The sequence below is a fragment of the Pseudomonas sp. NPDC096917 genome, from assembly GCF_044762555.1.
Taxonomy (GTDB): domain Bacteria; phylum Pseudomonadota; class Gammaproteobacteria; order Pseudomonadales; family Pseudomonadaceae; genus Aquipseudomonas.
Genome location: NZ_JBIWEO010000004.1, coordinates 229,086 through 276,858, shown reverse-complemented (window position 1 = coordinate 276,858; position 47,773 = coordinate 229,086). Strand labels below are relative to the sequence as shown.

The window sequence follows — 47,773 nt, the reverse complement described above, 5'->3', positions numbered from 1 at the left end:
GTCAGTGGAAGTGAATACGCCGACCCGAAGGCCTTCGGCAGTATAAATCTCGCGACCGTCGACAGTGACCGAACCATCGGCAATGGCCAGGTTCAGCTTGCCCTTGAGGACGCGCTTGATTTGAATGTTATAGGTGACTTTCTTGGCGCTCGGCAAAACCTGGCCAAAGAACTTCACCTCGCCCGAACCCAAGGCACGACCGCGGCCAGGCAAACCTTGCCAGCCCAGGTAGAAACCTACCAGCTGCCACATGGCGTCGAGGCCCAGGCAGCCCGGCATTACCGGATCGCCTTCAAAGTGGCAGGCAAAGAACCACAGGTCTGGATTGATATCCAGCTCGGCGACCAATTCACCTTTGCCGTACTTGCCGCCTTCTTCACTGATATGGGTGATGCGATCCACCATCAGCATGTTAGGGGCGGGCAGTTGCGCGTTACCTGGGCCGAACAGTTCGCCGCGGCTACAGCGCAGCAGATCTTCCCGAGTAAAGGCGTTTTGTTTGGTCATGCGAGCTCCTCAATAATCCCATGTGGCAAGGTGGGGCAAATCTTCCCGACCAACCGAAACATGGTGTTTCAGTTCGCCAGCCTACACATAGACTATTGCGTTGTAGTGAAAGTCACAGCGCAAAGGACAGGAATGTACACTTGTGCACTGAAAATTTAAATCGGGCCGGTTCAGGGGCCCATTCGGGTGCCTAAGACTGCCGCACTTTTGCGTTTAACGCCAGTCGCAGGTGCCTCATTAGCCACAAGTTACTGGACCCAACGCTGTAAAATCTGCTCCAGCTCCTCTCGTTTGAACGGCTTGGCAAGGTAATCGTTCATACCGGCTTGCAGACAGGTTTCCCGATCGCCCTGCAATGCATTGGCGGTCAGGGCAATAATGGGGACCGCGACACAGCCTGCCAATTGGCGGATTTGCCGAGTGGCTTCGTAACCATCAATCACGGGTAATCGGCAGTCCATCAGAATCGCCACGTAGAGTTCGGTATTGGCGTGATGAATCGCCTGCGCTCCGTCACTGACCACGCACACTTCATACCCCAAGCTTTTCAAGGTGGCTTCAATAACGACCTGATTGACCGGGTTGTCCTCCACCAACAAGACTTTACGGCCTTGTGGACTCAGTGGTTGTGCCGTGATCGCCAGCCTTTTACTGGCCGTCACAGGCTGATGCAGCTCCAGCGGGATTTCCAGGGTAAACACCGAACCCTGAGCTTCTTCACTCTTGGCGTGCAACCTGCCGCCCATGCGCTCGGCCAGCGTACGGGCAATGGGCAGGCCCAGGCCTGTACCGCCATAGCGCCGTGAAATCGAGCTGTCAGCTTGCTGGAAGGCATTAAACATCGACTCCAGCTTATCGGAGCTGATTCCGATGCCGCTGTCGCGCACCGAGCAGGTAAACCAGATTAATTCGTGATCCAATGGCTGCCACTGGGCCTCGATACTCACGCTGCCGTGCTCGGTGAATTTCAATGCATTCCCGATTAGATTGACCAGAATTTGCCGTATCCGGGTTGGGTCGCCGAGCACATGTAAAGCCTTAAAGTCGTCGGGGATCGTCAGTTGCAACAGCAAATCACGTTGACCGGCACTGAACTGGAAGGCTTGTACGCAGTTGTCGATCAAATCCAAAAGGTTGAACGCTATGTGTTCCAGTTCCAGCGTTGAACGCTCGATGCGCGAAAAATCGAGAATATCGTTGATCACTTTGAGCAAATGCTCAGTGGACTCGCAGGCGAGGGCGGCATATTCCGCCTGCTCCTCGGTCATCCTGGTCGTTTCCAGTAACTGCAGCATTCCCAATACGCCATTCATTGGGGTGCGAAGCTCATGGCTCATCATCGCTAAAAAGTCCGTTTTGGCGCGGTTGGCCCGCTCGGCTTCTTCACGGGTTTGAATCAGTTGAGCAATGGCAGTCTGTTGTTCACGACTGGCCAGCTCAAGGCCTTCGGCCAGATTATTGATGTGTTGCGCGAGGCTGCCCAGTTCACCATCGTCAACCACCGGCAAAGGCGCTTTGTAATCGCCTTGCTGGATGGCCTTGACCGCCTTGCTCATGTCGCTGATGGGTTTGGAAAGGTTGGAGGCCAGGCGTCTGGCCAGCAGGAAGGTGAAGCCCAATGCAAATAGCGCGAGAATCACTGCTTTGAGCAAGATCTCTTGCTGGCGCTTACTGAACGCATTATTCGACATGCCGACCAGAACACGGCCCAGATAATCTTCTTCGGGCAAGGTGGCCTGGCTGTTCTTCATTAAGAACGCATCGCCTGAGGTGTTTTTCTGCCATCGCACGGGGGCCTGGAATACCTCAACGGCGGCGCGAGGGTTCTGCGAAAATGCCGGTTGCTCGGCTTGAGCCAGCGTATTGCCTGCGCGATCTTGTACCTGCACGAACTCGACGTGAGGTGTGTTCAGCGACGCTTTTATCAAGGCTTCCAGTATTTGGGCGTTACCCGAAATAACCCCGTATTCAGTTGCCGGGGCTAGTTGGTTGGCAATTAATTGGCCTGTGTAATCCAGTTCCTGACGCAAGTCCTGGATGCGTACGAAGGTAAAAAAACTGATGAGCAACAGGGTTAATAACAATGCTGGCCCCAGGCTCATCATCTGTGTACGGGTGTGAATATCCCAGTGACTACGTGCTCTCATCAATGAGCAATCCCTTCAGTTGTGCACATGTCAGCAGCGATGTTGTCCATGTGAACTGTCATCCTTGACTTGAGATGGGGCATTCGTGGGTGCAGCAGAGCTGCCCTTGGCTGTGGATATAAAGGCGGCATGGTAACTGAGCTTTCATACTTTGCCAGTCAGAGGCTGCTTTTCTTCGGCTGCAATCGTTCAAAACCGCGGTGTGCCCGCACGCGCGACCAGCTGCGCAAGGAAACTTAACACGCGCAATGATCACATGTGCAGTCGCCGTCTTAACAATCCTGCAGCTGCAGTGCGCTGGGGCTGGTCGTCGGGCATGCGCCCCGTATAATGCCGCGATTGCCAAACTAGATGGATGACGGGATTGCATATGATTGAACAGCACGCTATTGCGGTCTTGGGAGGCGGAAGCTTTGGCACCGCCGTGGCCAACTTGCTGGCAGAAAACGGTCATCGTGTGCACCAGTGGATGCGTGACCCCGAGCAAGCCGAGGCCATTCGCCTCAATCGTGAAAACCCGCGTTACCTCAAAGGCATCAAAATTCATCCGGGAGTCGAGCCCGTCACCGACCTGCAAGCGACCCTCGACAGCTGTGAACTGTGCTTTGTGGCGTTGCCATCCAGCGCCTTACGCAATGTACTGGCAGTCCACGCCGAGCGTTTGAGCGGCAAAATGCTGGTCAGCCTGACTAAAGGCATCGAAGCCCACAGCTTTAAACTGATGAGCGAAATCCTCCAGGAAATCGCCCCTCAAGCCAGAATCGGCGTGCTCTCGGGGCCTAATCTGGCTCGCGAAGTGGCAGAGCATGCGTTGACGGCCACCGTGGTTGCCAGCGCCGATGAAGCGCTGTGTACCGCAGTACAGGCAGCGTTGCATGGCCGTACGTTCCGGGTCTATGCCAGCGCTGATCGGTTCGGCGTCGAATTGGGTGGGGCGTTGAAAAATGTGTACGCCATTATTGCCGGAATGGCCGTTGCGTTGGGCATGGGGGAAAACACCAAAAGCATGCTGATTACCCGTGCTTTGGCAGAGATGACCCGTTTTGCTGTCAGCCAGGGTGCAAACCCCATGACTTTTCTTGGCTTGGCGGGCGTAGGCGATTTGATCGTTACCTGTTCCTCGCCTAAAAGCCGTAACTATCAGGTCGGTTTTGCCCTCGGCCAAGGCTTGAGTCTGGAAGACGCGGTTGCCCGTTTGGGCGAAGTCGCCGAGGGCGTGAATACCCTTAAGGTGCTCAAGGCCAAGGCGCAGGAACTGAACGTCTACATGCCATTGGTCGCAGGGTTGCACGCGATCCTGTTTGAAGGCCGCACGCTTAATCAGGTGATCGAACTGCTGATGCGCGCAGAGCCCAAGACCGACGTCGACTTTATCTCCACCAGTGGTTTCAACTGAGCAGGACAGGAGCAGCCCATGAGTGACAGCAAAAACGCCCCCAAGTACGAGTCCATTGTGATACGCGTGTTGTGGATGCTGGTTTTTTTTCTGGTTTGGCAAGTCGCGCAATTCGTGCTCGGTGCGCTGGTGCTGGTGCAGTTGATTTATCGCCTGGCTTACGGCGCGCCCAATGGCGGGCTCATGAGCTTCGGTGACAGCCTGAGCCTGTATCTTGCCCAGATCGGGCGCTTTGGCAGCTTTCACACCGAACAAAAGCCTTGGCCTTTTGCTGACTGGCCTGCGGCACGTGCCCCGGAGGGCGAGGCGCCGTACGTGGCGCCTGCTAACGGCACCGAGAACAAGCCATGAAACTCTGGATCTTGCGTCACGGTGAAGCACAGCTCCATGCCCGGCGTGATGCCGAGCGTGAGCTGACCGCTCATGGCCGGGAGCAGGTGCTGCACAGTGCCGCGCAGTTGATCGGCGAGCCACTGGACAACATCTTTGTCAGCCCGTATGTGCGGGCTCAGCAAACCGCTGAGTTAGTGCGCAAGGCCTTGGGGTTCACCTCTGAACTCATCACTGTGCCGTGGCTGACCCCCGACAGTGAGCCGAAGTACGCCGCGAGTAAATTGCCCGACAGCGGTCATGTTTTGTTGGTCACGCATCAGCCGTTTGTTGGAGAGTTGATCAGCCTGCTGCAATTTGGCCATCTGCGCCAGCCCCAGCCAATGCAAACGGCCAGCCTGGCCGAGCTTGAGGGGGAGTGGCCGCTGGCGGGCAGTATGCATGTGCTCAGTGTGCGCCACCCCCGGTAGAAAAATACCCGTTGTAGCCTGCGGCAGCGGCCACCGTTTTTACTAACGGTTGCGCAGTTGAGTGTGAGTGAAAGATAGTTAGAGGTAGTGTTGCCGAAAAATCCTACGACAAAATGGCAACCAACACTCACTGAGCAAGGAATGACCCATGAGCTTGTGGACCACCCAGCCGGATCTAGCGCACCTCAACGCGATGCGCAAAAACACTATCTGTGACGTGCTGGATATTACCTTTGATGCTTTCGATGACCAGTCCATCAGTGCCAGCATGGTGGTGGACCATCGCACTCATCAGCCGTTTGGCTTGTTGCACGGGGGCGCCTCGGTTGTGCTGGCCGAAACCCTGGGTTCGATGGCCAGTTACTTGTGTGTCGACCCACAGAAATTCTATTGCGTGGGGCTTGAGGTCAACGCAAACCATCTGCGAGGGGTGCGCAGCGGCCGGGTAAGCGCTATAGCAAGGCCGGTTCACATCGGGCGCACCACCCATGTGTGGGATATTCGTTTGACTGACGACAACGGAAAACTCAACTGCATATCTCGGCTGACCATCGCTGTCGTGCCCCTGGGTGAAACACCGCCCGCACGTTGATTCGGCATTGCAATGGCCGTAGTGGCGTCATTCATGGCGCATACGGTCGTTGATATGGTGAATTTTCCTACAGACAATAAGGCGTATTTCCTACCTATGGACGCCTTGTATGTCTCGGCAGATTTTTTTCGCCCATGCCAATGGCTTCCCGTCAGGTACCTACGGCAAGTTATTTGAGGCGCTGGCCCCGGATTTCAGCGTCACTTGGCTGCCTCAGCACGGGCATGACCCGCGTTTTCCGGTGGACAATAACTGGCACAACCTGGTCGATGAGCTGATCTATCACCTGCAACAGCAACCCGAGCCGGTGCTGGGCGTTGGCCACTCGCTGGGAGGCATGTTGCATCTGCACGCGGCATTGCGTTGCCCGCACTTGTACAAAGGTGTGGTCATGCTCGACTCGCCGGTACTGACGCTCACCGATCAATGGGTGATTCGTGCTGCCAAGCGTTTTGGCTTTATCGACCGTCTGACCCCGGCCGGTCGCACGTTGGGGCGGCGCGAAGAATTTGCTGATCGTGCAGCGGCCCGTGACTATTTCGCAGGCAAGTCACTGTTTCGCAGTTTCGACCCCGACTGCTTTGAAGCCTACCTGGAGCATGGCTTGCAGCCAGTTGAAGACCGTTTACGGCTGAGCTTTGACCCCGCCACAGAAATCAACATCTACCGCGGTGTTCCCCACACCAATCCGGGGCGGATCTTTCAGTTGCAGGTGCCATTGACCATGGTGCGCGGGCAAGACAGTCGCGTCGTCATGCGCCATCATGCGCGGGCCGTGGCGCGTATGCCTCGCGGTGAGTCACTGAGTGTGCCCGGCGGGCACATGTTCCCGCTGGAGCAGCCGCAAGCCACCGCCAGCCTGCTCAAACAAATTTTTGCCCGCTGGGAACTCTCTCACCCCGGCCCCTGAAGAGCACCCTGCATGAACCCTGTGGTTGAAGAAGTCCGCTTGAGCCTGCCGCATATCGAACTGGCCGCGCATATTTTCGGTCCCGAAGACGGGCTGCCGGTCATTGCCCTGCACGGCTGGCTGGACAACGCCAACAGCTTTGCGCGGCTGGCGCCCAAATTGTCCGGCCTGCGCATCGTGGCGCTGGATTTTGCAGGGCACGGCCACTCGGACCACCGACCGCGGGGGGCCGGGTACGCGCTGGCCGATTACGCCTTTGACGTGCTATGCGTCGCTGAACAGTTGGGCTGGGAGCGTTTTGCATTGCTGGGGCATTCGCTGGGCGCGATTGTCTCTGTCATTGTGGCCGGCTCACTCCCTGAGCGTGTCACCCACTTGGCGCTGATCGACGGGATAATCCTGCGCAGCGCTCCCGAAGGCGACACAGCCGAGCGCATGGGCCAGGCCCTGCAGGCGCAGCTCGGTCTGACGCACAAGCGCAAGTCGGTGCATCCGACCCTTGAGCGGGCGATAGAAGCGCGCATGAAAGGCATGGTCGCGGTCAGTCGAGAAGCCGCCGAGCTGTTGGCCCAGCGCGGGCTGATGCCCGTGCCCGGCGGCTACAGCTGGCGCAGCGACAGCCGCCTGACATTACCGTCACCCTTGCGCCTGAGTGATGAGCAGGCCATGTCCTTTGTTCGGCGGATCAGTTGCCCCACGACGCTGGTGGTCGCAGAACAGGGCATGCTGGCCAGTCATCCCGAGTTGCTGAATCGTCTACCCTTTACGTTGAACCGGTTGCCTGGCGGCCACCATTTGCACCTGAATGACGAGGCGGGGGCCATCCTTGTTGCAGACTGTTTCAATCGGTTCTTCGCCGTTCCTTGACTTGCGGCGGCCAACTGCCGAGGCTTGGCGGGTTGAAATGGGAGACAACCATGATGGATCACTGCAACGCTGCGACCCCGAAAGGCCATCCGGTCTCTATCGTGAGACGCCAATGAACATACCTAATCGCTTTATTCTGGCGCTGGGCCTGAGCTGTTTTGGCCCTTGGGTATGGGCCGCCGATGTGCCTGGCAGTCATGATTTACAAGGCCTGCCACGGCTGGCCGACGCGCAAATAGTCGATTACACCGTACAACCTGACGTCGAGCGGATTTACCCGGTGGGCTCGATCCGCAAAATCAGTGGCCGCCTGCGTTTCGAGGGGCAGGTCAACACCCGTGGGCAGACCACGGCCGTCACGTACGAATTACCTGCAGAACACACGGCCACGCAAGCCTTCACGGCTGCCCGTGAAGCCTTGCAACAACAAGGCGCAGAACTGCTGTTCTGGTGTCAGGGCCGTGATTGCGGCGAGAGCAGCCTGTGGGCCAACGAAGTGTTCGGTAACTCCAAACTGGTCGGTTCCGACGACCAACAAACCTACTTGTTGCTGCGTCGAGCGGCTCCCGAGGACAACCAACTCGTCGCCTTGTACGGCATCAATCGCGGTGGTCGCAAAGCCTATCTGCATGTTGAGCAACTCCTGGCGAGTACCGATTTAGGCGAACTCTTGCCCACTTCAGCGACCTTGCAGCGCCAGTTGAAAAACACGGGCGAGCTGGATTTTCCCAAGCTGGTGGGGGAGCCGGATGATCAGTGGCTCAAGTTGATCTCCAGGGCGTTGAACCTTGATGTGACCTCCAGGGTCAGTTTGACCGGTGCCAAGGCATCTGCCTGGCGTGAAGCACTGATCAAGAGTGGTGTGCGGGCGGCGCGCATGGAACTTGGCGAGCGTGCGGCCAAGGGCTTGCATGTCGAGTTGTTACGCTAGGGGCTGCGTCTCAAATTTAGCCAGCGACGTGGCTAGCAGTGAAACGGGAACAGACCCGAGACGCGGCCAAGCGGCGGCTACACTCTTTTGGTAGTCGTCGTCTCAATATCCAATTCAGACCTTTGTGCGGAACATACATGCTCAATAATGATCGCCTGTTGGTGCAGATCCTGCTCGTGGTGCTGTTCGGCGCGAGCCTGTGGGTGATGGCGCCTTTCTGGTCAGCCTTGTTCTGGGGCGCGGTGCTGGCGTTTGCCAGTTGGCCGCTGATGCGCCTGCTGACCCGCTGGCTCAACGGGCGTGAGTCGCTGGCGGCGAGCATCCTGACCCTTGGCTGGATGTTGCTCGTCGCCGGCCCATTGGTGTGGCTTGGGTTCAACCTGGCAGACCATGTGCGGGACGCCACCACGTTCGTCAAAGACGTGCAGCTCGAAGGCTTGCCCGAGGCGCCGACCTGGCTGGCGGGTATCCCGTTGGTCGGTGAGCGTTTAGTGGGCATGTGGAACACCATCGATGAGCAGGGCGCAGCCCTGATCGTGGCAGTCAAACCTTATCTTGGGCAGGTGGGTAACTGGCTGCTGGCCCGCAGTGCGCAAATCGGCGGCGGGATTCTTGAACTGACGCTGAGCATTGTCTTCGTGTTCTTTTTCTACCGCGATGGGCCGCGCCTGGCGATCTTTGTTCACGGCCTGTTGGAGCGGTTGATCGGCGAGCGTGCCGATTATTATCAAGAACTGGTAGCGGGTACGGTCCAGCGCGTGGTTAACGGGGTGATCGGTACGGCTGCGGCGCAAGCCTTGCTGGCGCTGATCGGCTTTTTGATTGCCGGGGTGCCGGGCGCGCTTGTGCTTGGGCTGGCGACTTTCCTGCTCAGCCTGATACCCATGGGGCCGCCACTGATCTGGATCCCGGCCACGGCCTGGCTGGCCTGGAAGGGCGACTACGGGATGGCGATTTTCCTCGGTATCTGGGGCACGTTGATCATCAGCGGTGTCGATAACGTGCTTAAACCCTATCTGATCAGCCGGGGCGGCAACCTGCCGCTGGTGATCGTGTTGCTCGGTGTGTTTGGCGGGTTGATAGCCTTTGGTTTTATCGGCCTTTTTATCGGCCCTACCTTGCTCGCCATCGCCTACAGCCTGCTGGTCGACTGGAGCGCCAGCCAGCAGAACAAAGGTAAGGTCTAGCCGAACTTTGGTCCGGAGCGGGTGTTATTGCCCTTGGCCATGCGGTCGTAAAGCACCACATTGACCGTGGCTGCCAAGTTCATGCAGCCATTGGTCGGGATGTAAATAACATCCTCGCACCAGTCCAGAATCTCTTTATCCAAAGAGCCATCTTCCGGGCCAAAAATATAAATCGCCCGATCCGGGTGCGTGTATTCAGGCAAAGCGCGTGCGCCCTCGACCAGCTCAACGGCGACCGGTATACAGCCCAGCGGGATGATTTTTTTCAGGTCGTCGATACCAATCAGCGGAATGTCTTGATGGATCTTTTTGGTGTCGGTGATGAAATCGCGGGCGCGTTCATAGCGTTTACCGGTGTAAAACACCGACGCCACGCTGTAGCAACCAGCCGCACGCATCACCGAGCCGACGTTTTCCGGTGATTTTGGGTTATACAAACCAATGCAGCTGTACCGTTTGTTTGCCACGTGCCGGTGCCCTTCAGAAAAAAGACGCGAGTATACCAGCAGATGATCTGACGCTCCTTGGGAGCTGGCGCAGGCTGCGATCTTTTGATTTAAAGATCGACAGTTCGTAGCCTGCGCCAGCGCCTACAGCGCAAACGGGTGGCTTAGTCGTCTTTCTTCATCAGCCCGGCCAGCGCGGCAAACGGGTTATGGGTGGCCTTTGCCACTTTCGGGCTGCTGGTCGAGCTGTCCGAGAAGTATTGCTGGTCGGTGTAGCGCGAGTGCTCGTTGTCGTGACAATACAGGCACAGCAGCTCCCAGTTGGAGCCATCCTGTGGGTTGTTGTCGTGGTTGTGGTCACGGTGGTGAACGGTCAGCTCGCTCAGGCGCTTGCCAGCAAACTCGCGGGCGCAGCGGCCACATACGTGGGGGTACATTCTCAGGGCTTTGTCGCGGTAGCCCATTTCACGGTCACGCTGGGCATCGGCCAGGATGCGGTCCAGCTTGGCGGTGTGGGACGGTGGGTTCGCTGAACTCATGGGGTTCACCTTTAAGACGAGTGAGGGGTATGTCGTGAAGTTTAGCTGTTGATCAGCCTTTGATTTTTTCAGCAATCCAAATCGTGTGGCGCGTGCCCTTGTTGCCGTGGGCGAACACCTGGACCTCTTCGGCTTTAAAGCCGGCTTTGCGCAGTTTGTCTGAAAACTGTTTGTCGGCACTGGCCGACCACACTGCCAGCACGCCTTTTGGTCGCAGCGCCTTGGCACAAGCGCTCAAGCCGCCTGCCGAGTACAGCCAGCTATTGGCTTTTTGGGTCAGGCCTTCGGGGCCGTTGTCGACGTCGAGCATGATCGCATCAAAGCCGTTTGGCTCGGCTTGCAGCACCTTGGCCACGTCTTCCATGCGGATCACCGTGCGCGGGTCTTGCAGCGGGTTGCCGGCTTTTTCGCCCAGCGGGCCACGATTCCACTCCACAACGCCCGGCACCAGTTCGGCGACCACCACTTCGGCGGTCTTACCCAAATGCTTGAGCGCCGAGGCCAGGGTAAAACCCATACCCAGCCCGCCAATCAACACCCGCGATTGCGGTCGACCGGCGACTTTACGGCACGGGATCTCGGCCAAGGCATCTTCGGAGCCGTGCATGCGAGTGTTCATCAGTTGGCCGCCGTCGCCGCCCTGAATTTTGATCACGAAGTCTTCGCCATACTCGAACAGGCACAAGGCACCGCCGTTTTCGGGGATCGGGGTGGTGTCGAGCAAAACAAAACGTTTCATGGAAATCTCATAGAAAGGGGACAAAAACAGCTGGTTACGAGTAGCCTGATGGCAGATAAGCCGGTCTGGCAACGGAGTGATTGATGAAGCGCACTATTCTAACGGCCATTGTGTGGGGGGCGCTCTCGATAAGTGCAACCCAGGCAGCGGAATTAACCCCTATTCCTAGCGTGCCCGTGGCACCAGCACCGGGCTCGCCGGGCACGGCGACGCCCACCCCGTACCCGCAGATTACTCCGCGCGCGGTGCCAAAGCCCGTTGCCGGGAGCAGTCAGGTCCCGCTGCCGCCGATCGACCTGCCGCAGCCGCCGCCCAAAGACCAACCGTTGCCGGGGCTTGAGCCGAAAGAGTCGAAAGCTAAGCCTGCGGTGGAGTGACTTTTTGTAGCTGCTGGCCGCAGGTTACGAAGCGGTCCGTGGGGCGTTTAAGGAAACGGGGTTGCTCCGCAACCCTTCGCAACCTGCTGCAGCGACTGCAGCGGGTGTTAGATCCCCAACACCTTGAACACAAACGCGTATTCCAGCGCCACGTCGCGCAGGCCTTGGTAACGTCCGCTCATGCCGCCATGGCCTGCGTCCAGCTCGGTCTTGAGTAACAGTAGGTGGTCGTCAGTCTTGGTGGCGCGCAGCTTGGCCACCCACTTGGCCGCTTCCCAATATTGCACGCGACTGTCGTTGTAGCCGGCAATCACCAGCATGGCCGGGTACGCTTGCGCGGTTACATTTTCATACGGAGCGTACGCCTTGATCCGTTCATACACGTCAGGCTCTTGCGGATTGCCCCATTCGTCGTATTCGGTGACTGTCAGCGGCAACTCCGGGTCGAGCATGGTGTTGAGGACATCGACAAACGGTACTTCGGCAATCGCTGCCTCGAACAGTTCAGGGCGCTGATTGAGCACTGCACCGATCAACAGGCCGCCCGCGCTGCCGCCACTGATCACCAACTGATCGCTGCGGGTCAGACCCTTATCGATCAAGTGTTCGGCACAGGCAATAAAATCGCTGAACGTGTTGTGTTTATGCTCCTGCTTGCCCGCGCGATACCAGGCTTCGCCCAATTCACCGCCACCGCGAACATGCGCAATGGCAAACGCCACGCCGCGCTCCAGCAAACTTAGGCGGGCATGGGAAAACCACGGATCAAGGCTTTCGCCATAGGCGCCGTAGCCGTACAGATACAGGGGTGTCGGTTTACCCAGCGCTGCACGCTTGACCACCAGGCTGATCGGCACTTGAGTTCCGTCTGGCGCGGTCGCCCACAAACGCTGGCTAATGTAGTCATCGGCATTGAACGGCCCAAGCACTGGCGTTTCCTTGAGCACCGTTTGCTCGCCATTGGCCAGCGTCAACTGGCGCACCTGTGCCGGGCGGTTCAGCGATTCGTAACGCAGGCGAATGTGCTCGCTGTGAAATTCCAGACTGTCCTGCACATACAGGCTGTAGGCCGCGTCTGGAAGTTGAACGCGGTATGCCGGTAATCCATTGGGACGTATCTCAATGATTGGCAGGCCGCCTTCGCGCAGGCTCAGGCACAACGCGTTGGCGTTCAGGCTGAGGCCTTCGAGCATCACGCTGTCGTCGTGGGCGATCAGGCGTTGCCAGTCACTACGTTGTGGGGCGTCACCCAGCGCGTAATACAACGCAAAGTTGATGCCGTCTTGATTGGTGCGAATAAACCATGCCCATTGCCCTTCGTACAGGCCATGGTCGACGCTGTAATCGTGGCCCTCAACCCGCGGCGCCAGGCAACTGAATCCCTGTTGCGGCTGATCGGCGTCCAGCACCCATGTTTCGCTGGTGGTTTTGCTATTGAGCAACAGAATCAGCTGGCGCTCGGAACTTGAGCGATAGCAGTGCAGGAAAAAACGTCCGTCGGCCTCATGAAACACCTCGTGCGCCGCCGTTTCACCCAGTGTGTGGCGAAACAGCTTGTGCGGGCGATGGGTCTCATCCAGCTCCGCGAAAAACAGCGTCTGACTGTCATTGGCCCACGTCATGCTGCCATCGCCGTTTTCAAAGGGCAGTTCAGTCACCGCGCCGCTGTTCAACGCTTTAACGAACAGGCGGTAAGTCTCGTCGCCGCTGGTATCCAGGCTATAGGCCAAGCGCTGGTGATCAGGGCTGATGCTGAACGCACCCAGTGAAATAAAGCCGCCATCGGCCAGAACGTTAGGGTCCAGCAGCAATTGTTCGGCATTTTCGTCCACGTGCTGGCTGTCATCGGCCGGGCGCGGGCAGCGGTAATGGCGGGGGTACTCGTCACCGGCATTGGTGCGGGTGTAATACAAATACGGGCCCCAAGGGGAGGGCAGCGACAAATCAGTCTCGCGAATTCGGCCCTTGATCTCTTGAAACAGCGTCTCACGCAATTCGGCCTGATCGGCCAATTGAGCTTCCTGATAGTTGTTTTCCGCAATCAGGTAGTCCAAAACCTCTTTGCTATCGCGATTTTGTAACCATGAGTAGGGGTCAGTACCATCGACCTTGTGTGCGATAGGGGCGTTGTTTGCGTAGGCTGATTCGGTCATTAAGTGATCTCTGAAACCTGCATGAATAGAAGAGCCGCTGAAGGCGGTGCAGCCGCACTCTCGAAAAGCCGTTATCATAGCGCCTCATTGCCTGCCGACCATGGATACCATGACCGAGAACGACTATCTGATCGCCTGGGGCTTTTATGCCTTCGCCGCTTTAGGCTGCCTGCTCGTATGGTGGCGACTGACCCGTTTCATGTGGCGTTGGTTGCGTGAGCCATTGCGTGTGCTTATGGCGGTGCTGTTGTTAAGCCCCACTATCATCGACCCTGTCAAAGAGCAATTCGCCCCAGCGTTAGCCATTACGGCCCTGGACCTTGCGTTCAAGGTGGGTAATAACGCCTGGCGTGCGGTGTCTGACCTGTTGATGTACACCATCATCGCGTTTTGCGTCTACGCGCTGTTTGTGCTGATTCGCTGGCCTCTCGAACGTGCCCGAAAGGCGCGACAGGCGCAAACCGCAGCGGCTGAGCAAACACGCGATATTGACCCTGAAGACGACCAGCCGTTCGGTTCGGCCGGCGAGGACCGCTACAGTCGTCCAGCCGCGCCACGTCCAGCAGGCCCGTCGCGGGTAGAACCACGGGTTTAATCTTTTTTCGTTGAGCTTGAATGCGAGAGTGCGAGCGTGTGTGAATTACTGGGCATGAGCGCCAACGTCCCGACCGATATTGTGTTCAGTTTTACCGGCTTGATGCAGCGTGGCGGGCGTACCGGTCCGCACCGTGATGGCTGGGGTATTGCCTTCTACGAGGGCCGTGGCCTGCGTTTGTTTCAGGACCCTGGCGCCAGTTGTGATTCCGAAGTCGCGTTGTTGGTGCAGCGTTATCCGATCAAAAGCGAAGTCATCATTGGCCATATTCGTCAGGCCAACGTGGGCAAAGTTTGCCTGTCCAACACCCACCCGTTTGTCCGCGAACTGTGGGGGCGCAACTGGTGCTTCGCCCATAACGGCCAACTGGCTGACTTCTCACCCAGCACGCGTTTTTATCGCCCGGTAGGCGATACCGACAGCGAAGCGGCGTTCTGTGATTTACTCAATCGCGTGCGTGAGGCGTTTCCAGAGCCGGTGGATGTCGAACACATCCTGCCGGTACTGGTTCAGGCCTGCGCCGAGTTCCGTAGCAAAGGTGTATTCAACTGTTTGCTCAGTGATGGCGAATGGCTTTTTTGCTACTGCTCGACCAAGCTGGCGCAGATTACCCGACGAGCACCGTTTGGCCCGGCTCGGTTGAAAGATGTCGACGTTATCGTCGATTTTCAGTCAGAAACCACCCCCAATGACGTGGTGACCGTGATTGCCACCGAGCCGCTGACCGAAAACGAAACCTGGACTCGCTACGAGCCTGGCCAATGGAGCCTGTGGCGACGCGGAGAATGCGTCAGCCAGGGCTCAACCGAATAAGGAAAGGCGTGTATGTGGCTGAGCTACCTGCGGTTGGTGCTGTTTACATTGGGGTTGTTGATCGGCGTGCAAGTACCGGGCTTTATCAACGATTACGCCAACCGCGTTGAAGCTCACCTGATCGAGGCGCAAACCGGGCTTGCCGGTTTCCAGAACACCGCCAACCAGTTTTTCAAAGGCGATTTGCAAGCGCTGGTTGCGCATTATCAGGCCAGTGATGATCCGGTATTTCGCAGCGATGCCAACAGCCTGAGCACCTTGCTCAATCGCCAGCGCTTGCTCGATGAGCAATTCCAGGCCATGCAAGGCCCGTGGTACATGCGTGCGCTGCAAGTGGCCTACGCCGCAGATCCGGACATCCGGCAAGAAACCCTCAACACTTACACCTACCAAGTGTTGCTGTCGCCTTCGGCCATTGGCTGGGCAATGGCCGGTGCATTGTTGTTTTCTTTCATCATCGAAGGCTTCTTCCGGCTGGTGGACTGGGTTGTTCTGGGCGGTAAACGCCAACGCGAACGGATTGCCCGGCGCGAACGCAACAGCTAAAAGCACCGACCTCTGAAGGCGCGAGTGTGCTCGCGATCTTTTGCTTATAAAGATCACACGCTCGCGCCTGCAGAGGCGTGGCTTATTTGGCCAAAAACCGCATCCCTTCTTCCAGTCCGTCCAGCGTCAGCGGGTACATGCGATCTTCGATCAAGTCCCGTACGATGCCGGTCGATGCCGTGTAGTTCCATGTATCTTTCGGGTATGGATTAATCCAGATCAGCTTTTTGTACTTTTCCATAAAGCGCTGCATCCACTTGTAACCCGGTTCCTCGTTCCAGTGCTCGACACTGCCACCTGTATGGGTGATTTCATACGGGCCCATCGACGCATCACCGATGAAAATCACTTTGTAGTCCGCGCCATATGTGTTCAGCACATCCTGAGTCGCGATACGTTCAACATGGCGACGCTGGTTGTTTCTCCACACCGATTCATAAATGAAGTTGTGGAAGTAGTAATACTCCAAGTGCTTGAACTCGGTTTTGCAGGCCGAGAACAATTCTTCGCAAATTTTCACGTGGGAATCCATCGAGCCGCCAATATCAAACAGCAACAACAGCTTGATGTTGTTGCGCCGCTCAGGCCGCATCTGAATATTCAACAGGCCCGCGTCACGTGCCGTGTGATCGATGGTGGCGTCGATGTCCAGTTCATCTGCCGCGCCCTGGCGGGCAAACTTGCGCAGGCGGCGCAATGCAACCTTGATATTGCGCGTGCCTAATTCGACCTGGTCGTCGAGGTTCTTGTATTCGCGCTGTTCCCAGACTTTCGCAGCCTTGCCCTGGCGAGCCCCGGCATCGCCTACGCGAATCCCTTCGGGGTGATACCCGCCCGAGCCAAACGGGCTGGTGCCGCCCGTACCGATCCATTTATTGCCACCGGCATGGCGTTCTTTCTGCTCTTCAAGGCGCTGTTTGAACGCCTCGATCAGCTTGTCCAGGCCGCCCAGGGACTGCAACTGAGCGCGATCCTCATCGCTCAGCGAACGTTCGAACTCCTTGCGCAGCCAGTCTTCTGGGATCAGCGCCTCAAGGTGTTCATTGAGGTTTTGCAGGCCGTTGAAATAGGCGCCAAACGCGCGATCGAACTTATCGAAATGGCGTTCGTCTTTGACCATAATCGTGCGCGCGAGAAAGTAAAACTCGTCCATGTCGGCGAAGGTCACGCGGTTCTTCAGCGCGTTGATCAGGTCCAGCAACTCGCGCACCGAAACCGGCACCTTGGCCGCCCGCATTTCATTGAACAGATTCAGCAGCATGCTTATCGCCTTCTTGAAAAATCAGCGATTACCGCGACGGCTCATAAACGCCAGACGCTCCAGCAATTGCACGTCTTGCTCGTTTTTAACCAGCGCCCCGGCCAACGGCGGAATGGCTTTGGTCGGATCACGTTCACGCAATACCGCCTCGCCAATGTTGTCAGCCATCAGCAGCTTGAGCCAATCCACCAGTTCGGACGTCGACGGCTTTTTCTTCAGGCCGGGTACTTTTCGGACGTCAAAAAATACGTCCAGCGCTTCACTTACCAGTTCTTTCTTAATGTTCGGGAAGTGCACGTCGACGATTTTCTGCAGTGTGGTGCGATCCGGGAAGCTGATGTAGTGGAAGAAGCAGCGACGCAGGAACGCGTCCGGCAGCTCTTTTTCGTTGTTGGAGGTAATGATGATGATCGGGCGGACTTTGGCCTTGATCGTTTCATCGGTCTCATAAACGTAGAACTCCATCTTGTCGAGTTCTTGCAACAGGTCGTTCGGGAACTCGATGTCGGCCTTGTCGATTTCGTCGATCAGCAGAATTACCCGTTCTTCGGCTTCGAAGGCTTCCCACAACTTGCCTTTTTTCAGGTAATTGCGCACATCGTGAACCTTGTCGACACCCAGTTGCGAGTCGCGCAGGCGGCTCACCGCGTCATATTCATAGAGGCCTTGATGGGCCTTGGTGGTGGACTTGATGTGCCAGGTAATCAGTTTGCAACCAAAGGATTCAGCCAGTTGTTCGGCCAGCATGGTTTTGCCGGTGCCAGGCTCGCCCTTGACCAGCAACGGGCGCTCCAGGGTGATCGCTGCGTTGACCGCCAGTTTCAGGTCGTCGGTGGCCACATAGGCGCTGGTGCCTTCAAACTTCATCTGCAATTCCTCAAACCATGAGCCGAACCCTGCAAGGGCAGGGCGCGAAGACTAAAAAGTATGTCCGACTATAACGCGGCGTCCGCTTCAGGTGAACGCAGACGCCTTATTCAGTCTCTGAATGGAGCGTCACGTCATGACTGGACGCCTTGAATCGTGAAGCCTACCCTTGGGGCCTTCCCAAAAGGTGCATAAGGACCCCGCCATGAGCCGCATTTTTGCAGATAACGCGCACTCCATCGGTAACACGCCTCTGGTTCAGATCAACCGGATCGCGCCGCGTGGCGTGACTATTCTGGTCAAAGTTGAAGGGCGTAACCCTGGATATTCGGTGAAGTGCCGGATTGGCGCCAACATGATCTGGGACGCCGAGAGCCGGGGTGTGCTCAAGCCGGGCATGACCATTATCGAGCCCACCTCCGGCAACACCGGCATTGGCTTGGCCTTTGTCGCTGCGGCTCGCGGTTACAAATTGGTACTGACCATGCCTTCTTCGATGAGCATTGAGCGGCGTAAGGTGCTCAAAGCGCTGGGCGCTGATCTGGTGCTCACCGAGCCGGCCAAGGGTATGAAAGGCGCCATCGACAAAGCGGCGCAGATTCAGGCCAGCGATCCAGCGCAGTACTTTATGCCGCAACAATTTGAAAACCCGGCCAACCCGGCCATTCACGAAAAAACGACTGGCCCGGAAATCTGGAACGACACCGAAGGTGGCATTGATGTGCTGGTCGCAGGCGTCGGCACGGGCGGCACCATCACCGGCATTTCGCGTTATATCAAACACACCCAGGGCAAACCGATCTTGTCGGTCGCGGTTGAACCCATCAGTTCGCCGGTGATTACTCAAGCGTTGGCGGGGGAGGAGATCAAGCCTTCTCCACACAAGATTCAGGGGATTGGCGCCGGTTTCGTGCCCAAAAACCTCGATTTGTCGATCATCGACAGGGTTGAGCTGGTCAGCGATGACGAATCCAAGGCCATGGCCCTGCGCTTGATGCAAGAAGAAGGGATCCTGTGCGGCATCTCTTGCGGTGCGGCCATGGCTGTCGCGGTGCGTTTGGCTGAAACCCCGCAAATGCAGGGCAAGACGATCGTTGTGATCCTGCCGGACTCGGGCGAGCGTTACCTGTCGAGCTTCCTGTTCAGTGATATGTTCAGCGAACAGGAATTACAGCCCTAAGAGGCAAGTCCTGTGGGAGCGGGCTTGCTCGCGATGGGCTCGACGTGATTGATTTCAAACACCGCGTTGTCTGAATCGCGAGCAAGCCCGCTCCCACAGGGATAGGTCTCAAACAGGTGAGTCTCTGACGTATATCAACCCACTTGAACCCTGCTTATGCATAATTACGCCGTTATTACATAATCCATAAAGCTGATTGTTGGAATACGCGGGTTTTGTCCTGCGCCGGTAGTGTTTATCATGACCGGCTGCCACGGCGGGCTATGGGTGCCGCACGGTATTTTCGAGGAGTTGTTGCATGACCTTATCCTTCGCCATCAAGGCAGGGCTGATACTGCTGTTTGTCGGCAGCATTCTTTACGTGCATTTGCGCGGCAAGGCACGTTTGCCGGTGTTACGACAGTTCGTCAACCACTCCGCGTTCTTTGCGCCCTACAACGCCTTGATGTATTTGTTCTCGGGCGTGCCGTCCAAGCCTTACCTGGATCGCAGTAAATTCCCTGAGCTGGATGTGCTCAAAGACAACTGGCAAGTGATTCGCGAAGAGGCCATGCACTTGTTCGACGAGGGCTACATTCGTGCCGCCGAAAAGAACAACGATGCCGGTTTTGGCTCGTTCTTCAAAAAAGGCTGGAAGCGTTTTTACCTCAAGTGGTACGACAAAGCGCTGCCATCAGCCGAACTGCTGTGTCCTAAAACCGTTGAACTGGTCAACAGCATCCCCAACGTCAAAGGCGCGATGTTTGCCTTGTTGCCGGGTGGCAGCCATCTCAACCCGCACCGTGACCCGTTTGCCGGCTCGTTGCGTTACCACTTGGGCCTGTCGACACCGAACTCTGACGCGTGCCGCATCTTCGTCGATGGCGAGGAATATGCCTGGCGCGACGGTGAGGATGTCATGTTCGACGAGACCTACGTGCATTGGGTCAAAAACGAAACCGATATCACCCGCGTCATTCTGTTTTGCGACATTGAACGTCCGCTTACCAGCCGCCTCATGACCCGTATCAACCGTTGGGTCAGTGCGCAGTTGGGCAAGGCCACCGCGCCGCAAAACCTCGATGACGAACGTGTAGGGGGTATCAACAAGGCCTACGCCTGGAGCAAAACCTTTAGCGACCGTTTCAGTGGCGTGGTCAAGCAATGGAAGCGCCGCAACCCCAAGCTATACCGCGTGGCGCGGCCAATATTGGCGGTCATCGTGCTGGTCGTGCTGTGGCGCTGGTTGTTCGGATAAGTCATTGCAATTTATGTCGAGCGCTGGTTATAGTCAGCGCTCGATGAGCCAAACGCTCACTCTCCTTATTCAAAAAAGATCAGCTCATGCCGGTTTCTCTTCTTCACAGCGTTGTCGCTCCAGCAGTCGGTGCTGGCGTCGTGCCGTGCGGGGAGCAACACCCGGCGCAGATCAGTCACTATCCTCCTGTCAGCCGCACTGTGGTGTACGTCGTTGTATCGCCACCGGGTGTTGGTATTGCGGGCTGAGCTGATCATTCGGCTGTCCGCACCCGTCTAAAAAACCATTGAATTTCAGTTTCGGCTGAGTTGGCTTTTTTTGCCTGATGACAGGTGTTTCTCATGTTTTCGATTTCTAAAGAATCCGCGCTGGCGGCTGTTTCTACGAGCCTGTTCGTTTTGCTGTGGAGCAGCGGTGCGATTTTCTCTAAATGGGGCTTAGCCCATGCTTCGCCCTTTGCCTTTCTGTTGATTCGCTTTGCTATTGCTCTATTGGCGTTGGTGCTGTTGATCCCGCTGATGAAGTTCCAGATGCCCCGTGGCCGCAAAGCGATGGGTTATGCGCTGGCCACCGGGATGGTGTTGTTGGGCGCCTATCAGATCTTTTATCTGCTGGCACTGGACCTGAAAGTGACACCCGGCGTCATGGCGACAGTGATGGGCGTGCAGCCGATTTTGACCGCCGTGATCATGGAGCGCCGCCATTCATTCAGTCGCTCCCTGGGTTTAGGGTTGGGGCTAACCGGGTTGATTCTGGTGGTGTATCAGGGCATTGGTCTGGCGGGTTTGTCATGGATCGGCATCCTTTACGCGTTGCTGGCGCTGGCCAGCATGACGGCGGGCACCCTGATGCAGAAACGCATTACCCAAAACCCACTTGGCACGCTGCCTTTGCAATACCTTGCCGGGTTGCTGCTGTGTGCGTTGTTTGTGCCGTTTCAACCGTTTCACTTCGAACACAGCGCAGGCTTTGCAGTGCCGGTGTTGTGGATGGGGTTAGTCGTATCGGTGCTGGCGACCTTGTTGCTGTACCGGATGATTTCGAAAGGCAATCTGGTCAACGTCACCAGCCTGTTTTACCTGGTGCCTGCGGTAACGGCGATCATGGACTACCTGATTTTCGGCAATAAACTGGCTGCGCTGAGCTTGCTGGGGATGGCGCTGATCATCATTGGCCTGGTGTTCGTGTTCCGTAAACCCGCCTAGCAACCTTTCAGGAGCACGCTGCCTCGCGATCTTTTGATCCTTTAAAAGATCGCGAGGCGAGCGTGCTCCCGCAAGGTATCTTCATTTTGCCGGCTTGAGCACCAGCCACACCGCCATGGCAATCAGCAATCCGCCATACACATGCGCCATTGAAAGCGGCTCACCCAAAAACAGCGCGCCCCACAACACGCCAAACGGCGGAATCATAAAGGTCACTGTCATGGATTTAACCGGGCCTATGCTGGTCAGCAAGCGGAAGAACAGGATATAGGCGAATGCCGTACACACCAGTCCTAGCCCCAGCAACGACAACCACACGCTGGCACCCCCCCAATCAGCAGGCGGCTGATGGATCAGGCTGATCGCAAACAGCGGTAGTAGAAATAACGTGGCGCCCAGCATGCTGCCCAACGCTGAGAGACGCGGGTCAAGGCCGCCTTGCTGATCCAGCCAGCGGCGTGCCAAAAAGCCGGCAAAACCATAGCTGGTGGTGGCCAGTAAGCAGGCGAAGGCGCCTACGAGCAAGTCTTTGTCAAAGGCCATTGGCCCGGCACGCGTTAACACCGCGACGCCGAACAACCCCAGAAACACCCCGGCCAATTTGTTCGGGCTCAGCTTTTCACTGAAAAACAGCCCCCCGATCAACACACCCATCAACGGTGTGGTTGCATTAAAAATGGCTGAATAACCGGCTGGCAATACTTGGGCCGCCACCGAATACAGGGTGGCCGGCAACCCTGAGTTGATCACCCCCAGTATCAACACCGCCTTGAGCTTGCCTTCGAAGTTCCACTTCACGCGCATCAGCGCCAAGATCACCAGCAAGCCGATGGCCGCAATCGACACCCGGAAAAATGCCGTGGGAATTGCCCCAAGTGCTGGCGCGATAATGCGCATAAACAGAAAGCTGGCGCCCCACATTCCGGCCAGCGACAGCATGCGTACAATATCGACGGGTCTCACGAATGTTTCCTTACAAGGATTGAGGCGCGCAGTGTAGGGGATGCAGCGCGCAAGGCAATGGCTACGCCTGCCAACAGTCCCATCGCTGGCGGGCTCGCGCCCACTGTTATCCCTGTGTCTGTAGCGCCCAAATCTGCGACAATCCGCCTCCTGCATTTACGAAGACTTTTGCGCACCTGATGACTGACGAATCGCCTGCTATCGACCAATTGTTGAAAAACCTCGATCAAGCCATGATTGCCGACCGGCACAAGCTGCGTCGGCAGTTGCATGAGCTGCGCAAAAAGCCTGATGACGCCAAGCTGGCGGCGTGGGCCGAGCGGGTGCAGGCGTCGTGCGCGCAAGTCAGTGCGCGGGCGGCCAGCGTGCCGCTGATTCGTTATGACGAAAGCCTGCCGATTGCCGCCAAGCGCGACGAGATCAAGGCAGCGTTGCTCAAACATCAGGTGTTGATTCTGGCCGGTGAAACCGGTTCGGGTAAAACCACGCAGTTACCGAAAATCTGCCTCGAAATTGGCCGTGGCCAACAGGGCTTGATCGGCCACACCCAGCCGCGCCGGATCGCTGCGCGCAGTGTGGCCAGTCGGGTTGCCGAAGAGCTGGGTACGCCGCTGGGGGCTCTGGTCGGGTATCAGGTGCGGTTCGAGGATCAGAGCGATTCCAACACCCTGATCAAGCTGATGACCGATGGCATTTTGCTGGCCGAAACCCAGCACGACCGTTACCTTGAACGTTATGACACGATCATCGTCGACGAAGCGCATGAGCGCAGCCTGAACATCGATTTCCTGTTGGGTTACCTGAAAATTCTGCTGCCACGTCGTCCAGACCTGAAAGTCATCATCACCTCGGCCACCATCGACCTGGAACGCTTCTCCAAGCATTTCAACGATGCGCCGATTGTTGAAGTGTCAGGCCGCACCTTCCCGGTCGAAACCTGGTATCGCCCGCTGACGTCCGAGCAGGACGAAGAGGGCAACAGCGTCGAAGAGGATTTGAGCGTCGATCAGGCGATCATCGCCACCCTCGATGAGATCGCGGCCTTTGAACGCAGCGAGCGCAAAAGTCCCGGCGACGTGTTGGTGTTCTTGCCCGGCGAGCGCGAAATTCGCGATGCCGCCGATATGCTGCGCAAGGCGCAACTCAAGCACACCGAAATCCTGCCGTTGTACGCCCGGCTGTCACCGGCTGAGCAGCAACGGATTTTCCAGTCGCATCCTGGGCGGCGTGTGGTGCTGGCGACTAACGTCGCTGAAACGTCGCTGACCGTACCGGGCATCCGCTACGTGATCGACAGCGGTACTGCGCGCATCAGTCGCTACAGCTATCGGGCCAAGGTGCAGCGCCTGCCGATTGAAGCCATTTCCCAAGCCAGCGCCAATCAGCGTAAAGGTCGTTGCGGTCGGGTTGAACCGGGGATTTGCGTGCGTTTGTACGCCGAGGAAGACTTTAACGGGCGCCCGGAATTCACGGATCCAGAGATTCTGCGTACTAACTTGGCGGCTGTTATCTTGCAGATGCTGCACCTGCGTCTGGGTGAAATTACCGCGTTTCCGTTTATCGAGCCGCCGGATGGCAAGGCCATCACCGACGGTTTCAACCTGCTGCAAGAGCTGTCGGCGGTTAACCGCGAGAACCAGCTGACGCCGCTGGGTCGCCAATTGGCACGCTTGCCGGTCGATCCGCGCATGGGCCGCATGTTGCTGGAAGCGGCCAAGCTTGGCAGTTTGCAGGAAGTATTGATCGTCGCCAGTGCGATGTCGGTGCAAGACCCGCGTGAACGTCCGCCCGAGCGTCAGCAGGCTGCGGATCAGGCCCACGCGCAATGGAAAGATGTCGACTCAGACTTCGCTGCCCTGATCAACGTATGGCGCGGTTTTGAAGAGCAGCGCCAGGCGTTGACGGCGAGCCCGTTGCGTAACTGGTGCCGAAAGAACTTCCTGAACTATCTCCGGTTGCGTGAGTGGCGTGATTCTCACCGTCAGTTGAGTTTGATCTGCCGCGACCTGCAACTCACGATCAACAAAGACCCGGCTGACTATCCAAAACTGCACAAGGCGGTGTTGTCGGGCTTGCTGAGTCAAATCGGACAAAAGACCGAAGACGGCGACTACCTGGGCGCGCGTCAGCGCCGGTTCTGGATTCACCCCGCCTCAGGGCTGGGTAAAAAGCGCCCGCAATGGTTGATGACCGCTGAACTGGTTGAGACCACCAAGCTGTATGCGCGGATGGTGGCCAAGATTGAACCGGACTGGATCGAGCCGCTGGCCGGGCACCTGATCAAAAAGAACCACTTTGAACCGCACTGGGAGAAGAAGCGCGGGCAAGTGGTGGCTTATGAGCAGATCACTTTGTTCGGGTTGATCGTGGTCGGTCGCCGTGCCGTGCATTACGGGCCGATTGACCCGGTGCTGTCGCGTGAATTGTTTATCCGTGAAGCGCTGGTGCGCGGCGAGATTCAGTCGCGGGCCAAGTGCCTGACGGCCAATGCGCAATTGCTCGAACAGCTCGATGAGCTGGAGGCCAAGGCGCGTCGTCGCGACATTCTGGCGGACGAAGAAACCCTCTATGCGTTTTATGACGCACGCCTGCCGGCCGAGATTCATCAGACTGCGACCTTTGACAGCTGGTATCGGGTCAATAGTCAGAAAGACCCGCAATTGCTGATCATGCGCGAAGAAGACGTGCTGGCGCGCGAAGCCACCGAAATCACCGCCAAGCATTATCCGGACACCCTGCACCTGGGGGATTTGACCCTGGAGCTCAGTTATCACTTTGAGCCTAACCACCCACGAGACGGGGTGACGGTCAAAGTGCCTGCACCGTTGTTGCCGGTGCTGGCGCCTGAGCGCTTGGAGTGGCTGGTACCGGGCATGATCGAAGCCAAGTGTATTGCGCTGGTGCGCAGCTTGCCCAAGGCGTTGCGCAAAAACTTTGTGCCAGTGCCCGACTTTGTCAAAGCCGCCCTGCAACGTATGGAATTTGCTGAAGGCTCGTTGCCGCAGGCGCTGGGGCGCGAGCTGTTGCGCATGACCGGTGTGCGGGTCAGTGATGAGGCGTGGACCGAGGCTGCGCAGCAGGTCGAGAGTCATCTGAAGATGAACCTCGAAGTGGTTGACGGCGAGGGCAAGTTCCTCGGCGAGGGCCGCGACCTGGCCGAATTGACGGCGCGCTTTGCGCAAGCCAGTCAGGCCGCCCTGGCGGTCCCGCAAACGGCGAAAAGCCAACAGCCGGTTGAAGCCAAGGTGTTTGCGCCGGTGGCTGAAAAAACCCAGCAAAAGATCGCTGGACTGTCGATGACGGTCTACCCGGCGCTGGTAGAAGAGGGCAACAGCGTCAAGGAAGGGCGCTTCTCGACACCAGCCGAAGCGCAATACCAGCATCGGCGTGCCTTGCAGCGTTTGCTGGTGCAACAATTGGCCGAGTCGGCCAAGTTCTTGCGCGGCAAGTTGCCGGGGCTGACTGAGCTGGGCTTGTTGTACCGCGAGTTGGGTCGAGTCGAGAGCCTGGTTGAAGACATTCTGCTGGCCAGCCTCGACAGCTGCATCCTCGAAGGTGAACCCGTGTTGCCGCGTGATGGTGCAGGTCTGGCATCGCTGGCCGAGCGCAAGCGCGGGGACTGGACTGAGCACGCGCAAAAGCTGGCTAAACTGACGCTGGACATCCTCAAGCTGTGGCACGGTTTGCAAAAACGCTTCAAGGGCAAGATTGACCTGGCACAGGCCGTGGCCTTGAACGACATCAAACAGCAACTGAGCCATTTGGTGTATCCGGGCTTTGTGCGTGAAACGCCAGCGGTGTGGCTCAAAGAGCTGCCGCGTTACCTCAAGGCGATTGAAATGCGCCTTGAAAAACTCCCGAGCCAGGTGCAGAAAGACCGGGTCTGGAGCGGTGAGCTGAGTGGTTTATGGGCGCAGTATCAGGCCCGTGCTGCCAAACACACACAAGAAGGCAAACGCGACCCGCAACTTGAGCTATACCGCTGGTGGCTGGAGGAATACCGCGTGTCGTTGTTCGGTCAGCAACTGGGCACCAAAGTGCCGATTTCGGACAAGCGGCTAAGCAAGCAATGGAGTCAGGTGGACGCTTGAATAACATCATCTCGGTGCGCCTGACGCACTGAGATGATGCTATCGCGAGCAAGCCCGCTCCCACATGTTGCCTTTTATGGCAAACTTCGCGGCTATAAATACCTGACACGACTATTTTCTGCTTGAACAGAATAAGAGGAACGACCGTGTATAACGTCGTCATCAGTGGTACTGGCCTGTACACCCCGGCCAACAGTATTTCCAACGAAGAGTTGGTGCAGTCTTTCAACGCGTATGTACAACAGTTCAACACCGACAACGCTGCTGCCATCGAGGCCGGTGATGTCGAGCCTCTGGCCGAATCCAGCGCTCCTTTTATCGAAAAAGCTTCAGGTATCAAAAGCCGCTTTGTGATGGACAAGGACGGCATTCTTGACCCGCAACGCATGCGCCCGCGTTTGCCTGAGCGCTCCAATGACGAAATGTCGGTGCTTTGCGAAATGGCTGTCGGCGCGGCCAAGCAGGCGCTGGAGCGTGCGGGCAAGACCGCTGCCGACATCGACGGCGTCATCGTTGCCTGTTCCAACCTGCAACGCCCGTACCCGGCAATCGCCATCGAAGTACAGCACGCGCTGGGTATTCAAGGTTTTGGTTTTGACATGAACGTGGCCTGTTCTTCGGCCACTTTCGGTATTCAGACTGCCAGCAACAGCGTACAGCTGGGCCAGGCGCGCGCGGTGCTGCTGGTTAGCCCGGAAGTGTGCACCGGTCACTTGAACTTCCGTGACCGCGATAGCCACTTTATTTTTGGCGATGCCGCCACCGCGGTCATTGTGGAGCGCGCAGACCTGGCGACCTCCGAGCACCAGTTCGACATCGTCAGCACCAAACTGCTGACCACGTTCTCGAACAACATCCGCAATAACTTCGGTTTTCTCAATCGCGCGTCCGATGAAAACCCGGACAGCCCGGACAAACTGTTCGTCCAGGAAGGTCGCAAGGTCTTCCGTGATGTATGCCCGATGGTGGCTGAACTGATCGGTCAGCACCTGGAAGAAAACCAGTTGAACGTGACTGAGGTAAAACGCTTCTGGTTGCACCAGGCCAACCTGAGCATGAACCACCTGATCGTCAAGCGTCTGCTGGGCCGTGAAGCCTCGGTCGAAGAAGCCCCGGTGATTCTCGACACCTACGCCAACACCAGTTCGGCAGGTTCGGTCATTGCCTTCCACACATACCAGGATGACCTGGCCAGTGGTTCGCTGGCGGTGCTCAGCTCGTTCGGTGCCGGCTACTCGATTGGCAGTGTGATCCTGCGCAAACGCTAAACTGCCGCACACACGACACTCTGTGGGAGCGGGCTTGCCCGCAATTCAGGCAACGCAGTCGTTCTGAAACACTGCGCTGTTTGCATCGAGAGCAAACCCGCCCTCACAGGGGCAGTTGTTTCTGATTCGGGAGCGTGAATGGCTGCTGCTGACGACGCTGAATTACTCCAGCGCCTGCTCGCGGGTGAGCAGCAGGCTTTTCGGCTCTTGGTCAGCACCTATCAGGGCGCTATGCGCGCCGTGGCGTATGCGATTGTCGGCAGTCGCCATGCCGATGAGGCCGTGCAGGATGCCTGGCTTTCAGTGGTGCGCCACCTGTCCGGGTTTGAGGGGCGTTCGAGTCTGAAAACCTGGCTGTTGACCATCACCGCCAACGCCGCCAAAAGCTGTCTCAAACGCAACCGCCGAGAAGTCTTGCTCGACGATTTGCCGTCACCGCACGGCGCGATCGATGATGATCGTTTTGGCGGCGATGGCCACTGGCTGCTGGCGCCCTCTGCCTGGCACCACGACACGCCAGAAGCGTTACTGACCGAAGACGAATTGCGTGAGTGCCTTGAGCGCACCTTGCTCAACCTGCCTGAGTTGCAAAGCTCAGTGCTGGTATTGCGCGAGCGTCAGGGGCTGGAGCTGGAACAGATTTGTAATCTTCTCGACATTTCGCTCTCAAATGCTCGAGTGCTGGTGCACCGTGCCCGGCTTAAAGTGTTTGCGACTGTTGAGCATTTCCAGGAGACCGGCGAATGTTGAGCTGCAAGCAATACGTTGCACGAGCAAGTGACCAACTGGACGGGCAATTGAGTGTTCGTGAGCGTTTGCAGGCGCGTCATCACCTGATGTTATGCCCCAATTGTCGGCGCTTTATCAGGCAGATGCGTTTGATGGGAGCAACGTTGAAGGCGCTGCCCGAACCGTTACCCAGTGACTTGGAGGCGACGGTTGCACGAATGATGAGTGCTAGGGCAGGAGCGTGAATACCGCCAGTGGATGTGAAGGGGGGCCGACGCCATCCACGCTCTGCATTTAGGACACAAAACGCTGAATGATTTCAGCGTTCTGTTTGCTGCGTGAAACGGTGCTTAGAACTTGGCTTCTACGTCCAGTTGCAGCGTGTTGGTGCTTGCATCTTTCTGGGTGGACGTTGCGTAGTCAGCTTTGGTCAAGAAGTACGTTACGCCGACACCGAAGTTTTTGTCGATTTCGTAACCCACTTTGACTTTGTGACCGCGTGAGCCGGTAGTACCGTTAGCGAAGTCAGAGTCGGTGAAGGCACCGACCACTGCGTTACGCTGAGTATCGCGGTAGTTGTAGTCCAGGCTGAAAGCGTTGAGCTTGCTCTTGAAACCCACCAGCCAGGCATCGTCCTGATCGCTGTCGGTCGCGGCGTTATGTACATATTGGCCGTACAGCGACAGTGGGACTGGCAGGTTGGCGATGTCGAGTTGACCGAAACCTTCGTACAGACGGAACTTGCTGGTGCTGTTGCCGTTGACTGCCAGGGCGCAAGGCGTGGTCTTGGTCCCGGTGGTAGGGCAGGTGCTGTCTTCGTCGTTGTGGTAGTCGTAAACGCTACCGCCCAAGGTGACTTTCAGGCTGTCGGTCGGTGCGAAACGAGCGCCCAATTGGCCAGCGTACAGGCTCAAGTCGTTTTTGAACTGCACACCCTCGCCGTTCACGTTGTCTTTGAGGGTGTAGTAACCGGCGCTGCCGAACATCTCGACGCCGCTGTTGCCCAGGTTGGTCTTGTAGGATGCGGACAGACCTTCTGGGTTGATGTCGCTATCCCAGATCACGTCGCCCATGCTGACCCATTGTTGTGGCATCTTGCCGCCGACCAGATGCAGGTTCTTGACTGCAGTCGGGTGGTAGTCGATGTAAGCCATGTCCAGCCACAGCTGCTTCTTGTCGAAGTAGTTGTCGAGGTCTTGGTTGGTGGACCGTGCATCGTCGCTGCCGCCAGTGGCGATACGAATACCGGTGTTCACTTGTGGATCGATTTCGGTGTAAGCGCCCAAGCGAGCACGAATACGTTGGCGGTCCTTGTTTTTGCCGTCAGATTCGCCGTCGATTTTGACAGTTTCCTGGCGGACGCGGACGTCACCTTTAAGCTCGGTTTTGGCAGCCCATGCCACTTTTTGCTCAAAGGCAGAGAGATCGGATTTCTTGACCTGATCTGAGGCCGCTTCTTGCTGAGCTTGTTTCTCGCTGGTCAACTCGGTCTGCAATTCGGCATATTGGGCCGGTGAAATAGAGCCGTTCGCTTTGAGCATTTCAAGCAGTTTTGCATCAACGCCAGCGCTCGCTGGAACACTCATGGCCAACACCAACCCGCCACACAGTCCCGCCGCAACCCGTGTAGAAACAAGACGCATATGAATCTCCCAGTAGTGAAATGGCCCTAGCCATCCCATGAACAATCGGCCCTTGATGGGCTCGCTAATAAGGGGTTTGAATGTGCCGCTCACGTGTTGCCTAGCTGACCACTCATAACCTTGACTTCTAAGAAGCGGCGTTAGTATCGCGGCTGGATATGACAGAAAAGTGGCAAGTTGATAGCAAGTCTGTGACAGCGTGCTAGAGCGCTTGCAGGGTATAAAAGTCATCGCAAGACAGCGCAATTGACGAGCTTTGCTACGGGTCAATGGAGGTCTGGTGATACCATCGCTCGCTCTATGCAGGGCTTCGGGGGCGATCAATGCCGTTACAACGACTGGACAGTTTGTCTGCCATCTCGGCTGCACAATGGGATGCACTGGTGCCAGTGGCGCAGCCTTTCTTGCGCCACGCCTTTCTCAGTGCGCTGGAAGACAGTGGCAGCCTTGGCCCGCATTCCGGTTGGCAACCCGAGCACTTGCTGCATTACGAAAATGGTCAGCTACAAGCGGCGCTGCCCAGTTATCGCAAGTGGCATTCCTACGGCGAGTACGTGTTCGATCACGAGTGGGCGCAAGCCTGTGAGCGGGCCGGTATCGAGTACTACCCCAAACTGTTGACGGCGGTGCCGTTCAGCCCGGTCTGTGGCCCCCGATTGCTGGCGGCCCGTGCCGAAGACGGCCTTGAGTTATTGGGAGCATTGCCCGGTTATCTGGAGATCGAAGGGCTGTCCAGTGCGCACATCAACTTCACCGATGCGTTGGCGGACACAGCGTTGGCGCAACAGCCCGGCTGGTTGCAGCGACTGGGTTGCCAGTTTCATTGGCAGAACCGTGAGTACCGCGATTTTCAGGACTTTCTCGACACGTTGAGTTCGCGCAAGCGCAAGCAAATGCGCAAAGAACGCGAGCAAGTGGCTGGGCAAGGTTTTGAGTTTGAATGGCTCGAAGGGCAGCAGGTGACAGAGGCACAATGGGATTTTGTGTATGCCTGCTACGCCAATACTTATGCTGTGCGGCGGCAAACGCCCTACCTGACGCGTGACTTTTTCAGCCTGTTGGCCGAGCGCATGCCCGAGTCAATTCGTCTGGTGCTGGCCAAACAAGGCTCGACTCCAGTGGCAATGGCGTTCAGTCTTATCGGTGGCGCCAGCCTGTATGGTCGCTACTGGGGCTGTCTGGCCGAATACGATCGTCTGCACTTCGAGACCTGTTTTTATCAGGGCATGGATTACGCTATCGCCCACGGCATTCAGCGTTTTGATGCAGGTGCTCAGGGTGAGCACAAACTGATACGCGGCTTTGAACCGGTCATTACACGCTCTTGGCACTATCTGCGGCATCCGGGCTTGAAGGCTGCCGTCAGTGATTTTCTTGAGCGTGAGCGGGTCGGTGTGCTGGCCTATGCCCAAGAGGCGAGAACGGCGCTGCCTTATCGGCAGGCCTGATTCTCGCCGGGTTGGCGCTCAACTGTCTTCTTTACCCAGCCAGCGATAGGTCAGGCCACCAATGGCCGCGCCCACCAGTGGCGCGAGCCAGAACATCCACAACTGCTCAAGCGCCCAGCCGCCCACAATCAAAGCCGGGCCGGTGCTGCGCGCCGGGTTGACTGAGGTGTTGGTGACTGGAATCGAGATCAGGTGAATCAGGGTCAAGGCTAGCCCGATGGCAATCGGCGCCAGGCCCGCAGGGGCTCGTTTATCGGTGGCGCCCATGATGATCAGGATAAACATCGCGGTCATCACCACTTCGCACACCAGCCCCGCGAGCATGGAGTAACCACCGGGGGAGTGCTCGCCATAACCGTTGGCGGCCAGCCCGCTGGCTGCCAGGTCAAAGCCGGGTTTACCGCTGGCAATGAAATACAGCAGCATGGCAGCAATGATCCCGCCAAACACTTGAGCCACGATGTAGGCGGGTAATTCTTTAGCAGGAAAACGGCCGCCCACCCACAACCCAAACGACACGGCAGGGTTGAGGTGACAGCCAGAGATGTGTCCGATAGCGAATGCCATGGTGAGCACGGTGAGGCCAAAAGCCAGGGCCACCCCGAGTAATCCAATACCCACGTGGGGGAAGGCGGCAGCGAGGACTGCGCTGCCACAACCACCCAGAACCAACCAAAAAGTGCCGATCAACTCCGTTGCCGAGCGTTTGAGCAAGTTCATTTAAAGATCCTGGATAGATAAATCTATCGTTCAAAAAATGCGATTGCGCATCCTGCAATTGACGACAGGATTCATCTGAATCCTTACTTCATTACAGCAGGCGAACGAAGATTTTCCAGCACCCAAAAAAACGCTAGAGCCCTTTAAAACCGGGCTCTTGCGATGTGTTTCAGGGGGTTTACAACAGGTGTCTTTTTGGATCAGTCGAGACCGACAAATCCACCCGTTTGGTGTTGCCAGAGCCGTGCATACAAACCGCCATGGGCGAGCAGTTCACTGTGGCTTCCACTCTCGGCAATCCGGCCTTTTTCGAGTACCACTAAACGGTCCATGCGGGCGATAGTTGAAAGCCGGTGGGCGATGGCAATCACGGTTTTGCCTTGCATCAGGGTTTCGAGGCTTTCCTGGATCGCCGCTTCGACTTCGGAGTCGAGTGCCGAGGTGGCCTCGTCCATGATCAGGATCGGCGCATTCTTGAGCAGCACCCGCGCAATGGCGATACGCTGGCGCTGGCCGCCTGACAACTTGACCCCGCGCTCACCCACGTGTGCATCAAAACCGGTACGCCCCTGAGCGTCTGACAACTGCGGGATAAACTCATCGGCGCGGGCTTTGCGCACCGCATCCCAGAGTTCTTCATCGGTGGCGTCCGGCTTGCCATACAGCAAGTTGTCGCGGATTGAGCGGTGCAGCAGAGACGTATCCTGAGTGATCATGCCGATTTGCTCGCGCAGGCTTTCTTGTGTCACTTCAGCGATATTCTGACCGTCTATCAGAATTTTCCCGCCTTGCAGGTCGTAAAGGCGTAACAGCAAGTTGACCAGTGTCGATTTGCCCGCCCCCGAAGGACCGATCAAGCCGATTTTCTCGCCGGGTTTGATCACCAGATTCAGGTCGCTGATGATCCCGCTGTGTTTGCCGTAGTGAAAGTCTACGTGCTCAAAACGCACTTCGCCGCGATCAACCTTCAGGCGTGGAGCGTTGTCGCGATCATTTACGGCCACGGGTTGAGCAATGGTCTGCAAACCGTCCTGAACCATGCCGATGTTTTCGAAAATACCGTTGACCACCCACATGATCCAGCCGGACATGTTGACGATGCGGATCACCAGCCCGGTGGCCAGGGCGATGGCGCCCACACTGATCAATGACTGGCTCCAAAGCCACAGTGCGAGGCCGCTGGTGCTGACAATCAACAGGCCGTTCATGGTGGTAATCGTCACGTCCATGCTGGTCACGACGCGGCTGGCCAGTTGGGTTTTTTCGGTTTGCTCGATGATTGCTTCTCGAGCGTACTGTTGTTCGAAGTTCGTGTGGGCAAACAGTTTGAGGGTGGTGATGTTGGTGTAGCCATCGACGATACGGCCCATCAATTTTGAGCGGGCATCGGAAGACACCACCGAGCGCTCCTTGACCCTGGGCACGAAGTAATACAGCGCTCCGATGTAGAGCGCGATCCAGGTCAGCAGCGGGATCATCAATCGCCAGTCTGCTTCGGCAAAAAGCACCAGGGAGCTGATGGCGTAGATCAGCACGTGCCACAGGGCATCGACAGCCTGCACCGCCGAGTCACGCAGTGAGTTGCCGGTTTGCATGATGCGCTGGGCGATGCGCCCGGCGAAGTCGTTCTGGAAAAAATTGAGGCTTTGTTTGAGCACATAGCTGTGGTTCTGCCAGCGGATCATGCTGGTCATGCTTGGGCTCAGGGTCTGGTGCACGAGCAGGTCATGCAGGCCGAAAAACACCGGGCGGATGATCAGCGCCACCACTGCCATCCAGATCAGCTCGGCGCTGTGGATTTTGAAAAAATCGGCGTTGGGCGTGCCTTGGGCCAGATCAATCAGGGTGCTCAGGTAGCTGAACAGCGCGACTTCAATCAAGGCGGCCACGAGCCCGACCACCAGCAAGGCGGCAAAGATTGGCCAGACTTGACGCAGGTAGTAGAGGTAGAACGCCCAGACGGTATTGGGCGGGGCGGCGCTGGGAGCTTCGCGAAAAATATCGATCAGTTGTTCAAAACGACGATAAAGCATGGTCACTGACACCCGCGACGCGGGCTCTCCTTTAGTGGTGTGACCGGCCTTGGCCGGTCAGGCTCCCTGCAGCATTCGAATCATTACTCGATGCGTTTGGCAGACTTGATGTAGATCGGATCGAGCGGCACGTTCTGCATGCCGGATTTGTTGCCGGTCTGCGTATTGACGATGTTGTCCACCACGTCCATGCCTTTCACGACCTTGGCGAACACGGCGTAACCGGCGTCACGGCCCGGATCAAGGGTCGGGTTATCGGCCACGTTGATAAAAAACTGGCTGGTGGCCGAGTCTGGATTGGAGGTGCGCGCCATCGACAAGGTGCCACGTACGTTATGCAGGCCGTTGCTGGCTTCGTTCTTGATCGGGTCGCGTGTGGTTTTTTGCACCATCTGCCCGGTGAACCCGCCACCTTGCGCCATGAAGCCCGGGATTACCCGGTGGAAAATGGTGTTGTTGTAAAAGCCGCTGTCGACATAGTCCAAAAAGTTTTTAGAACTGATCGGTGCCTTGACCGGGTCCAGTTCGATTTCGATCTGGCCGAAGCTGGTGTCCAGCAGCACATGCGGTGCCTTGTTTGCTTCGGGAGTTTTGTTTGCCGCGGGTGTCGCTGCCATCAGGTTGGCAGCGAAGAAAAGAGCGCTGGCGGCAAAGGCAATTTTTTTCAACATGGGTCTGGGATCCTGAGAGGTAGAAGCAGTGGCGTCAGTGAGCTCACGCACTGTGTGTTGAATGAGGAGGTGTGATGAGGCCAGCTACAGCGGGCTGGTCGCGAACCTTGGACAGGATATTCGTGAATGATGTTCCTGCCCATCGTTGTGATAAATCAGCGTGTCATGTTCACGCCTGTTGAGGCGCTGCAAATGCGGCGTCCAGCGGCGCCGTGTCAAAGGTACGTAACAATTCGACAAGAATCTGCGTGGCCGGGCCCAATGGTTTGTCCTTGTTGGCGTACAGGAAAAACACAGGGTGACGATTACCGCCCTGATCCAGTGGCAGCGGCTTGAGCATGCCTTCCTTGAGTTCGCGTTCGATCATGTGCCGCGGCAACCAGGCAAAGCCCAGGCCGCTGCTCACAAAGGCGGCTGCGGTGGCCAGGCTGCCCACGGTCCAGCGCTGCTCGGCGCCGAGCCAGCCCATGTCGCGGGGTTGCTGGCGACCCGAGTCGCGAATCACCACTTGCAGTTGGCTTTCAAGGTCCTGGAAGTGCAACTCACGTTGTAGGCGGTGCAAGGCATGGTCGGGATGGGCCACAGCGACAAACTCGACCGGGCTCAACTCAGTGCCCAGATAGCCGGGAATATTGAAGCTGCTGATGGCCAGGTCGGCCACGCCTTCCAGCAGGACTTCTTCGACGCCGGACAGTACCTCTTCTCGCAAGCGCACGCGACAGCCGCGGCTTTGCGGCATAAAGGCGGTCAAGGCGCGCACCAGTCGTGCGTTGGGGTAGGCGGCATCGACCACCAGCCGAACTTCGGCTTCCCAGCCTTGTTCCATGTGGTGGGCGAGGTCTTCGAGCTGGCTGGCCTGCTTCACCAGTTGGCGCGAGCGGCGCAGTAATACATTGCCAGCCTCGGTGAGCACCGCTTTACGCCCGTCGATGCGCAACAGCGGCACGCCGAGCTGATCTTGCATGCGCGCCACGGTATAGCTGACAGACGACTGCGAGCGATGCAGGACTTCGGCCGCCTGGGCAAATCCGCCGTGATCGACGACGGCTTGCAGGGTGCGCCATTGATCAAGGGTCACACGGGGCGCTTTCACGTTGTATTCCTCTGCTGTTGAAGCGTTGCGGCCATATTCAAACGTGGGTGCGGGCTTGCTGGCGATGCAGGCGTCTCACTCTTTCAGGCAAAGCGGCGATGATGCTTCCGCGAGCAAGCCCGCTCCCACAGCTCTTCAAGGGGGCTTTAAATCCGGGGGAAGCCCGAATCCTCGCACTCCTTGCTCAACAAATAAACAAGTTTATAGATGGGTTGTAGCAGATATTTGCGCTTTTTCATCGATCTAATGCCCTCTAATATTTCCTCCATCGCCTTACAGTATTTTCAGATGGAGCCTAACTACCATGTCTAATGTTCTGATCGTTGAAAGTAGTGCTCGCCTACAGGGTTCGTTTTCTCGCCAGTTGACTCAGCAGTTCATCGGCCAATGGAAGGCGGCCCATCCGGCTGATCACTTGACCGTCCGCGACCTGGCATTGAACCCGGTGCCGCATATGGACGCCGACCTGCTGGGCGGCTGGATGAAGCCTGAAACGCAGCGCAGTACTGCCGAACAGGCCTCGTTGCAGCGCTCCGATGAACTGACAGATGAGTTGTTGAACGCTGACGTGCTGGTGCTGGCGGCCCCCATGTACAACTTTGCAATCCCCAGCACGCTTAAGGCCTGGCTGGATCATGTTCTGCGTGCGGGCGTCACGTTCAAATACACCGATACCGGCCCGCAAGGTCTTCTGAACGGCAAGAAAGCATACGTGTTGACTGCTCGTGGCGGGATATATGCGGGTAGCACCACAGACCACCAAGAACCTTATCTGCGTCAGGTACTGGCGTTTGTCGGGATCCACGACGTGACCTTCATCCATGCCGAAGGGATGAATCTGGGTGGTGACTTTCAGGAAAAAGGTTTGAACCAAGCTAAAGCCAAGCTCTCTGAGGTGGCATGAATCATGACCTGTTAATCGACAGATAATCACGCCGTGGCTTAATTCGCTCCATTGCTCCTTCAAGCAAGCGGTTCGCGCATCGAACCTCCCTTGGCACTCTCGTTGAGTGCTATCGCCCGATCAGCCTGTGCGCTGGATCGGGTTTTTTTTGCCTGCGGCTCAGGGGCAGATAGCGCAGGGCGATAAAAAACCGCTAAGGTCGCGTCCATTCAACTGAGCTGACAGGCGTTTGCGCTCATCAGCAGTCACGATTTGGGCGAGAGATTTATGGGCTATTTGTTATTTGTGACGCTGATTCAGGCGTTTTCCTTCAGCCTGATTGGCGAGTATCTGGCGGGGCATGTCGACAGTTACTTTGCGGTGCTGGTGCGGGTGGTGTTGGCCGGCCTGGTGTTTGTTCCGCTGACGCGCTGGCGTCAGGTCGAGCCCGGTTTTATGCGCGGTATGTTGCTGATTGGCGCCTTGCAGTTCGGCGTGACCTACGTCTGCCTGTACTTGAGCTTTAGAGTGCTGACGGTGCCTGAAGTGCTGTTGTTCACCATCTTGACGCCGCTGCACGTCACGTTGATCGAAGACGCACTCAACCGGCGCTTTAATCCGTGGGCCTTGGTCGCCGCGCTGGTGGCGGTATCGGGCGCCGCCGTGATTCGCTTCGACAGCATCAGCCCGGACTTCTTCAAAGGCTTCCTGTTGCTGCAATTGGCCAACTTCACCTATGCCGCCGGTCAGGTGATGTACAAGCATCTGGTGGCTCGCTACCCGAGTGAACTGCCGCAGTATCGGCGTTTCGGGTTCTTTTACCTCGGCGCACTAGCGGTCGTATTGCCGGCTTTTTTGATGTTTGGCAAAGCGCACTTTCTACCCGATGCGCCCCTGCAATGGGCGGTGTTGTTGTTTCTGGGCCTGGTGTCGACGGCGTTGGGCATGTACTGGTGGAACAAAGGCGCCTGCCTGGTCAGCGGTGGCACCCTGGCGGTCATGAACAATCTGCATGTGCCGGTGGGTTTGCTGCTCAACCTGCTGATCTGGAACCAGCACGAACCGCTGGGAAGGTTGTTTCTGGGCGGTACGGTGATTCTGCTGGCCGTCTGGATCAGTCGGCTAGACCGCAGGGCTATGAGGGGCTAAGGTCATCCAGACCTATCTAGCGCCTAACAGGAGAGCCGGGATGACTGTCAAAGTGTTGATCTTGCCGGGTTTGAGCAACTCGGGAGAGGATCATTGGCAAACGTTGTGGGAGAAAAACTACAGCGGGCTGAAACGGGTGAAGCAACATGACTGGGAAACGCCCGTCTGCGCAGACTGGGTGCAGCGATTGCACGAGAAAGTCATCTCCAGCGAACGTCCGGTTGTTTTAGTGGGGCATAGCCTGGCGTGCAACCTGATAGCCACGTGGTCGCAACAATACCCGGAAGCGGCCAAACGAGTTCGCGGGGCGCTGCTGGTAGCGCCCAGCGACACTGAAGCGCCCAGTTATCCTTCTGGGACTTCGGGTTTTACCCCGATGTGCCTGAGCCCATTGCCCTTTGATTCGATTACAGTGGCCAGCACTGACGACCCTTACGTCAGCGCCCAGAGGGCTGCGGCCTTCAGCGAGGCTTGGGGCAGTGAGTTGGTCTGGTTGCAGGCCGCCAAGCATATTAACGGCCAAAGTGGGCTGGGTGCCTGGCCTGAGGGTATCGAGTTGCTGCACAAACTCACGGGTGACCCGCAGTTCAAACTCAGCTAACCCGATGGTCGTACGTAAGTGCGAGCCTGCTGCGATCTTTTGCTCTGCAAAAGATCGCGAGCACGCTCGCAGCCGCAGTGGCTATTGGAGTGCCCCCCTCAAAAGCCTTTACTCAGTGTCTTGGGACGCAACCAGCGGCGTCTGGATTTTGTTCAGCAAGCCTTTGCGCAAGTCATTACCGCTCGGTTGTTGATACACGCTCAACCCGAACTCGGGCATTACCGACAACAGATAGTCAAATATGTCGCCTTGGATTTGCTCGTACTCATCCCACACGGTGGTGCGGGTAAAGCAGTAAATCTCTAGTGGCACGCCTTGGGGGGTGGTTTGCAGTTGGCGCACCATGCACGTCATGTTGGGCTGAATCTGGGCATGGCTTTTCAAGTACGCGAGTGCGTAGGCGCGGAAGGTGCCGATGTTAGTCATGCGTCGGCGGTTGGCAGACATCGCAGCAACATTGCCCTGAGCCTCGTTCCAGCTTTTAAGCTCGGCCTTTTTGCGCGACAGGTAGTCTTTGAGCAAGCGCACTTGCTCCAGGCGCTGTTCCTGTTCATCGGTCAAAAAGGCGATTTCCCCTGCATCGATAAACAAACTGCGCTTGATCCGGCGCCCACCCGACTGCTGCATGCCGCGCCAGTTTTTGAACGACTCGGACATCAATCGCCACGTCGGGATCGAAACAATGGTTTTGTCGAAGTTCTGAACCTTGACCGTGTGCAAGGTGATGTCAATCACGTCGCCGTCTGCGCCGACCTGAGGCATTTCGATCCAGTCACCGACCCGCAGCAAGTCGTTGCTGGTCAGTTGCACGCTGGCCACGAACGACAGCAGCGTGTCTTTGTAGACCAGCAAAATAACCGCTGACATCGCCCCCAGGCCTGACAGCAGCAACATGGGGGAGCGATCAATCAGGGTCGCGACAATGATGATGGCGGAGAACACATACAGCAGCATTTTTGTCAGCTGGATGTAGCCCTTGATCGGCCGGGTTTTGGCGTAGTTGGTACGTGAGTAAATATCGAGCAAGGCGTCGAGCAGTGAGCTGATGACCCGCGTCAGCACGAAAATGGTGATCGCTAACGCCAGATTTCCGAGAAAATGACGACCGTTGTCGCTCATGTCCGGTACCAGGTTGCGTCCGAATTGCACCATCAAAGAAGGCGTCATTTGCGCCAGGCGGTGAAAGACTTTGTGCTCGCGTAAATCGTTGATCCAGTGCAGGGCTGGCTGACGGCCGAGCATTTTGGTCACGCGCAAGATAATGATCCGTGCGATGTAACCGGTGAACAGGGCGATGCCCACCAAAATGATCAGGCCGAAAATAGACGACACCCAAGGATGTTGATCCAGGTTGGCCCAAAGGCTTTCGAGTTGGCTCCAGAGTGTTTGAGTATCCATAGGTTAAAGCGTTATCCCAGAAAGAAATGGCCCCGGGATTAGAGCATCTCAGGGCCATTTAGGGGCTTGGATTGGACTAAAGACCTTAAAAAATCATTTGTTTCGCGCCGTTCGTGCAAAGAGACTCGGCCTGAGCGCTCGAAACCGTTACTCTATGCCGCTGATTTTTTGTATTTCTTCGAGGTAGCACCCGTGTTTTCCGATTTCGCCCTGCACGAACGCCTGCTTAAAGCTGTGGCCGAGCTTAAATTTGTCGAGCCTACACCTGTGCAGGCAGCGGCCATTCCGCTCGCGCTCGAAGGGCGTGACCTGCGGGTTACAGCTCAAACCGGAAGTGGCAAAACCGCCGCTTTCGTCCTGCCGATTCTCAATCGCCTGATTGGTCCAGCCAAGATCCGTGTCAGCATCAAAGCGTTGATTTTGCTGCCAACCCGTGAGTTGGCTCAGCAAACGCTGAAAGAAGTTGAGCGTTTTTCACAGTTCACGTTCATCAAGTCCGGTTTGATCACCGGTGGTGAAGACTTCAAGGTTCAGGCAGCCATGCTGCGCAAGGTGCCGGATATTCTGATCGGTACGCCCGGCCGTTTGCTGGAGCAACTGAACGCGGGCAACCTGGACTTGAAAGAAGTCGAAGTGCTGGTGCTCGACGAAGCTGACCGCATGCTCGACATGGGCTTCTCCGAAGACGTTCAGCGTCTGGTTGATGAGTGCCCGAACCGTCAGCAAACCATGCTGTTCTCGGCCACCACGGGTGGTTCGGGCCTGCGCGACATGATCGGCAAGGTGCTGAACAACCCTGAGCACTTGCAGCTCAATCAGGTCAGCCAACTGAACGCGACCACGCGTCAGCAGATCATCACCGCTGACCACAACCAGCACAAAGAGCAGATTCTTAACTGGCTGCTGGCCAACGAGACCTACCAGAAAGCCATCGTTTTCACTAACACCCGCGCCATGGCGGACCGTATCTACGGTCGTCTGGTGGCTCAGGAGTACAAGGCGTTTGTCTTGCACGGTGAGAAGGATCAAAAGGACCGCAAGCTGGCTATCGACCGTCTGAAACAGGGCGGCGTCAAGATCCTGGTCGCCACGGACGTGGCGGCGCGTGGCCTGGACGTTGAAGGTCTGGATCTGGTGATCAACTTCGACATGCCGCGCAGCGGCGACGAATACGTTCACCGCATTGGTCGTACCGGTCGTGCTGGCAACGATGGCCTGGCAATCTCTCTGATCTGTCACGGTGACTGGAACCTGATGTCCAGCATTGAGCGTTACCTGAAGCAAAGCTTCGAGCGCCGCACCATCAAGGAAGTCAAAGGCACCTACGGCGGACCGAAAAACGTCAAGGCCTCCGGCAAGGCTGTTGGCGTGAAGAAGAAAAAGACCGACGCCAAGGGCGTCAAGAAGAAGTCGGGTGCCAAGGCTCCGACCAAGCGCAAGATCGCTAACCGTCCTAAGACCGACGCGCTGTCGCTGGTCAGTAAAGACGGCATGGCTCCGCTCAAGCGCCGCAAGCCTGAAGCACCAGCGGCTGAGTAAAGCCCGCTTTTTACTGTAGGAACCAGCTTGCTTGCGATCTTTTAAAAATCAAAAGACCGCGAGCAAGCTCGTTCCATCAGGGTCCGCTTGACGTTTTTCCTTCAGTAAAACGTGCGTTCAGCCTTGAACGTCAACAAGCCATCACACTGCGCGTTCTGCCCTGAATAGGCAGAGCACTCACCCCCGTCGAGGCTTGAGTCGCTGTAGATCACGTTCAGGTCTATGCCCATCCAGGGCCGCGAGAAGGTGATCGACCAATCGTTGAAAGCATGCACGTTGCCGCCCTCGGCGAGGGACACCGGTGTGCCCAATTGGTGGGTGGTGTATTTCATGCTGACGCCGATGCCGAAGGGGCGATTGACGCCAAGGTCCGCAAAGACAGTGCTGTCGCGCCGGTCTGGGTCATTACTGAATGCGGCACCCAAACGAGTGCCCAGCAGTGTGAGGCCGGCATAAAACTGCTGGCTGTCCATGGGCCTGACCTTGGGGTAGCTGTAGTGAATCATCCCCAGTTCGTAGCTCAGAGTCTTGTCGAAAGGGTGTTTGTAACCCAGGTAGGAGTCGACTTCGAGGTTGCTGCCTGGCTTGATCCCCATGGTGGGTGCCCATTGGCCAGCGTACCAGCCGCTGTCATGCGTCAGGTCCAGTCCGCCATGAAAGGTCGAACCGGGGCTGGTGGGCTTGACCAGTCCCTGTGCCATGCTGCGGCTCGGCTGGGTACCCAGCTTGAGGTCAAAATCGCCAAGCTCACGCGAAAACACCTGCGCATTTACAATCGCACTGGTCAGCAAGGTCCCTGTGAGCAGTAAAGCCCGTGTGAGCATGGTTCACTCCCTTGACAGCTGGATGCAGTGATTGGCTCGAAGGCTTGATCTAGAGGGGTTTAAGAATACGGATGAATGCCGGTAGGTGAGTACCGTTCGTCGATTTCTCGATTTGAGGGGGCGGGGTAATTCGAGAGTCCTAGCGCTTTGGGAAGGCAAAGCGCATGAGGACCAGATGACGCGGGGGTATTACTTTTTGCCCAGCGTAATTTGCTTGGACGGGCCGAAAGTTTGGCCGCTGACACCTTTATCAATTTGCTGGATCTCGCCACCCGACTTCAAGAATGCGGCAATTTGCGCATTGATTGAATCACTGGTTTCAACAGCGGGAGCTGGCTTTGCTTTGCTGGCGGATGCTTTTACACGCATGGCGGCTATTGACCTGTAGAAAATAACTTGGTCAACGAGAGTACCTGAAATACTTGACAATTGCTTGTTAAATATCTTCCTAAAATAATAAGGGAGCATAATCATGGGCATAAACAGCCGCGCAATAACCTGCTAACTCGCTGTTTTAATTAAGAACAGGGTGGGTGATTTGAGGTCATTCGCGTGGCCTGAGGGTTGTCGCAGGCTGACGAATGGTGTGTGAGGCGCTGCAAAAAATCCTGATAAATCAGGCGTTTTGCAAAAAAATTCAACACCGGGCTGCGTCGCTCCAATTCACTCCTCTAAACTCGGGTAGAATGCTGCCCACGTAATGAGGGTATTGGACATGGCTTTAATCGGTCGCTACAACAGTTTGCAAGTGGTGAAACATACAAACTTCGGTTTGTATTTAGATGGTGGGGCTGACGGCGAAATTCTGTTGCCCAATCGTTATATACCCAAAGATATTCCCAGTGAAGATGAAGACTGGCTCAATGTATTTGTTTATTTGGACAGTGCTGACAAGTTAATTGCCACCACTGAAAAACCAAAAGTTCAGGTCGGTGAGTTTGCCAGTCTTAAAGTCGTCGAAGTTAATAGCATCGGTGTATTCCTTGATTGGGGCCTGCCGAAAGATTTGCTATTGCCGTACTCCGAAGAAAAGCGCCAGATGACCGCCGGCGAATACGTAGTGGTGCACGTCTACCTCGACAAGCACACTCGTCGCATCACGGCCACGGCCCGCCTGGATCGTTACCTGGACAAAACTCCGGCCAATTATCAGGTCGGCCAGGAAGTTGATCTGCTGGTGGCCGAAGCCACCGACATGGGCTTTAAAGCCGTGATCAACAATAAGCACTGGGGTTTGATTCACAAAAACGAAGTGTTCAAGTTTTTGCGTGCGGGCAAGCAAGAAAAAGGCTTCATCAAGGAAGTTCGCGCTGACGGCAAGATCAGCCTGAGCCTGCAACCCGTAGGCCAGGAAGCCGCCAGCAGCCTGAACTCCAAGATCCTTAGCAAGTTGCGTGAAAACAATGGCGTGCTGCCGGTCAGCGATAAAAGTGCTCCCGAACTGATCAGCAGCCTGTTTGGTGTCAGTAAGGGCAACTTTAAAAAAGCCATCGGCTCGCTTTATAAAGAAGGCAAGATTGCGATCCACCCGGACCGTATCGAGCTGGTCTGAGGCAGCGGCAAACGAAAAACAGGTGGGCGATTGCGACCTGTGGAGTTCTGCTGGCTCGACATATGCCCTGTGGGAGCGGGCTTGCCCGCGATGAAACAGGCGCTTTTCTTCAGAAAAGCCGCCTCGTCTGCATCGCTGGCAAACCAGGCGTCCACAGGCAGTGGCGTGCTCATGTAACCTTGGGTGTCATAGCTATTCCATAACAACAACGGCAAAAAGGGGGTGCGGCATGAGAAAAGTAGTGTGGGCGTATGTCGGTGCATTGCTGGCTTTTCTGGTGCTTGACGGCCTTTGGCTGGGCGTGCTCATGAGTTCTACCTATAAAGAACTATTGGGTACGTTGATGCTGGCACAACCCGAGTGGGGCCCCGCGACGGCGTTCTACGTGCTGTATGTGCTGGGCGTTGTGTGTTTCGTTGTGTTGCCCGCCCTCGCTCGCGGCAGTGCCCGCAGAGCTGCACTGATGGGCGCCTTCTTTGGGCTGGTTGCTTATGGCACTTACGACTTGAGCAACTGGGCAACCCTGCAAGGCTGGTCTGCCCAACTGGCCTTGATGGACATGGCCTGGGGCGCACTGCTGACGTGCCTGGCATCGTTGTCGGGCTATTGGACAGCACGCAAACTGACGGCTTGATTCATTCCTTTTTGACACGTCGTTTTCTGCGCTGTCTTTGATCTTTTTGGGTGTAGCTATGAGTGTTTCGCGGCGAGCAACGGATGCGTTCGCACTGCAAGTCATGTTGGGTCTGTGCCTGATCTGGGGCATGCAGCAGGTAATGATCAAGGTCGCAGCACCCGACATTTCACCCGTCCTGCAGGCCGCAGCGCGCTCCGGCATTTCGGCGCTGCTGGTGGGCCTGGTGATTTGCTGGAAGGGCGGCTGGAGCCAGGTGCCGAGTACCTGGCGTGGCGGCTTGCTGGCAGGCGCTTTGTTCGGCCTGGAGTTCTTCTTTATCGCCAAGGGTCTGCAGCTGACCACCGCTGCCCATATGTCAGTGTTCCTCTATACCGCACCTATTTTTACTGCGCTTGGCGTGAACTGGTTGTTGCCCAGTGAACGTCTGCGGCCGTTGCAATGGCTAGGGATCTTCCTCGCGTTCCTGGGGATAGCCTTCTCCTTTGCTGGCGGGATTTCGTTTGCCGACATGGACCGCGACATGCTGCTGGGTGATACCTGCGCAATCCTTGCAGGCATGGCCTGGGGCGTCACTACTGTGGTCATACGCGGGTCCAGGCTGTCTGAAGCCCCCGTCACATTGACCCTGTTTTACCAATTGATGGTTGGTTTTGTCGGGCTGCTGGTGATTGCTCTTTTTAGCGGGCAAATCACTCATTTCAGCCTGACGCCAGTGGCCGTGGGCAGCGTGTTGTTTCAAGGGCTGGTGGTGTCGTTCTTCAGTTACCTGGTGTGGTTCTGGCTGCTCAAACGTTATCTGGCCTCCAATCTGGCGGTATTTTCGTTTATGACACCCCTGTTCGGGGTGACTTTCGGTGTCTTGTTGCTGGGTGAGCCTTTGAGTTTCAACTTCGCCGTGGGCGCAGTGCTGGTATTGCTCGGCATCACGTTTGTCAGCGCGGAGCAGTGGGCACGTCGCAAGTTGCGCGCACTGCTGCAAAGTTGATCAACTGCAAAGCCAGTCCCCCGGCCAGCAACAACCCGCTGGCGGCGATGATCAGCGCCGGGTGCAGGCTGCCACTGAAGTGACTGCTGAGGGCCGCCAGCAACGGACCGCACAACTGGCCTACGGCAAAACAGGCGGTCAGTAAGGCGGCATTGCGCTGGGTGGCATGCGGCGCAATGTCCCTTGAACTTTGCATCACCAGCGCCATGCAGGCCAGGAATGGCGTACCGCACAGGATCACGCCCAGCGCCAGACCTGCCCGGCTGGGTAACAAGCAGGCCAGAACGCCCGCAGCCTGAAGCCATAGCGCCGCCATCAGCCACTGGCGCGTGGTACGAGGCGAGGGGCGATGAAAACTGATCAGTAGCACGCCAATCGCCGCGCACAATCCAAAGGCTGGCCAAAACAAATCGGCTTGCCACTGGCCATGAAATTGGGCGCTGGCCATTTGCGACAAAAACGTTGCCGGGATGATATAGCCCAAGCCATACAAGCCATAAATCGCCCCCAGGCGGCTGATGCCGGGGTGACGAGTGCCCGAGGACGCAGCCTGCACCGGGGAGGCGAGTGGGCTCGATTGCGGCAGGATCGGCATAATCACCAGCATCATAAGCAGTGCTGCGACTGCATAGATCAGCCATAGCATGGACGAGTTTTGCCCCCATACAGTGGCGAGCAGCGCCAGCAAGCCGGTGAGGAGCACGCCTGCGCCAGGTCCGGCGAACACCAGAGCCCCCAGGCGAGGACGATTAGCGCTAACGGCGATTTGCTGGCTGAGCGAGGTGATCATCACCATGACCCAGGCACTGGCTACTCCGGCGCCAAAGCGCAACAGCAAGTGCGGCCAAAAACCTTGGGCCCAATACGAAACCAGCGTCAGCAGCACACACAGCCACAACCCGAGATGCAGGCGATCACGCACTTGCTCCGGGCGTTTGGCGCGAATGGCGTCCAGTGCGCCGATTAAATACCCCAGGTAGTTGGCGGCCGCAATCAAACCTGCGCCGGTCAGGTCGATCTGGCCCTCGCTGATCAAGTGCGGCAGTTGCGGAGTCAGTGAGAAACGGCCAATCCCCATGGCCATCATGAGTGCGATAAAGCTGGCGAGTAAGCGGGTCACTGGCGACATGGTGATGATTCCTGCGGTGGGACAATGACCGTCAGGCTAGTGGTTATTGACTTTCTCTAAAATTGAATAATAGTGAGTAACTTGTTCAGTTATGGAGAATGTTGTGGAGTTCAGCCAATTACGGATTTTTCAGGCGGTTGCCGAAGAAGGTTCGATCACCCGTGCGGCTGAGCGTCTGCACAGAGTGCCCTCCAACCTGTCGACCCGGCTCAAGCAGTTGGAGGAGCAGATGGGGGTCGAATTGTTTATACGCGAGCGCCAACGCCTACAATTGTCGACGGCTGGCAAAGTGCTGCTCGATTACACGGCGCGCCTGTTTGCCCTGCACGATGAAGCCTTGAGCGCGGTGCAGGGCGGGGTGCCATCGGGTAAATTCACCCTCGGTACTATGTACAGCACGGCTGCGATTCATTTGCCCAGTTTGCTGGCGTGTTATCACCGCACCTACCCGGCGGTGAACCTGCATGTGCAATCGGCGCCCAGCGGCGAATTGCTTGAGGGTTTGCTGACGGGCCGTCTGGACGCCGCGCTGGTGGACGGCCCGCTGGAGTTGGCCGGGCTGGATGGCGTTGAGTTTTGTGAAGAACAACTGGTGCTGATCAGTGATCTGGATCACCCGCCCATTACCCGGGCCCAGGACGTGCAAGGGCAGGAAGTATTTGCTTTCCGCCAAGGCTGCTCCTATCGGGCGCGCCTTGAAGCCTGGTACGCCAGTGATCGGGCGGCCATGGGCCGAGTCATGGAGATCGAGTCCTATCAGGGCATGCTGGCCTGTGTGGTCGCCGGGTCGGGTGTAGCGCTGATGCCCGCCTCGATGCTGGCCAGTTTGCCGGGGCGTGAAAATGTCGGTGTACATCCCTTGAAACAACCTTTTGCCACCGCCACTACGTGGTTGATGTGGCGAAAAGGCATGCTGGGCGCCAACTTGAATGCGTGGATAGAGCTGCAGCAGACGTCACCGCTGAAAAACAGTGCTATTGCAGTGCAACGATTGGCATCGGCGTGAGTCCACAAGGGGCGCAATTAGCCTAAAGTTCATTGACCTTAAGCAAGCATCTTGTAGGACTTAGGACTATTATCTGTACGAAGCGACAACAGAATCCTGTCGCCAGAGTGGCCCCA

Annotated in this window: 47 protein-coding genes; 29 read left to right on the top strand and 18 right to left on the bottom strand. The window is 57.0% G+C overall.

All coding sequences use genetic code 11. The annotated features are described in order from the left end of the window. Positions 1 to 507, bottom strand: a 507-nt coding sequence (gene fabA, locus ACIQYF_RS07295) for a 3-hydroxyacyl-[acyl-carrier-protein] dehydratase FabA (RefSeq protein ID WP_402858740.1), incomplete at its 3' end; no start/stop codon positions are given. Between the two features lie 248 nt (positions 508 to 755). Beyond that, positions 756 to 2,654: an ATP-binding protein gene (locus tag ACIQYF_RS07290; RefSeq protein WP_402858737.1), complete on the bottom strand. Its 1,899-nt coding sequence runs from the start codon at positions 2,652 to 2,654 to the stop codon at positions 756 to 758. A 370-nt stretch (positions 2,655 to 3,024) separates the two neighbouring features. Here ACIQYF_RS07290 and ACIQYF_RS07285 point away from each other — a divergent pair, with 370 nt between their 5' ends. The 8 genes from ACIQYF_RS07285 to ACIQYF_RS07250 all read left to right on the top strand — a co-directional run bounded on the left by ACIQYF_RS07285 (position 3,025) and on the right by ACIQYF_RS07250 (position 9,337). After that, the gene (locus ACIQYF_RS07285) at positions 3,025 to 4,050 is read left to right on the top strand and encodes an NAD(P)H-dependent glycerol-3-phosphate dehydrogenase (RefSeq protein ID WP_402858734.1); all 1,026 of its coding nucleotides are present in this window, start codon (positions 3,025 to 3,027) and stop codon (positions 4,048 to 4,050) included. A gap of 18 nt (positions 4,051 to 4,068) precedes the next feature. Then, positions 4,069 to 4,401, top strand: a complete 333-nt coding sequence (locus tag ACIQYF_RS07280) for a DUF4389 domain-containing protein (protein WP_402858731.1) — start codon at positions 4,069 to 4,071, stop codon at positions 4,399 to 4,401. Continuing rightward, entirely contained in the window at positions 4,398 to 4,850 is a 453-nt protein-coding gene (gene sixA / locus ACIQYF_RS07275; RefSeq protein WP_402858728.1) for a phosphohistidine phosphatase SixA, read from the top strand. Before ACIQYF_RS07280 ends, sixA begins: the two co-directional genes overlap by 4 nt. Before the next feature lie 148 nt (positions 4,851 to 4,998). Then, a complete protein-coding gene (locus tag ACIQYF_RS07270) occupies positions 4,999 to 5,442 on the top strand; it encodes a hotdog fold thioesterase (RefSeq protein WP_402858725.1) in 444 nt (147 codons plus the stop codon). A 109-nt stretch (positions 5,443 to 5,551) separates the two neighbouring features. After that, the gene (locus ACIQYF_RS07265) at positions 5,552 to 6,352 is read left to right on the top strand and encodes an alpha/beta fold hydrolase (protein ID WP_402858722.1); all 801 of its coding nucleotides are present in this window, start codon (positions 5,552 to 5,554) and stop codon (positions 6,350 to 6,352) included. Between the two features lie 12 nt (positions 6,353 to 6,364). Beyond that, positions 6,365 to 7,219 carry an alpha/beta fold hydrolase gene (locus ACIQYF_RS07260; RefSeq protein WP_402858719.1) on the top strand — a complete coding sequence of 285 codons (855 nt, stop codon included), beginning with the start codon at positions 6,365 to 6,367 and terminating at the stop codon, positions 7,217 to 7,219. 112 nt (positions 7,220 to 7,331) lie between these two features. Continuing rightward, complete coding sequence (locus ACIQYF_RS07255; RefSeq protein ID WP_402858716.1) at positions 7,332 to 8,150, top strand: DUF4892 domain-containing protein; 819 nt, start codon at positions 7,332 to 7,334, stop codon at positions 8,148 to 8,150. Between the two features lie 137 nt (positions 8,151 to 8,287). Further along, positions 8,288 to 9,337, top strand: a complete 1,050-nt coding sequence (locus ACIQYF_RS07250) for an AI-2E family transporter (RefSeq protein ID WP_402858713.1) — start codon at positions 8,288 to 8,290, stop codon at positions 9,335 to 9,337. On the opposite strand, the gene ACIQYF_RS07245 is transcribed toward ACIQYF_RS07250, so the two are convergent. The 3 genes from ACIQYF_RS07245 to ACIQYF_RS07235 form a co-directional block, all read right to left on the bottom strand. Further along, positions 9,334 to 9,804, bottom strand: coding sequence for an RNA methyltransferase (locus ACIQYF_RS07245; protein ID WP_402858710.1), 471 nt, complete (start codon positions 9,802 to 9,804; stop codon positions 9,334 to 9,336). The two genes, ACIQYF_RS07250 and ACIQYF_RS07245, sit on opposite strands and share 4 nt — an antisense overlap. Positions 9,805 to 9,947: 143 nt before the next feature. After that, entirely contained in the window at positions 9,948 to 10,322 is a 375-nt protein-coding gene (locus ACIQYF_RS07240) for a YajD family HNH nuclease (protein WP_019410529.1), read from the bottom strand. A 52-nt stretch (positions 10,323 to 10,374) separates the two neighbouring features. Beyond that, positions 10,375 to 11,061: a hypothetical protein gene (locus ACIQYF_RS07235; protein ID WP_322240180.1), complete on the bottom strand. Its 687-nt coding sequence runs from the start codon at positions 11,059 to 11,061 to the stop codon at positions 10,375 to 10,377. An 83-nt stretch (positions 11,062 to 11,144) separates the two neighbouring features. Here ACIQYF_RS07235 and ACIQYF_RS07230 point away from each other — a divergent pair, with 83 nt between their 5' ends. Next, positions 11,145 to 11,438 carry a hypothetical protein gene (locus ACIQYF_RS07230; protein WP_402858705.1) on the top strand — a complete coding sequence of 98 codons (294 nt, stop codon included), beginning with the start codon at positions 11,145 to 11,147 and terminating at the stop codon, positions 11,436 to 11,438. 107 nt (positions 11,439 to 11,545) lie between these two features. On the opposite strand, the gene ACIQYF_RS07225 is transcribed toward ACIQYF_RS07230, so the two are convergent. Next, complete coding sequence (locus ACIQYF_RS07225) at positions 11,546 to 13,591, bottom strand: S9 family peptidase (RefSeq protein ID WP_402858702.1); 2,046 nt, start codon at positions 13,589 to 13,591, stop codon at positions 11,546 to 11,548. 100 nt (positions 13,592 to 13,691) lie between these two features. Here ACIQYF_RS07225 and ACIQYF_RS07220 point away from each other — a divergent pair, with 100 nt between their 5' ends. Genes ACIQYF_RS07220 through ACIQYF_RS07210 form a run of 3 tightly spaced genes read left to right on the top strand, consistent with a single transcriptional unit; the run spans position 13,692 to position 15,545 of the window. Continuing rightward, positions 13,692 to 14,186 carry an MFS transporter gene (locus ACIQYF_RS07220; protein WP_402858699.1) on the top strand — a complete coding sequence of 165 codons (495 nt, stop codon included), beginning with the start codon at positions 13,692 to 13,694 and terminating at the stop codon, positions 14,184 to 14,186. A gap of 36 nt (positions 14,187 to 14,222) precedes the next feature. Further along, complete coding sequence (locus ACIQYF_RS07215; RefSeq protein ID WP_402858696.1) at positions 14,223 to 14,999, top strand: class II glutamine amidotransferase; 777 nt, start codon at positions 14,223 to 14,225, stop codon at positions 14,997 to 14,999. A gap of 12 nt (positions 15,000 to 15,011) precedes the next feature. Further along, positions 15,012 to 15,545 (top strand): DUF2937 family protein, encoded by a 534-nt coding sequence (locus ACIQYF_RS07210; protein WP_402858693.1) that lies wholly within the window; start codon positions 15,012 to 15,014, stop codon positions 15,543 to 15,545. Positions 15,546 to 15,627: 82 nt separating this feature from the next. On the opposite strand, the gene ACIQYF_RS07205 is transcribed toward ACIQYF_RS07210, so the two are convergent. Both ACIQYF_RS07205 and ACIQYF_RS07200 read right to left on the bottom strand, forming a co-directional pair. Then, on the bottom strand, positions 15,628 to 16,806 hold the full coding sequence (locus tag ACIQYF_RS07205) for a VWA domain-containing protein (protein ID WP_402858690.1): 1,179 nt from the start codon (positions 16,804 to 16,806) through the stop codon (positions 15,628 to 15,630). Between the two features lie 21 nt (positions 16,807 to 16,827). Then, positions 16,828 to 17,673 (bottom strand): AAA family ATPase, encoded by an 846-nt coding sequence (locus tag ACIQYF_RS07200; RefSeq protein WP_402858687.1) that lies wholly within the window; start codon positions 17,671 to 17,673, stop codon positions 16,828 to 16,830. A gap of 205 nt (positions 17,674 to 17,878) precedes the next feature. Here ACIQYF_RS07200 and cysK point away from each other — a divergent pair, with 205 nt between their 5' ends. The 4 genes from cysK (at position 17,879) to ACIQYF_RS07180 (ending at position 21,295) form a co-directional block, all read left to right on the top strand. Next, complete coding sequence (gene cysK / locus ACIQYF_RS07195; RefSeq protein WP_402858683.1) at positions 17,879 to 18,853, top strand: cysteine synthase A; 975 nt, start codon at positions 17,879 to 17,881, stop codon at positions 18,851 to 18,853. Between the two features lie 298 nt (positions 18,854 to 19,151). Continuing rightward, positions 19,152 to 20,090, top strand: coding sequence for an aspartyl/asparaginyl beta-hydroxylase domain-containing protein (locus tag ACIQYF_RS07190; RefSeq protein ID WP_402858680.1), 939 nt, complete (start codon positions 19,152 to 19,154; stop codon positions 20,088 to 20,090). Between the two features lie 86 nt (positions 20,091 to 20,176). Beyond that, complete coding sequence (locus ACIQYF_RS07185; protein WP_402858677.1) at positions 20,177 to 20,338, top strand: hypothetical protein; 162 nt, start codon at positions 20,177 to 20,179, stop codon at positions 20,336 to 20,338. A gap of 93 nt (positions 20,339 to 20,431) precedes the next feature. Beyond that, positions 20,432 to 21,295 carry a DMT family transporter gene (locus ACIQYF_RS07180; protein ID WP_402858674.1) on the top strand — a complete coding sequence of 288 codons (864 nt, stop codon included), beginning with the start codon at positions 20,432 to 20,434 and terminating at the stop codon, positions 21,293 to 21,295. Positions 21,296 to 21,376: 81 nt separating this feature from the next. Here ACIQYF_RS07180 and ACIQYF_RS07175 read toward each other — a convergent pair whose 3' ends face one another. After that, on the bottom strand, positions 21,377 to 22,258 hold the full coding sequence (locus ACIQYF_RS07175; protein ID WP_402858671.1) for a DMT family transporter: 882 nt from the start codon (positions 22,256 to 22,258) through the stop codon (positions 21,377 to 21,379). Between the two features lie 179 nt (positions 22,259 to 22,437). Here ACIQYF_RS07175 and hrpA point away from each other — a divergent pair, with 179 nt between their 5' ends. From hrpA to ACIQYF_RS07155, 4 genes are all read left to right on the top strand, one after another. Continuing rightward, a complete protein-coding gene (gene hrpA / locus ACIQYF_RS07170) occupies positions 22,438 to 26,349 on the top strand; it encodes an ATP-dependent RNA helicase HrpA (RefSeq protein ID WP_402858668.1) in 3,912 nt (1,303 codons plus the stop codon). Positions 26,350 to 26,495: 146 nt separating this feature from the next. Beyond that, positions 26,496 to 27,617 (top strand): beta-ketoacyl-ACP synthase III, encoded by a 1,122-nt coding sequence (locus ACIQYF_RS07165; protein ID WP_402858665.1) that lies wholly within the window; start codon positions 26,496 to 26,498, stop codon positions 27,615 to 27,617. Positions 27,618 to 27,755: 138 nt separating this feature from the next. Next, positions 27,756 to 28,367, top strand: a complete 612-nt coding sequence (locus ACIQYF_RS07160; RefSeq protein ID WP_402858662.1) for an RNA polymerase sigma factor — start codon at positions 27,756 to 27,758, stop codon at positions 28,365 to 28,367. Further along, positions 28,361 to 28,591 (top strand): anti-sigma factor family protein, encoded by a 231-nt coding sequence (locus tag ACIQYF_RS07155; protein WP_402858659.1) that lies wholly within the window; start codon positions 28,361 to 28,363, stop codon positions 28,589 to 28,591. Before ACIQYF_RS07160 ends, ACIQYF_RS07155 begins: the two co-directional genes overlap by 7 nt. Before the next feature lie 105 nt (positions 28,592 to 28,696). Here the strand turns inward: ACIQYF_RS07155 and ACIQYF_RS07150 are convergent, their stop codons facing one another. Then, positions 28,697 to 29,989, bottom strand: coding sequence for a putative porin (locus ACIQYF_RS07150; protein ID WP_402858656.1), 1,293 nt, complete (start codon positions 29,987 to 29,989; stop codon positions 28,697 to 28,699). A gap of 323 nt (positions 29,990 to 30,312) precedes the next feature. Between ACIQYF_RS07150 and ACIQYF_RS07145 the strand changes: the two genes are divergently transcribed. Then, on the top strand, positions 30,313 to 31,437 hold the full coding sequence (locus ACIQYF_RS07145) for a GNAT family N-acetyltransferase (RefSeq protein ID WP_402858653.1): 1,125 nt from the start codon (positions 30,313 to 30,315) through the stop codon (positions 31,435 to 31,437). An 18-nt stretch (positions 31,438 to 31,455) separates the two neighbouring features. Here the strand turns inward: ACIQYF_RS07145 and aqpZ are convergent, their stop codons facing one another. The 4 genes from aqpZ to ACIQYF_RS07125 all read right to left on the bottom strand — a co-directional run bounded on the left by aqpZ (position 31,456) and on the right by ACIQYF_RS07125 (position 35,954). Further along, positions 31,456 to 32,157: an aquaporin Z gene (gene aqpZ / locus ACIQYF_RS07140; protein ID WP_402858650.1), complete on the bottom strand. Its 702-nt coding sequence runs from the start codon at positions 32,155 to 32,157 to the stop codon at positions 31,456 to 31,458. A 200-nt stretch (positions 32,158 to 32,357) separates the two neighbouring features. Beyond that, positions 32,358 to 34,190, bottom strand: coding sequence for an ABC transporter ATP-binding protein (locus tag ACIQYF_RS07135; RefSeq protein WP_402858647.1), 1,833 nt, complete (start codon positions 34,188 to 34,190; stop codon positions 32,358 to 32,360). A gap of 83 nt (positions 34,191 to 34,273) precedes the next feature. Then, on the bottom strand, positions 34,274 to 34,861 hold the full coding sequence (locus tag ACIQYF_RS07130; protein ID WP_402858644.1) for a peptidylprolyl isomerase: 588 nt from the start codon (positions 34,859 to 34,861) through the stop codon (positions 34,274 to 34,276). Positions 34,862 to 35,030: 169 nt separating this feature from the next. Further along, positions 35,031 to 35,954, bottom strand: a complete 924-nt coding sequence (locus ACIQYF_RS07125) for a LysR family transcriptional regulator (protein ID WP_402858641.1) — start codon at positions 35,952 to 35,954, stop codon at positions 35,031 to 35,033. Between the two features lie 304 nt (positions 35,955 to 36,258). Here ACIQYF_RS07125 and ACIQYF_RS07120 point away from each other — a divergent pair, with 304 nt between their 5' ends. The 3 genes from ACIQYF_RS07120 (at position 36,259) to ACIQYF_RS07110 (ending at position 38,587) form a co-directional block, all read left to right on the top strand. Next, complete coding sequence (locus ACIQYF_RS07120) at positions 36,259 to 36,858, top strand: FMN-dependent NADH-azoreductase (RefSeq protein ID WP_402858638.1); 600 nt, start codon at positions 36,259 to 36,261, stop codon at positions 36,856 to 36,858. Between the two features lie 267 nt (positions 36,859 to 37,125). After that, positions 37,126 to 37,986 (top strand): carboxylate/amino acid/amine transporter, encoded by an 861-nt coding sequence (locus tag ACIQYF_RS07115; RefSeq protein WP_402858635.1) that lies wholly within the window; start codon positions 37,126 to 37,128, stop codon positions 37,984 to 37,986. A 40-nt stretch (positions 37,987 to 38,026) separates the two neighbouring features. Continuing rightward, positions 38,027 to 38,587 (top strand): RBBP9/YdeN family alpha/beta hydrolase, encoded by a 561-nt coding sequence (locus ACIQYF_RS07110; RefSeq protein ID WP_402858632.1) that lies wholly within the window; start codon positions 38,027 to 38,029, stop codon positions 38,585 to 38,587. Between the two features lie 108 nt (positions 38,588 to 38,695). Here ACIQYF_RS07110 and ACIQYF_RS07105 read toward each other — a convergent pair whose 3' ends face one another. Then, the gene (locus tag ACIQYF_RS07105; protein WP_402858629.1) at positions 38,696 to 39,985 is read right to left on the bottom strand and encodes a mechanosensitive ion channel family protein; all 1,290 of its coding nucleotides are present in this window, start codon (positions 39,983 to 39,985) and stop codon (positions 38,696 to 38,698) included. A gap of 192 nt (positions 39,986 to 40,177) precedes the next feature. Between ACIQYF_RS07105 and ACIQYF_RS07100 the strand changes: the two genes are divergently transcribed. Continuing rightward, the gene (locus ACIQYF_RS07100) at positions 40,178 to 41,524 is read left to right on the top strand and encodes a DEAD/DEAH box helicase (RefSeq protein ID WP_402858626.1); all 1,347 of its coding nucleotides are present in this window, start codon (positions 40,178 to 40,180) and stop codon (positions 41,522 to 41,524) included. Between the two features lie 101 nt (positions 41,525 to 41,625). Here the strand turns inward: ACIQYF_RS07100 and ACIQYF_RS07095 are convergent, their stop codons facing one another. Then, the gene (locus tag ACIQYF_RS07095) at positions 41,626 to 42,348 is read right to left on the bottom strand and encodes a TorF family putative porin (RefSeq protein WP_402858623.1); all 723 of its coding nucleotides are present in this window, start codon (positions 42,346 to 42,348) and stop codon (positions 41,626 to 41,628) included. Positions 42,349 to 42,537: 189 nt separating this feature from the next. After that, positions 42,538 to 42,717: a hypothetical protein gene (locus ACIQYF_RS07090; protein WP_019410559.1), complete on the bottom strand. Its 180-nt coding sequence runs from the start codon at positions 42,715 to 42,717 to the stop codon at positions 42,538 to 42,540. Positions 42,718 to 43,063: 346 nt separating this feature from the next. On the opposite strand from ACIQYF_RS07090, the gene ACIQYF_RS07085 reads away from it, so the two are divergent. The 3 genes from ACIQYF_RS07085 (at position 43,064) to ACIQYF_RS07075 (ending at position 45,522) form a co-directional block, all read left to right on the top strand. After that, positions 43,064 to 43,900 (top strand): S1 RNA-binding domain-containing protein, encoded by an 837-nt coding sequence (locus ACIQYF_RS07085; RefSeq protein ID WP_019410560.1) that lies wholly within the window; start codon positions 43,064 to 43,066, stop codon positions 43,898 to 43,900. Between the two features lie 229 nt (positions 43,901 to 44,129). Then, positions 44,130 to 44,534 (top strand): DUF2177 family protein, encoded by a 405-nt coding sequence (locus tag ACIQYF_RS07080; RefSeq protein ID WP_402858619.1) that lies wholly within the window; start codon positions 44,130 to 44,132, stop codon positions 44,532 to 44,534. 58 nt (positions 44,535 to 44,592) lie between these two features. Next, the gene (locus ACIQYF_RS07075; protein WP_402858616.1) at positions 44,593 to 45,522 is read left to right on the top strand and encodes a DMT family transporter; all 930 of its coding nucleotides are present in this window, start codon (positions 44,593 to 44,595) and stop codon (positions 45,520 to 45,522) included. On the opposite strand, the gene ACIQYF_RS07070 is transcribed toward ACIQYF_RS07075, so the two are convergent. Then, positions 45,470 to 46,651 (bottom strand): MFS transporter, encoded by a 1,182-nt coding sequence (locus ACIQYF_RS07070; protein WP_402858613.1) that lies wholly within the window; start codon positions 46,649 to 46,651, stop codon positions 45,470 to 45,472. The two genes, ACIQYF_RS07075 and ACIQYF_RS07070, sit on opposite strands and share 53 nt — an antisense overlap. A gap of 103 nt (positions 46,652 to 46,754) precedes the next feature. On the opposite strand from ACIQYF_RS07070, the gene ACIQYF_RS07065 reads away from it, so the two are divergent. Further along, on the top strand, positions 46,755 to 47,657 hold the full coding sequence (locus ACIQYF_RS07065; RefSeq protein WP_402858610.1) for a LysR substrate-binding domain-containing protein: 903 nt from the start codon (positions 46,755 to 46,757) through the stop codon (positions 47,655 to 47,657). Positions 47,658 to 47,773 lie beyond the last annotated feature (116 nt).

What these genes read in the sequence shown, in the direction of transcription:
- ACIQYF_RS07255 (WP_402858716.1), top strand. Translation starts at nt 7,332, where the DNA reads ATGAACATACCTAATCGCTTTATTCTGGCGCTGGGCCTGAGCTGTTTT.
- ACIQYF_RS07130 (WP_402858644.1), bottom strand. Translation starts at nt 34,861, where the DNA reads ATGTTGAAAAAAATTGCCTTTGCCGCCAGCGCTCTTTTCTTCGCTGCC.
- ACIQYF_RS07075 (WP_402858616.1), top strand. Translation starts at nt 44,593, where the DNA reads ATGAGTGTTTCGCGGCGAGCAACGGATGCGTTCGCACTGCAAGTCATG.
- ACIQYF_RS07180 (WP_402858674.1), top strand. Translation starts at nt 20,432, where the DNA reads ATGTTTTCGATTTCTAAAGAATCCGCGCTGGCGGCTGTTTCTACGAGC.
- ACIQYF_RS07240 (WP_019410529.1), bottom strand. Translation starts at nt 10,322, where the DNA reads ATGAGTTCAGCGAACCCACCGTCCCACACCGCCAAGCTGGACCGCATC.
- ACIQYF_RS07150 (WP_402858656.1), bottom strand. Translation starts at nt 29,989, where the DNA reads ATGCGTCTTGTTTCTACACGGGTTGCGGCGGGACTGTGTGGCGGGTTG.
- ACIQYF_RS07120 (WP_402858638.1), top strand. Translation starts at nt 36,259, where the DNA reads ATGTCTAATGTTCTGATCGTTGAAAGTAGTGCTCGCCTACAGGGTTCG.
- ACIQYF_RS07210 (WP_402858693.1), top strand. Translation starts at nt 15,012, where the DNA reads ATGTGGCTGAGCTACCTGCGGTTGGTGCTGTTTACATTGGGGTTGTTG.
- ACIQYF_RS07135 (WP_402858647.1), bottom strand. Translation starts at nt 34,190, where the DNA reads ATGCTTTATCGTCGTTTTGAACAACTGATCGATATTTTTCGCGAAGCT.
- ACIQYF_RS07095 (WP_402858623.1), bottom strand. Translation starts at nt 42,348, where the DNA reads ATGCTCACACGGGCTTTACTGCTCACAGGGACCTTGCTGACCAGTGCG.
- ACIQYF_RS07205 (WP_402858690.1), bottom strand. Translation starts at nt 16,806, where the DNA reads ATGCTGCTGAATCTGTTCAATGAAATGCGGGCGGCCAAGGTGCCGGTT.
- ACIQYF_RS07200 (WP_402858687.1), bottom strand. Translation starts at nt 17,673, where the DNA reads ATGAAGTTTGAAGGCACCAGCGCCTATGTGGCCACCGACGACCTGAAA.
- ACIQYF_RS07185 (WP_402858677.1), top strand. Translation starts at nt 20,177, where the DNA reads ATGCCGGTTTCTCTTCTTCACAGCGTTGTCGCTCCAGCAGTCGGTGCT.
- ACIQYF_RS07110 (WP_402858632.1), top strand. Translation starts at nt 38,027, where the DNA reads ATGACTGTCAAAGTGTTGATCTTGCCGGGTTTGAGCAACTCGGGAGAG.
- ACIQYF_RS07280 (WP_402858731.1), top strand. Translation starts at nt 4,069, where the DNA reads ATGAGTGACAGCAAAAACGCCCCCAAGTACGAGTCCATTGTGATACGC.
- aqpZ (WP_402858650.1), bottom strand. Translation starts at nt 32,157, where the DNA reads ATGAACTTGCTCAAACGCTCGGCAACGGAGTTGATCGGCACTTTTTGG.
- ACIQYF_RS07070 (WP_402858613.1), bottom strand. Translation starts at nt 46,651, where the DNA reads ATGTCGCCAGTGACCCGCTTACTCGCCAGCTTTATCGCACTCATGATG.
- ACIQYF_RS07260 (WP_402858719.1), top strand. Translation starts at nt 6,365, where the DNA reads ATGAACCCTGTGGTTGAAGAAGTCCGCTTGAGCCTGCCGCATATCGAA.
- ACIQYF_RS07265 (WP_402858722.1), top strand. Translation starts at nt 5,552, where the DNA reads ATGTCTCGGCAGATTTTTTTCGCCCATGCCAATGGCTTCCCGTCAGGT.
- ACIQYF_RS07145 (WP_402858653.1), top strand. Translation starts at nt 30,313, where the DNA reads ATGCCGTTACAACGACTGGACAGTTTGTCTGCCATCTCGGCTGCACAA.
- ACIQYF_RS07225 (WP_402858702.1), bottom strand. Translation starts at nt 13,591, where the DNA reads ATGACCGAATCAGCCTACGCAAACAACGCCCCTATCGCACACAAGGTC.
- ACIQYF_RS07270 (WP_402858725.1), top strand. Translation starts at nt 4,999, where the DNA reads ATGAGCTTGTGGACCACCCAGCCGGATCTAGCGCACCTCAACGCGATG.
- ACIQYF_RS07090 (WP_019410559.1), bottom strand. Translation starts at nt 42,717, where the DNA reads ATGCGTGTAAAAGCATCCGCCAGCAAAGCAAAGCCAGCTCCCGCTGTT.
- ACIQYF_RS07115 (WP_402858635.1), top strand. Translation starts at nt 37,126, where the DNA reads ATGGGCTATTTGTTATTTGTGACGCTGATTCAGGCGTTTTCCTTCAGC.
- ACIQYF_RS07160 (WP_402858662.1), top strand. Translation starts at nt 27,756, where the DNA reads ATGGCTGCTGCTGACGACGCTGAATTACTCCAGCGCCTGCTCGCGGGT.
- ACIQYF_RS07290 (WP_402858737.1), bottom strand. Translation starts at nt 2,654, where the DNA reads ATGAGAGCACGTAGTCACTGGGATATTCACACCCGTACACAGATGATG.
- ACIQYF_RS07250 (WP_402858713.1), top strand. Translation starts at nt 8,288, where the DNA reads ATGCTCAATAATGATCGCCTGTTGGTGCAGATCCTGCTCGTGGTGCTG.
- ACIQYF_RS07155 (WP_402858659.1), top strand. Translation starts at nt 28,361, where the DNA reads ATGTTGAGCTGCAAGCAATACGTTGCACGAGCAAGTGACCAACTGGAC.
- ACIQYF_RS07080 (WP_402858619.1), top strand. Translation starts at nt 44,130, where the DNA reads ATGAGAAAAGTAGTGTGGGCGTATGTCGGTGCATTGCTGGCTTTTCTG.
- sixA (WP_402858728.1), top strand. Translation starts at nt 4,398, where the DNA reads ATGAAACTCTGGATCTTGCGTCACGGTGAAGCACAGCTCCATGCCCGG.
- ACIQYF_RS07230 (WP_402858705.1), top strand. Translation starts at nt 11,145, where the DNA reads ATGAAGCGCACTATTCTAACGGCCATTGTGTGGGGGGCGCTCTCGATA.
- ACIQYF_RS07085 (WP_019410560.1), top strand. Translation starts at nt 43,064, where the DNA reads ATGGCTTTAATCGGTCGCTACAACAGTTTGCAAGTGGTGAAACATACA.
- ACIQYF_RS07235 (WP_322240180.1), bottom strand. Translation starts at nt 11,061, where the DNA reads ATGAAACGTTTTGTTTTGCTCGACACCACCCCGATCCCCGAAAACGGC.
- ACIQYF_RS07105 (WP_402858629.1), bottom strand. Translation starts at nt 39,985, where the DNA reads ATGGATACTCAAACACTCTGGAGCCAACTCGAAAGCCTTTGGGCCAAC.
- cysK (WP_402858683.1), top strand. Translation starts at nt 17,879, where the DNA reads ATGAGCCGCATTTTTGCAGATAACGCGCACTCCATCGGTAACACGCCT.
- hrpA (WP_402858668.1), top strand. Translation starts at nt 22,438, where the DNA reads ATGACTGACGAATCGCCTGCTATCGACCAATTGTTGAAAAACCTCGAT.
- ACIQYF_RS07285 (WP_402858734.1), top strand. Translation starts at nt 3,025, where the DNA reads ATGATTGAACAGCACGCTATTGCGGTCTTGGGAGGCGGAAGCTTTGGC.
- ACIQYF_RS07220 (WP_402858699.1), top strand. Translation starts at nt 13,692, where the DNA reads ATGGATACCATGACCGAGAACGACTATCTGATCGCCTGGGGCTTTTAT.
- ACIQYF_RS07190 (WP_402858680.1), top strand. Translation starts at nt 19,152, where the DNA reads ATGACCTTATCCTTCGCCATCAAGGCAGGGCTGATACTGCTGTTTGTC.